Annotated in this window: 65 protein-coding genes (2 of these 65 cut by a window edge); 42 read left to right on the top strand and 23 right to left on the bottom strand. The window is 36.8% G+C overall.

Annotation, left to right across the window (positions count from 1 at the left end; all coding sequences use genetic code 11):
* Window positions 1–103 carry the start of a helix-turn-helix domain-containing protein gene (locus tag LB465_RS09970; protein WP_224469721.1) on the bottom strand. 104 nt of this gene lie to the left of the window's left edge, so the window shows 103 of its 207 coding nt (coding positions 1–103); it begins with the start codon at window positions 101–103; the stop codon falls past the left edge of the window.
* A gap of 2 nt (window positions 104–105) precedes the next feature.
* A complete protein-coding gene (locus LB465_RS09965; protein WP_224469720.1) occupies window positions 106–675 on the bottom strand; it encodes a DUF2975 domain-containing protein in 570 nt (189 codons plus the stop codon).
* A 250-nt stretch (window positions 676–925) separates the two neighbouring features.
* Here LB465_RS09965 and LB465_RS09960 point away from each other — a divergent pair, with 250 nt between their 5' ends.
* The 16 genes from LB465_RS09960 to LB465_RS09885 all read left to right on the top strand — a co-directional run bounded on the left by LB465_RS09960 (window position 926) and on the right by LB465_RS09885 (window position 15,357).
* Window positions 926–3,235, top strand: coding sequence for a putative monovalent cation/H+ antiporter subunit A (locus tag LB465_RS09960; RefSeq protein WP_224469719.1), 2,310 nt, complete (start codon window positions 926–928; stop codon window positions 3,233–3,235).
* A gap of 49 nt (window positions 3,236–3,284) precedes the next feature.
* A complete protein-coding gene (locus LB465_RS09955; RefSeq protein ID WP_224469718.1) occupies window positions 3,285–3,698 on the top strand; it encodes a Na+/H+ antiporter subunit B in 414 nt (137 codons plus the stop codon).
* A gap of 3 nt (window positions 3,699–3,701) precedes the next feature.
* Window positions 3,702–4,055, top strand: a complete 354-nt coding sequence (locus LB465_RS09950; protein WP_224469717.1) for a Na+/H+ antiporter subunit C — start codon at window positions 3,702–3,704, stop codon at window positions 4,053–4,055.
* Window positions 4,052–5,572, top strand: coding sequence for a proton-conducting transporter transmembrane domain-containing protein (locus LB465_RS09945; protein ID WP_224469716.1), 1,521 nt, complete (start codon window positions 4,052–4,054; stop codon window positions 5,570–5,572). The genes LB465_RS09950 and LB465_RS09945 overlap by 4 nt, the downstream gene beginning before the upstream one ends.
* Entirely contained in the window at window positions 5,572–6,048 is a 477-nt protein-coding gene (locus LB465_RS09940) for a Na+/H+ antiporter subunit E (RefSeq protein WP_224469715.1), read from the top strand. Before LB465_RS09945 ends, LB465_RS09940 begins: the two co-directional genes overlap by 1 nt.
* Complete coding sequence (locus tag LB465_RS09935) at window positions 6,045–6,320, top strand: cation:proton antiporter (protein ID WP_075325587.1); 276 nt, start codon at window positions 6,045–6,047, stop codon at window positions 6,318–6,320. Before LB465_RS09940 ends, LB465_RS09935 begins: the two co-directional genes overlap by 4 nt.
* Complete coding sequence (gene mnhG / locus LB465_RS09930) at window positions 6,317–6,727, top strand: monovalent cation/H(+) antiporter subunit G (RefSeq protein WP_224469714.1); 411 nt, start codon at window positions 6,317–6,319, stop codon at window positions 6,725–6,727. The genes LB465_RS09935 and mnhG overlap by 4 nt, the downstream gene beginning before the upstream one ends.
* Window positions 6,728–6,935: 208 nt before the next feature.
* A complete protein-coding gene (locus LB465_RS09925) occupies window positions 6,936–8,084 on the top strand; it encodes an aminotransferase class I/II-fold pyridoxal phosphate-dependent enzyme (RefSeq protein ID WP_224469713.1) in 1,149 nt (382 codons plus the stop codon).
* Window positions 8,081–8,494 carry a putative signal transducing protein gene (locus LB465_RS09920; protein ID WP_224469712.1) on the top strand — a complete coding sequence of 138 codons (414 nt, stop codon included), beginning with the start codon at window positions 8,081–8,083 and terminating at the stop codon, window positions 8,492–8,494. Before LB465_RS09925 ends, LB465_RS09920 begins: the two co-directional genes overlap by 4 nt.
* A 22-nt stretch (window positions 8,495–8,516) precedes the next feature.
* On the top strand, window positions 8,517–9,134 hold the full coding sequence (gene bioD / locus LB465_RS09915) for a dethiobiotin synthase (protein WP_224469711.1): 618 nt from the start codon (window positions 8,517–8,519) through the stop codon (window positions 9,132–9,134).
* Between the two features lie 122 nt (window positions 9,135–9,256).
* Window positions 9,257–10,522, top strand: coding sequence for an adenosylmethionine--8-amino-7-oxononanoate transaminase (gene bioA, locus LB465_RS09910; protein ID WP_224469710.1), 1,266 nt, complete (start codon window positions 9,257–9,259; stop codon window positions 10,520–10,522).
* Between the two features lie 69 nt (window positions 10,523–10,591).
* The gene (locus tag LB465_RS09905) at window positions 10,592–11,185 is read left to right on the top strand and encodes an SET domain-containing protein (protein ID WP_224469709.1); all 594 of its coding nucleotides are present in this window, start codon (window positions 10,592–10,594) and stop codon (window positions 11,183–11,185) included.
* 88 nt (window positions 11,186–11,273) lie between these two features.
* Window positions 11,274–12,431, top strand: a complete 1,158-nt coding sequence (locus tag LB465_RS09900) for a beta-ketoacyl synthase N-terminal-like domain-containing protein (RefSeq protein ID WP_224469708.1) — start codon at window positions 11,274–11,276, stop codon at window positions 12,429–12,431.
* 74 nt (window positions 12,432–12,505) lie between these two features.
* Window positions 12,506–13,597: a biotin synthase BioB gene (bioB, locus tag LB465_RS09895; protein ID WP_224469707.1), complete on the top strand. Its 1,092-nt coding sequence runs from the start codon at window positions 12,506–12,508 to the stop codon at window positions 13,595–13,597.
* 12 nt (window positions 13,598–13,609) lie between these two features.
* Complete coding sequence (locus tag LB465_RS09890; protein WP_224469706.1) at window positions 13,610–14,479, top strand: cupin-like domain-containing protein; 870 nt, start codon at window positions 13,610–13,612, stop codon at window positions 14,477–14,479.
* Complete coding sequence (locus LB465_RS09885; protein WP_224469764.1) at window positions 14,479–15,357, top strand: cupin-like domain-containing protein; 879 nt, start codon at window positions 14,479–14,481, stop codon at window positions 15,355–15,357. Before LB465_RS09890 ends, LB465_RS09885 begins: the two co-directional genes overlap by 1 nt.
* Window positions 15,358–15,516: 159 nt before the next feature.
* Here LB465_RS09885 and LB465_RS09880 read toward each other — a convergent pair whose 3' ends face one another.
* The 3 genes from LB465_RS09880 to LB465_RS09870 form a co-directional block, all read right to left on the bottom strand.
* Window positions 15,517–15,993 (bottom strand): regulatory protein RecX, encoded by a 477-nt coding sequence (locus LB465_RS09880; RefSeq protein ID WP_394370929.1) that lies wholly within the window; start codon window positions 15,991–15,993, stop codon window positions 15,517–15,519.
* A gap of 129 nt (window positions 15,994–16,122) precedes the next feature.
* Window positions 16,123–17,661, bottom strand: a complete 1,539-nt coding sequence (locus tag LB465_RS09875; protein ID WP_224469705.1) for an Rne/Rng family ribonuclease — start codon at window positions 17,659–17,661, stop codon at window positions 16,123–16,125.
* Window positions 17,662–17,956: 295 nt separating this feature from the next.
* On the bottom strand, window positions 17,957–18,265 hold the full coding sequence (locus LB465_RS09870; protein WP_255351554.1) for an HU family DNA-binding protein: 309 nt from the start codon (window positions 18,263–18,265) through the stop codon (window positions 17,957–17,959).
* A 125-nt stretch (window positions 18,266–18,390) separates the two neighbouring features.
* Between LB465_RS09870 and mutY the strand changes: the two genes are divergently transcribed.
* The 5 genes from mutY (at window position 18,391) to LB465_RS09845 (ending at window position 22,943) form a co-directional block, all read left to right on the top strand.
* Window positions 18,391–19,446: an A/G-specific adenine glycosylase gene (mutY, locus tag LB465_RS09865; protein ID WP_224469703.1), complete on the top strand. Its 1,056-nt coding sequence runs from the start codon at window positions 18,391–18,393 to the stop codon at window positions 19,444–19,446.
* Window positions 19,447–19,549: 103 nt separating this feature from the next.
* A complete protein-coding gene (locus tag LB465_RS09860; protein WP_224469702.1) occupies window positions 19,550–20,020 on the top strand; it encodes a single-stranded DNA-binding protein in 471 nt (156 codons plus the stop codon).
* A gap of 21 nt (window positions 20,021–20,041) precedes the next feature.
* Window positions 20,042–21,364: a gliding motility-associated protein GldE gene (locus LB465_RS09855; protein WP_224469701.1), complete on the top strand. Its 1,323-nt coding sequence runs from the start codon at window positions 20,042–20,044 to the stop codon at window positions 21,362–21,364.
* A gap of 13 nt (window positions 21,365–21,377) precedes the next feature.
* Window positions 21,378–21,941, top strand: a complete 564-nt coding sequence (gene gldD, locus LB465_RS09850) for a gliding motility lipoprotein GldD (protein WP_224469700.1) — start codon at window positions 21,378–21,380, stop codon at window positions 21,939–21,941.
* Between the two features lie 96 nt (window positions 21,942–22,037).
* Entirely contained in the window at window positions 22,038–22,943 is a 906-nt protein-coding gene (locus LB465_RS09845; RefSeq protein ID WP_224469699.1) for a DMT family transporter, read from the top strand.
* Between the two features lie 7 nt (window positions 22,944–22,950).
* Here LB465_RS09845 and LB465_RS09840 read toward each other — a convergent pair whose 3' ends face one another.
* The 3 genes from LB465_RS09840 to LB465_RS09830 form a co-directional block, all read right to left on the bottom strand.
* On the bottom strand, window positions 22,951–23,370 hold the full coding sequence (locus tag LB465_RS09840; protein ID WP_224469698.1) for a hypothetical protein: 420 nt from the start codon (window positions 23,368–23,370) through the stop codon (window positions 22,951–22,953).
* Between the two features lie 75 nt (window positions 23,371–23,445).
* Entirely contained in the window at window positions 23,446–25,506 is a 2,061-nt protein-coding gene (locus LB465_RS09835; RefSeq protein ID WP_224469697.1) for a M16 family metallopeptidase, read from the bottom strand.
* Between the two features lie 18 nt (window positions 25,507–25,524).
* Window positions 25,525–26,850: a M16 family metallopeptidase gene (locus LB465_RS09830; protein WP_224469696.1), complete on the bottom strand. Its 1,326-nt coding sequence runs from the start codon at window positions 26,848–26,850 to the stop codon at window positions 25,525–25,527.
* A 282-nt stretch (window positions 26,851–27,132) separates the two neighbouring features.
* Between LB465_RS09830 and LB465_RS09825 the strand changes: the two genes are divergently transcribed.
* From LB465_RS09825 to LB465_RS09810, 4 genes are all read left to right on the top strand, one after another.
* Window positions 27,133–27,597 carry a DUF4199 domain-containing protein gene (locus tag LB465_RS09825; RefSeq protein WP_224469695.1) on the top strand — a complete coding sequence of 155 codons (465 nt, stop codon included), beginning with the start codon at window positions 27,133–27,135 and terminating at the stop codon, window positions 27,595–27,597.
* Window positions 27,598–27,699: 102 nt separating this feature from the next.
* Window positions 27,700–28,191: a 50S ribosomal protein L21 gene (gene rplU / locus LB465_RS09820; RefSeq protein WP_224469694.1), complete on the top strand. Its 492-nt coding sequence runs from the start codon at window positions 27,700–27,702 to the stop codon at window positions 28,189–28,191.
* 28 nt (window positions 28,192–28,219) lie between these two features.
* Entirely contained in the window at window positions 28,220–28,480 is a 261-nt protein-coding gene (gene rpmA / locus LB465_RS09815) for a 50S ribosomal protein L27 (protein ID WP_224469693.1), read from the top strand.
* A 110-nt stretch (window positions 28,481–28,590) separates the two neighbouring features.
* Complete coding sequence (locus LB465_RS09810; protein WP_224469692.1) at window positions 28,591–28,938, top strand: putative signal transducing protein; 348 nt, start codon at window positions 28,591–28,593, stop codon at window positions 28,936–28,938.
* Window positions 28,939–29,098: 160 nt separating this feature from the next.
* Here the strand turns inward: LB465_RS09810 and ahcY are convergent, their stop codons facing one another.
* On the bottom strand, window positions 29,099–30,415 hold the full coding sequence (gene ahcY, locus LB465_RS09805; protein ID WP_224469691.1) for an adenosylhomocysteinase: 1,317 nt from the start codon (window positions 30,413–30,415) through the stop codon (window positions 29,099–29,101).
* 65 nt (window positions 30,416–30,480) lie between these two features.
* On the opposite strand from ahcY, the gene LB465_RS09800 reads away from it, so the two are divergent.
* The 9 genes from LB465_RS09800 to LB465_RS09760 all read left to right on the top strand — a co-directional run bounded on the left by LB465_RS09800 (window position 30,481) and on the right by LB465_RS09760 (window position 38,067).
* Window positions 30,481–31,128, top strand: a complete 648-nt coding sequence (locus tag LB465_RS09800; protein ID WP_224469690.1) for a 4'-phosphopantetheinyl transferase family protein — start codon at window positions 30,481–30,483, stop codon at window positions 31,126–31,128.
* Complete coding sequence (locus tag LB465_RS09795; protein WP_224469689.1) at window positions 31,128–31,820, top strand: geranylgeranylglyceryl/heptaprenylglyceryl phosphate synthase; 693 nt, start codon at window positions 31,128–31,130, stop codon at window positions 31,818–31,820. The genes LB465_RS09800 and LB465_RS09795 overlap by 1 nt, the downstream gene beginning before the upstream one ends.
* Window positions 31,821–32,140: 320 nt before the next feature.
* Complete coding sequence (locus LB465_RS09790; RefSeq protein ID WP_224469688.1) at window positions 32,141–32,401, top strand: YkoF family thiamine/hydroxymethylpyrimidine-binding protein; 261 nt, start codon at window positions 32,141–32,143, stop codon at window positions 32,399–32,401.
* Window positions 32,385–33,017, top strand: a complete 633-nt coding sequence (gene pnuC, locus LB465_RS09785; protein WP_224469687.1) for a nicotinamide riboside transporter PnuC — start codon at window positions 32,385–32,387, stop codon at window positions 33,015–33,017. The genes LB465_RS09790 and pnuC overlap by 17 nt, the downstream gene beginning before the upstream one ends.
* Window positions 32,978–33,544, top strand: a complete 567-nt coding sequence (locus tag LB465_RS09780; protein ID WP_224469686.1) for an AAA family ATPase — start codon at window positions 32,978–32,980, stop codon at window positions 33,542–33,544. The genes pnuC and LB465_RS09780 overlap by 40 nt, the downstream gene beginning before the upstream one ends.
* A gap of 2 nt (window positions 33,545–33,546) precedes the next feature.
* Complete coding sequence (locus tag LB465_RS09775; RefSeq protein ID WP_224469685.1) at window positions 33,547–35,100, top strand: DUF4301 family protein; 1,554 nt, start codon at window positions 33,547–33,549, stop codon at window positions 35,098–35,100.
* Between the two features lie 6 nt (window positions 35,101–35,106).
* Window positions 35,107–35,508: an alternative ribosome rescue aminoacyl-tRNA hydrolase ArfB gene (gene arfB / locus LB465_RS09770; protein ID WP_224469684.1), complete on the top strand. Its 402-nt coding sequence runs from the start codon at window positions 35,107–35,109 to the stop codon at window positions 35,506–35,508.
* 441 nt (window positions 35,509–35,949) lie between these two features.
* Window positions 35,950–36,279 (top strand): hypothetical protein, encoded by a 330-nt coding sequence (locus LB465_RS09765; RefSeq protein WP_224469683.1) that lies wholly within the window; start codon window positions 35,950–35,952, stop codon window positions 36,277–36,279.
* 435 nt (window positions 36,280–36,714) lie between these two features.
* Complete coding sequence (locus LB465_RS09760; protein ID WP_224469682.1) at window positions 36,715–38,067, top strand: sigma-54-dependent transcriptional regulator; 1,353 nt, start codon at window positions 36,715–36,717, stop codon at window positions 38,065–38,067.
* Here LB465_RS09760 and LB465_RS09755 read toward each other — a convergent pair.
* Window positions 38,057–40,474: a hybrid sensor histidine kinase/response regulator gene (locus LB465_RS09755; protein ID WP_224469681.1), complete on the bottom strand. Its 2,418-nt coding sequence runs from the start codon at window positions 40,472–40,474 to the stop codon at window positions 38,057–38,059. The two genes, LB465_RS09760 and LB465_RS09755, sit on opposite strands and share 11 nt — an antisense overlap.
* A 292-nt stretch (window positions 40,475–40,766) precedes the next feature.
* On the opposite strand from LB465_RS09755, the gene LB465_RS09750 reads away from it, so the two are divergent.
* On the top strand, window positions 40,767–43,148 hold the full coding sequence (locus tag LB465_RS09750; protein WP_224469680.1) for a TonB-dependent receptor: 2,382 nt from the start codon (window positions 40,767–40,769) through the stop codon (window positions 43,146–43,148).
* A gap of 46 nt (window positions 43,149–43,194) precedes the next feature.
* Here LB465_RS09750 and LB465_RS09745 read toward each other — a convergent pair whose 3' ends face one another.
* Window positions 43,195–43,626 carry a Rieske (2Fe-2S) protein gene (locus tag LB465_RS09745; RefSeq protein ID WP_224469679.1) on the bottom strand — a complete coding sequence of 144 codons (432 nt, stop codon included), beginning with the start codon at window positions 43,624–43,626 and terminating at the stop codon, window positions 43,195–43,197.
* A gap of 119 nt (window positions 43,627–43,745) precedes the next feature.
* On the opposite strand from LB465_RS09745, the gene greA reads away from it, so the two are divergent.
* From greA to LB465_RS09730, 3 genes are all read left to right on the top strand, one after another.
* Window positions 43,746–44,222, top strand: a complete 477-nt coding sequence (gene greA, locus LB465_RS09740) for a transcription elongation factor GreA (protein WP_224469678.1) — start codon at window positions 43,746–43,748, stop codon at window positions 44,220–44,222.
* 103 nt (window positions 44,223–44,325) lie between these two features.
* Window positions 44,326–44,715, top strand: a complete 390-nt coding sequence (locus tag LB465_RS09735; protein ID WP_224469677.1) for an HIT family protein — start codon at window positions 44,326–44,328, stop codon at window positions 44,713–44,715.
* Window positions 44,715–45,125 carry an acyl-CoA thioesterase gene (locus tag LB465_RS09730; protein ID WP_224469676.1) on the top strand — a complete coding sequence of 137 codons (411 nt, stop codon included), beginning with the start codon at window positions 44,715–44,717 and terminating at the stop codon, window positions 45,123–45,125. Before LB465_RS09735 ends, LB465_RS09730 begins: the two co-directional genes overlap by 1 nt.
* On the opposite strand, the gene LB465_RS09725 is transcribed toward LB465_RS09730, so the two are convergent.
* The gene (locus tag LB465_RS09725; protein ID WP_224469675.1) at window positions 45,122–46,276 is read right to left on the bottom strand and encodes a sensor histidine kinase; all 1,155 of its coding nucleotides are present in this window, start codon (window positions 46,274–46,276) and stop codon (window positions 45,122–45,124) included. The genes LB465_RS09730 and LB465_RS09725 overlap by 4 nt on opposite strands.
* 112 nt (window positions 46,277–46,388) lie before the next feature.
* Between LB465_RS09725 and LB465_RS09720 the strand changes: the two genes are divergently transcribed.
* From LB465_RS09720 to aat, 3 genes are all read left to right on the top strand, one after another.
* The gene (locus tag LB465_RS09720) at window positions 46,389–47,267 is read left to right on the top strand and encodes a flavin reductase family protein (RefSeq protein WP_224469674.1); all 879 of its coding nucleotides are present in this window, start codon (window positions 46,389–46,391) and stop codon (window positions 47,265–47,267) included.
* A gap of 1 nt (window position 47,268) precedes the next feature.
* On the top strand, window positions 47,269–47,643 hold the full coding sequence (locus tag LB465_RS09715) for a DUF3127 domain-containing protein (RefSeq protein WP_224469673.1): 375 nt from the start codon (window positions 47,269–47,271) through the stop codon (window positions 47,641–47,643).
* A 109-nt stretch (window positions 47,644–47,752) separates the two neighbouring features.
* Entirely contained in the window at window positions 47,753–48,394 is a 642-nt protein-coding gene (gene aat / locus LB465_RS09710) for a leucyl/phenylalanyl-tRNA--protein transferase (protein WP_224469672.1), read from the top strand.
* Here aat and LB465_RS09705 read toward each other — a convergent pair.
* The 10 genes from LB465_RS09705 to LB465_RS09660 form a co-directional block, all read right to left on the bottom strand.
* Window positions 48,391–49,089 carry a DUF2490 domain-containing protein gene (locus LB465_RS09705; RefSeq protein WP_224469671.1) on the bottom strand — a complete coding sequence of 233 codons (699 nt, stop codon included), beginning with the start codon at window positions 49,087–49,089 and terminating at the stop codon, window positions 48,391–48,393. The two genes, aat and LB465_RS09705, sit on opposite strands and share 4 nt — an antisense overlap.
* Window positions 49,070–49,657, bottom strand: coding sequence for a hypothetical protein (locus tag LB465_RS09700; RefSeq protein WP_224469670.1), 588 nt, complete (start codon window positions 49,655–49,657; stop codon window positions 49,070–49,072). Before LB465_RS09700 ends, LB465_RS09705 begins: the two co-directional genes overlap by 20 nt.
* 75 nt (window positions 49,658–49,732) lie before the next feature.
* Window positions 49,733–50,314: a DNA-3-methyladenine glycosylase I gene (locus tag LB465_RS09695; protein WP_224469669.1), complete on the bottom strand. Its 582-nt coding sequence runs from the start codon at window positions 50,312–50,314 to the stop codon at window positions 49,733–49,735.
* 5 nt (window positions 50,315–50,319) lie between these two features.
* The gene (locus LB465_RS09690) at window positions 50,320–51,030 is read right to left on the bottom strand and encodes a TonB C-terminal domain-containing protein (RefSeq protein ID WP_224469668.1); all 711 of its coding nucleotides are present in this window, start codon (window positions 51,028–51,030) and stop codon (window positions 50,320–50,322) included.
* Window positions 51,031–51,060: 30 nt separating this feature from the next.
* Window positions 51,061–51,774: a tRNA pseudouridine(55) synthase TruB gene (gene truB / locus LB465_RS09685; RefSeq protein ID WP_224469667.1), complete on the bottom strand. Its 714-nt coding sequence runs from the start codon at window positions 51,772–51,774 to the stop codon at window positions 51,061–51,063.
* Between the two features lie 54 nt (window positions 51,775–51,828).
* Complete coding sequence (locus LB465_RS09680; RefSeq protein ID WP_224469666.1) at window positions 51,829–52,623, bottom strand: undecaprenyl-diphosphate phosphatase; 795 nt, start codon at window positions 52,621–52,623, stop codon at window positions 51,829–51,831.
* Window positions 52,624–52,629: 6 nt separating this feature from the next.
* Complete coding sequence (locus tag LB465_RS09675) at window positions 52,630–52,881, bottom strand: DUF3098 domain-containing protein (protein ID WP_224469665.1); 252 nt, start codon at window positions 52,879–52,881, stop codon at window positions 52,630–52,632.
* A 161-nt stretch (window positions 52,882–53,042) separates the two neighbouring features.
* Window positions 53,043–53,378: a hypothetical protein gene (locus tag LB465_RS09670; protein WP_224469664.1), complete on the bottom strand. Its 336-nt coding sequence runs from the start codon at window positions 53,376–53,378 to the stop codon at window positions 53,043–53,045.
* Between the two features lie 218 nt (window positions 53,379–53,596).
* Window positions 53,597–54,226 (bottom strand): metallophosphatase domain-containing protein, encoded by a 630-nt coding sequence (locus tag LB465_RS09665; protein ID WP_224469663.1) that lies wholly within the window; start codon window positions 54,224–54,226, stop codon window positions 53,597–53,599.
* Between the two features lie 67 nt (window positions 54,227–54,293).
* Window positions 54,294–54,506 (bottom strand): hypothetical protein, encoded by a 213-nt coding sequence (locus LB465_RS09660; RefSeq protein ID WP_224469662.1) that lies wholly within the window; start codon window positions 54,504–54,506, stop codon window positions 54,294–54,296.
* A gap of 181 nt (window positions 54,507–54,687) precedes the next feature.
* Here LB465_RS09660 and LB465_RS09655 point away from each other — a divergent pair, with 181 nt between their 5' ends.
* A complete protein-coding gene (locus LB465_RS09655) occupies window positions 54,688–56,205 on the top strand; it encodes a hypothetical protein (RefSeq protein WP_224469661.1) in 1,518 nt (505 codons plus the stop codon).
* On the opposite strand, the gene LB465_RS09650 is transcribed toward LB465_RS09655, so the two are convergent.
* Window positions 56,202–56,411: the 3' end of a universal stress protein gene (locus tag LB465_RS09650; RefSeq protein WP_224469660.1), read on the bottom strand. The gene runs 621 nt beyond the window's last position; only the last 210 of its 831 coding nucleotides appear in the window; its start codon lies beyond the right edge, outside the window — the gene reads right to left on this strand; it ends in the stop codon at window positions 56,202–56,204. The two genes, LB465_RS09655 and LB465_RS09650, sit on opposite strands and share 4 nt — an antisense overlap.

Raw genomic sequence — 56,411 nt, 5'->3', positions numbered from 1 at the left:
AAATTGAAAGATTAGCTGTGGTAATTCCTATTTTTTCCGCCAGTTCATTGCTTTTCATACCGCGTTCCTCCAGGATCTTATCCAGATTTATAATGATTGGCATAGCTATATAGTAAGTTGATTTTCTTCCATTAGGTTATTTCCTTCTTTGAAGATTTCAGCTAGAATAAAGGCAATTAAGGAAAGGAGCAGGACATTAATGGAAACTGAAAAGGAAGTTTTGGTATATTCATTAAATGCCCAATAATTAAATGTTGAAAGTCCTGTTATTAGTAGGCAGTAATAGCCAATTTTTCGAAAAGCTTCTACATTGGTTTGATGAAAAGTTTTTAGTTCTCTAACAGATTTAAGTACTTTTCCAAATTGAGTTATAATTAGATAGTTTAAAATTAGGATAGCTATAAACTTTAAATAAGAAAAATATAAAGAAAGGAATCTCCAGTCGCTCAGTTTTAATTTTTGATCTCCGATAGGATTTTCTCCAACAACATCTGTTGTTTCATACCGTATTGGCGAATCACTTTCCGGTTGTTCTATCTTCCATTCCTTATATGAATCTTTATCAAATTGAAAATGAATAAAAATCGTAGTAGTGATAATTATCGCAATTGCAATTAATACTTTGTAGAATTGACAAAGGAAATTAGCAATATTCAAAAGGGAATTTTTGTTCATTAGTGTATAATTATCGTTTTGCGATAACAAACCTACATTAAATTATCGAAAAACAATAACTTTATAAAATGATATCGATAAATTATTTTTAGCATTTTAAGAAGTTTGCTAAGAAACAGGGTTTTTATAATGATTAAAAATAAGAAGCTATTAAATCGGATAAGCTTCGGCGGTTAAACCTTGCTTTGGCTGTAAAACTTAAATAATATCTCTTATATTTGCGGGGAACGGACTTTTTGAGAGAAAATATATGCTAGCAGCAATACTTTTAGGTTTTTTATTTGCAATATTCCTGGTTTTTGCAGGAAAGTTCTTCAGGGGGAAATTAGCCGTTCTTTCCGCACTTATTCCGGGTGGACTTTTTGCATATTTTGCAAGTTTTATTCCGCAGATAAGTTCTGGAGAAATAATTTCTAAAACTTACCAATGGGTTCCTGCTTTTGGAGTAGACCTTAGTTTTAAGTTAGACGGGCTTTCCCTTCTTTTTTCATTGATGATCACCGGGATTGGTTTCCTGGTTTTTGCATATACCGCATCGTACCTTAGAGGGCATAAGTATCTTGACCGTTTCTACGGATATCTGAGCTTGTTTATGGCAGCCATGCTTGGTTTGGTGCTTTCAGACAATCTTATCTCACTTTTTGTTTTTTGGGAATTAACCAGTATAAGTTCATTCTTCTTAATCGGGTTTAATAATACCAACCCGGCTTCCCGAAAATCGGCTTTAACCGCTTTAGGAATTACCGGTTTTGGAGGGTTTTTCTTATTAGCAGGAGCTTTGTTGCTGGGTAGTATTACCGGCACTTACAGCATTTCTGAAATGCTAAGTATGAAAGAAGCTATTGCTGGCAGTGAATATTACATCCTGGCGGTGATCTTTATTTTTGTGGCTGCATTTACCAAGTCGGCGCAATTTCCTTTTCATTTCTGGTTACCCGGTGCGATGAAAGCACCAACTCCGGTTTCTACTTATTTACACTCAGCCACGATGGTAAAAGCAGGAATCTACTTGCTCATGCGTTTTACGCCGGTTTTGGGGGATCAGGAATTCTGGAACATAACATTAATAATTGTGGGAGGAATCACAATGGTTTACTCTGCAATACACGCTCTTTTTAGAACAGATCTTAAAGGCGTTTTAGCTTATTCTACCATTTCAGCGCTTGGGATTTTAGTTTTCTTAATTGGTTTGGGAACAAAAGCTGCTTTCCTTGCTGCAGCGGTTTTTATAATAGTTCACGCGCTTTATAAAGCTACTTTATTCTTGGTTACGGGAATTATAGATCACCAGACCGGAACCCGGGATGTCACCAAATTAGGCGGATTGCGAAAAATTATGATGCCTGTTGCGATTGCCGGTATTTTGGCAGCGATCTCCAGTGCGGGTATCCCACCATCGGTAGGTTTCCTCGGAAAAGAACTCACTTACGAAGCAAGTATGCACGCTGAAACTTTTACGATTATAATTGTGATCGCAATTGTTTTAACGAAGATATTATTGCTTTGGGCCGGTTTTGTAGCCGGAATTAAACCGTTTGTAGGTAAACTGCCTGATGCTCATAAAGATGTAAAAGCGCCCGGATTTTTAATGTGGGCACCTGCAATTATCCTTGCTGTTTTAGGAATTCTATTCGGGATATTCCCAATGCTTATTGAATCTGCCCTGGTTAAACCTGTGGTTTCTTCTTTAGGCGCAGATGCTTCAGATTATCACCTTGCGTTATGGCACGGTTTCAATACCGTTTTACTTTTGAGTGCAATTACCATTGCAGTCGGAATCTTCTTGTATTTCTTCCTGAAACCTTCAGCAAAACTGGAAAGCAGGATAGGAAAGTTGGAGTTTATTTCTCCAAAAAGCATTACGGAAAAGGGAACGCATTATTTCAGTGTATTTTCAGCATTCTGGACCAATGTTTTTCAAAATGGATATTTACGAAATTATGTAACCACTATTGTTTTGTTTCTCGTGGTATTAGTGGGATATGTTATGTTTGGAAATCCAACCGTGTTAATAGACTATCGTCAACTTTCTGAAGTTACAGCTTACGAGCTCGCCGTGGTTATTATATTAATTGCCGGAGTTTTCTATACCGTATTTACAAAATCCAGGCTTGCTGCAGTTGCCGCAATGGGAGTTGTAGGTCTGGCTATCTGTTTAATTTTTGTTTTCTACAGTGCACCAGATTTGGCAATGACGCAGTTTTCAATTGATACCCTTACAGTTATTCTGTTTGTATTGGTACTTTATAGATTACCAAAATACCTTACCCTTTCAGATTATAAAATGCGAATTAGGGACGGAGTTTTATCAGTGGCTCTTGGAACGGTAATATGCTTATTGGCTTTACAGGTGCTTGCGGAACCTACAAATAGTGAAATTGGCGATTTTTATGCGAAAAATGCCTATATAATGGCTCAGGGGAAAAATGTTGTAAATGTTATCCTGGTAGATTTTAGGGGTACTGATACGCTTATGGAGATTGCGGTATTGTCTATCTCAGCAATTGGAGTTTTTGGATTATTAAAACTGAGATTAAAAAGCACTGATAGGTCACAATAAAAAGAACTATAAAGGCCAGTAATTTTTGGCCTAAGAAAAATTTATATAAATGAAAACCTTAATATTAAGAACAGCTTCCAATTACCTTTTGCCGTTATTGCTGGTGTTCTCTGTTTTTATCTTATTGCGTGGGCATTATTTGCCTGGTGGAGGTTTTGTTGGTGGACTTATAGCTGCAATAGCTTTTGTTTTGCACGCTTTTGCTAACGGACTTGATAATACCAAAGGTCTATTAAGGTTTCATCCGGGATTTTTGATGCCTGTAGGCTTAGGTCTTGCTTTTATTAGCGGTTTGGCTCCGGTAATAGGTTTAGACGATCCTTTTATGACGGGTCTCTGGTTTCCGGAACCTTTTCCGGTTATCGGGAGTGTGGGCTCTGCTTTATTTTTTGATATTGGGGTTTACCTGGTAGTAATTGGGGTCACCCTCACAATAATATTTACAATTTCAGAATCAGCTTAATTTATGGAAATTCTTTTAGCGATAATTATAGGGGTTCTGTATGCCGCGGGTATTTATATGATTCTGCGCAGGAGTTTGGTGAAACTCATTATTGGGATTATCCTTTTAGGTAACGGGGCAAACCTTCTTATTTTTCTGCTGGGAAGAATAACCGAAGGAGCACCGCCGATTATTCCTGAAGAATCCAAGGTTTTTTTAGAAGCCTATGCAGATCCTGTTCCGCAGGCATTAATATTAACCGCAATCGTAATTAGTTTCGGTTTACAATCTTTTGCCATTATTCTTGTGAAAAGGGCACATAAAGTTGTAAAAACCGATGATCTGGACGAAATGAACGCAACAGACGAAGATTCATGACACAACAATTAATACTTTATCCTTTACTGCTGCAAATGCTATTGGCTATCATCCTCATGTTTTTTTGGAGGAAGATCAATGCGCAGCGTGTAATTAGTATGTTAGGAAGCCTGGTGCACCTTGCTGTTAGTATTGGTGTTTTTGCGTATATCTGGAATAACGGAACCCAAACGGTGCAAGCCGGGAATTGGGAAGCTCCTTTTGGGATCACTTTTATAGCTGACACTTTTGCGGCTACAATGGTCTTGTTAACCTCTATTGCCGGTTTGGCAGTTTCCATATTTTCTTCTGGCTCAGTGATTGGCGATAGATTGAGATTTGGTTATTTTCCTATTTTCCATTTCTTACTTCTAGGACTTACAGGAGCTTTTTTAACCGGAGATATTTTTAACCTTTATGTTTGGTTTGAAATTATTATTATTAGTTCGTTTGTACTAATTACCATTGGTGGGGAAAAGGCTCAGCTGGAAGGAGCGGTAAAATATTTTACGCTGAATTTCCTTGCGTCAATGATCTTTTTAACAGCAATTGCCGTGCTTTACGGTTTAACCGGAAGCCTCAATATGGCCGATCTTGCCAATAAAGTGGCTGCTGTAGAAAACAGGGCGCTTGTAGAAATTACTGCAATTTTATTTCTAATTGGTTTCGGAATTAAATCGGCGCTTTTCCCCTTGTATTTCTGGTTGCCGGCTTCCTACCATACACCGCCTTCAGCAGTATCGGCTATTTTTGGTGGTTTACTTACTAAAGTTGGGGTTTATGCCTTAGTTAGGGTCTTTACTCTAATTTTTGTAGATGATGTTTTCCTTGACCAAATTTTGTTGGTGCTGGCTATTTTCACCCTTTTTAGTGGAGCATTAGGAGCGCTGGTTCAGAATAATATAAGGAAAGTGTTTTCCTATTTAATCATTTGTCATATTGGTTATATGATTATTGGTTTGGGAATGTTTACCGAAGTAGCTATTGCAGGTACAATTTTCTATTTGGTACACGATATTGTAGTGAAGACCAATTTATTTATGATTAGCGGACTTATTTATAGAATAAAAGGTTCTAACAGTATGCGAGCTTTGGGTGGTTTTTATGCTAATTATCCCAAGTTAAGTTTATTGATGTTCATCCCGTTATTTTCTTTAGTGGGTATTCCGCCTTTATCAGGTTTTTGGCCAAAAATATCATTGATCACCGCTAGCTTTGAATCAGGAAGTTACTGGAGCCTTGCCGCTATAATCTTTGCAAGTTTTATTACCTTGGTAGTAATCGCGAAACTTTGGGCCGAGGTTTTCTGGAAAGATGCTACCGAAATTCCTGAAAGACCAAAGTTTAGGTATTATCATAAAATAAGGAATATAAAGAAAGTTCAGATAATAGTGCCAATTGTTTTTTTAAGCCTGGTTTCCTTGTATATAGGTTTTGGAGCGGAGCATATTCAAACACTTTCGGCTAGAATCGCATCAGAATTAATAGATAATCAACAATATATAGACGCGGTACTTAATACACAAAAATCCGAATAATGAAGAACAGGTTTGTTTCTAACTTATTACTCACCTTTGTATGGGTAGCCCTTACAGGAGATTTTGGCTTCCAGAACTACATATTTGGATTTGTGTTGAATTTCTTCATTTTGTGGGTGATTACAAGAGGGAATAGTGATGCACGCTATTTTACTATTATACCTAAATTAATTGCATTTTTTTTCTTTTTTCTGTGGGAATTATTCAAAGCTAACCTTCAGGTGGCATACGAAGTGGTTACCCCAGGATTTAGAATGACACCCGGTATTGTGAAAGTACCATTAAGCATAAAAAGTGACATGGGAATAACCTTTCTGGCCAATATGATTTCACTTACGCCGGGAACACTCAGCCTTGACGTTTCTAACGATAAAAAAGTGCTTTATGTACACAGTATGTATATAACCGATAGAGAAGAATTTATTGAAGGTATTAAAAACGGATTTGAAAAACGTATTTTGGAAATATTGAAATGACGCTAACAGATTATTTATATTATATTATTTTGCCAATTTTGGCCTTTTCGGTGCTTTTAATAGTTTACCGATTTATAAAAGGACCCAGCATTGCCGATAAAATTATTGCTCTGGATGTACTTATAACTACCGGTATTGGTATTATTGGGGTCTACAGTATTATTCACGGAAGATCTACATTTTTAGATACAGCCATGATACTGGCTTTAATCGCTTTTTTGAGTACTGTGGCTTTCTCTTATTATCTTGAAAAACGAAACAGAAAAAAATGAGTTCAGTAATTATAGTAATATTAGTCACTTTAGGAACATTGTTCGTGCTGCTTTCGGCAATCGGACTTGTAAGAATGCCCGATACTTATATGAGGATTTCGGTGAACACCAAAGCTGCTACGCTTGGTGTGGGCCTTATTTTAGTGGGGACAGCCGTTTTCTTTAACGATTTATCCGCTACCTCCAGATCACTGGTTATTATTCTTTTTGTCTTTCTAACCGCACCGGTAAGTGCCCATTTAATAGGAAGAGCTTCTTATTTTATGGGTGTTAAATTGTGGAAAGGCTCTGTTATAGACGATCTTAGAGGTAAATATCAGAGAAATTCCCACGTTTTAAAAAGTGAAATAGATGATACACCTGGAAATAATATAGATCACACAAAAAATGATGATATCATAAAATAAGAATTTAGTCTTTCATTTTCGTTCTTTTTCCATCAGCTACTTTGTTAACCATAACCTGCATTAAGGCTAAAGCTAATTTTATACTTTGATCGGTTAAAGTTGTAATTTTACTCGATAATCGAGATTTAAGTGCTCTGAGATTTGTCTCGAAAGCAAGATATTTTTTCAATAACACCTTTTAGGGCATGCCCCGAGGTAGTTTACATTTATGCAAGACCTCCCTTTAAAATTAGCGCAAAGTTTAGAGAAGCGAAAGCAGGAAAATGCTTTCCGGAGCCTAAAAAAATCTTCTTCACTTATAGATTTTTCGTCCAATGATTATTTAGGATTAGCTTCTTCTGAAAAAATCTATTATCAGGCACATCAAATTTTAAAAGAAAATAATTTACTTCAGAATGGCGCTACCGGTTCCAGGTTGCTATCCGGAAATCACAAGATTTATGATTTAGCTGAAGAATTTCTATCAGAATTTCATCAAACTGAAGCTGCGCTTATTCTTAATTCAGGTTACGATGCGAATATTGGATTTTTCGCTTCCGTACCTAAACGCGGCGATTTTATTTTTTATGATGAACTCGTACATGCTTCAATAAGGGATGGTATTACGATGAGCAATGCTAAAACCTATAAATTCAATCATAATAATGCTGAAGATCTGACAAAGAAGCTCGAGAAGCTTTCAAAACCTGGAAACACCGAAAGATATATCGTAACCGAATCGGTCTTTTCAATGGATGGCGATATGGCTCCACTAAAAGAATTGGCTAAAATTTCAGAAGAATTTGGAGCCTTTTTAATCATAGATGAAGCTCACGCTACCGGAATTTTTGGTGAAAAGGGAGAGGGTTTGGTTCAGGAATCAGGAATTCAGGAGAAAGTCTTTGCGCGTTTAAATACTTTCGGAAAAGCACCCGGCTGCCACGGGGCGGTAATTTTAGGCAGTAAGAGTTTAAAAGATTATCTGGTTAATTTTTCCCGAAGTCTTATTTATACCACGGCTTTACCACCACATTCGGTAGCCACAATTTTAGCGGTTTATCAACAATTTAAAACCGGAATTCTGGAAATTCAGCAGTTAAAAAGAAATATCCGGTTTTTTAAAGAAGAGATTATAAAAAATGATCTACAAAAAGGTTTTCTGGGAAGTAACTCAGCAATTCAAAGCTGTATAATTCCCGGAAATCAGCAAGTGAAGAATATTGCAGAAAGTTTGAGAAAAGAAGGTTTTGAAGTAAAACCAATTCTTTGGCCAACCGTTCCAAAAGGCAGTGAACGACTCAGGTTTTGCCTGCATTCTTTTAATTCTGAAAATGATATCAGCGGGGTTTTAAAAAATCTCGCTAAATTACTATCATGAAAAACACTTTTGTCAACATTGCCAGGTTTCAGTATTCTTCTGAAGCCCAAATTGTAAAGGGAAAATTACAATCTGAAGGCATCGAGGTATTTCTGGCAGATCAGGTGCTTATTGACACCGATCCTTTGGTTAGTCAGGCAATTGGCGGTATAAAACTTAATGTTCGTGCAGATGATGAAGAACGTGCCCGGGGAATTTTAAACGAAATTCATAATTATTCCCTGGACGATGATGGAAACCGGGTGGTTTGTCCTAATTGTGACAGCATTAGGGTAAAAGTTTACACGCATATTAAAGATGTGCGCTCTTTCTTTGCTTTTCTATTTTCATTTCTCACCTTCGCTCTTCCAATTCACTACAAGTACGATTATCACTGTGAAAATTGTGAAGAGAAATTTACTTTAAAATAACCAGCATAGAATAATTTTAAAAATGAAGCATAACTATTTTATTACCGGAATAGGGACCGAAGTAGGAAAAACCATCGTTTCGGCAATTCTTACCGAAGCCCTGGAAGCCGACTATTGGAAGCCTATTCAGGCCGGCGATCTCGATAATTCTGATAGACATAAAGTTGAAAGATTGGTTTCAAATAAAGAGACCGTTTTTCATAAGAATAGTTTTGCTTTAAATACACCTATGAGTCCTCACGCCGCTGCTGAAATTGATGGCGTAAAGATCATTTCAAAAAAAATAATACGTCCTAAGACAAAGAATAATCTTGTTGTTGAAGGGGCTGGAGGTTTACTAGTCCCAATTAGCGACAATGAAACCATTGCCGATTTAATGCAGAAGGAAGACCGAATAATTCTAGTTTCTCGTCATTATCTCGGAAGTATAAATCATACTTTGTTATCCATTGAAGCGCTAAAATCCCGCGGATTGAATTGCTTCGGAATAATCTTTTCGGGAGAAGAAAATAAATCTACCGAAACCATTATTGAAAAAATGAGCGGTGTTCCCATTCTTGGAAGAGTAGAACAGGAACCTTATTTTGATCAAAACGTAGTTAAAGAATACGCTGAAATTTTTAGAGAAAAACTAAAATAAGAATTGCTCGTCATTACGAACGGTGTGAAGTAATCTCTACGTCAAATATCATCAATTTGCAGATTGCTTCTCCCGATCATAATCGGAATCGCAATTACGCTTAACACCTTATAATAAAAATAATGAACCTAACCACCCGCGACCAAAAACACCTTTGGCACCCGCTAAACCAACATAAGATTTCCCCTGAAGCTCTACCCATTGTAAAAGCAAAAGGAAGTATTCTTTACGCTGAAGACGGCAGTGAGTATATAGACGGTATCGCTTCCTGGTACACTGCAATGTATGGTCACTGCAACGACTATATTACCGGGAAAGTGGCTGCGCAAATGCAAAATCTGGACCAGGTGGTTTTTAGCGGATTTACCCACGAACCCGCGGTAAAACTTTCAGAAGAATTGATAAAGATTTTACCGGGGAATCAACAAAAATTGTTTTTCAATGATAATGGTTCCACGGCTACTGAGATCGGAATAAAAATGGCTTTGCAGTACCACCATAACAGGGGGAACAATCGAAATGTGATGCTGGCGTTCGAAGAGGGTTTTCACGGAGATACATTTGGCGCGATGTCGGTTTCCGGGCTCTCGGTTTATAACGGTGCTTTTGAAGAACATTTTATAGAGGTTTTACGAATCCCGGTTCCGTTCGGAGAAAATAATAAAGATGTTATTTCGGGACTGAAAGAACTAATTTCCGGAAACAATATTGCAGGATTTATATATGAGCCCTTAGTGCAGGGCGCTGCGGCAATGAAAATGCACGATGCTGCTGGATTGAATGAAATCCTGAAAATTTGCAAAGAGCATGACATTGTTTGCGTGGCCGATGAAGTAATGACCGGTTTTGGGAAAACCGGGAAATATTTTGCTTCAGATTATATGGAAACCAAACCCGATGTGATGTGTCTTTCCAAAGCCCTGACCGCCGGCTTGCTGCCTATGGGTTTAACCACTTGTTCGCAAAAAGTATATGATGCTTTTTATGATGAAGATATTTCAAAAGGGCTGTTTCACGGGCATACTTATTCTGCGAATCCTCCGGCTTGTGTTGCAGCGATTGCCGGGATAGAATTACTGGTTTCCGAAGAAATTCAGCAGAAAATAAAATCGGTAATTAAATCGCACCAGGCTTTTGACGAAAAAATAAAAAATCATCCAAAAGTTACCAATCGTAGGCAGCTGGGTGTGATATATGCTTTTGATCTTAATGTAAAAATGGAGCGTTACGGCAATCTTAGAAACCAGCTTTTTAAGCATTTTATGGATAATGGCGTATTTCTAAGACCCCTTGGCAATACCATTTATATTCTGGCTCCTTTTACTATATCCCAACCTGAACTGGATAAAATCTATACTGTTATCGAAGATTTGATGGATAAATTTTAGTAATAAAATTCATAAGTGTCTTAAAAGCAAAGCTTTAATTGGTTACATTAGAATTAAAATTTCACGATTATGATGCATCCAGATACCGAGTTGCGCTTTATAAGTGAACAAGTGGGTTACGGCGTGGTAGCTACCAAAAATATCCCCGAAGGTACTATTACCTGGGTCCAGGACGATTTAGATCACGTTTTCTATTCTTCCCAGATTGAAAGACTTCATCCTACAAGTTTACAGATGCTGGAAAAATATGCTTTTCGCAATCGTTTTGGCGATTTGGTGCTTTGCTGGGATTTGGCGAAATATGTAAACCATAGTTTTAATTCCAATTGCTTCTCTACCGCCTACGGATTTGAGATCGCAATAAGGGAAATTAAAGTTGGCGAAGAGTTGACTGACGATTATGGATATTTGAACCTTGATGAAACTTTTGAACCTTACAAAGAAAACACTTCCAGGACAAAGGTTTATCCCGACGATTTGGTTAATTATCACAAAGAATGGGACGGGATTTTGCAGAAATCTATTCAGAAATTCGAAAAAGTTTATCAGCCGCTTATAGAACTTGTTTCTGAAGGAATCCAGTTAGAGTTGCAAAAAATTCTTTTGGGTGAAAAAGAAATGGATTCTATTTTGAACCTTTATTATCAGCGTGAAGGTTCTTAAATCCTGTTCAATTTTAATCAATATTTTTAGGCTGAATATTTAGTGATTGATACAACAGACCGTATTTTTGCTGAAAAAATTATCACTTTTGAAATCACCGGTATTTATTTCTTCATTTGGTTCTGTCTCTGCCCTGGGACAGTCCCCGGCAGAAATATGGAGCAATTATAAAAATCAGAAACATTTTATTACCAAAAAATTATTCGGTAAGGCCGAAGCTTTTGCCGCTTTTTTACCCGAAAATCTTAAAGCTGAAATTGAATCACTTAGAAATGAAAATACCAATTACAAAAAATTAGACGATTCGGTTTTATTCGCCACCTTTTCCGCAAGAAAAGCTATTAAAGTTGCAGGTTGGGAAAGCGAGAAAAATATCGGGGTTAATATTGGTAGTTCGCGTGGAGCTACAGGCTTATTCGAGAAATATCATAAAGAATTTATAGAAACCGGGAAAGCTGCAACTCAGGCTTCCCCGTCAACCACTTTGGGAAATATTTCTTCCTGGGTTTCACAAGATCTTCAAAACGAAGGACCTGAATTTTCTCACAGTGTAACCTGCTCTACCGGGTTACATTCTGTAGTAAACTCCATTGCATGGATGCAGGCTGGTTTTACCGATAAATTCCTTGCCGGTGGGAGCGAAGCTGCACTTACGCCTTTTACCATCGCACAAATGAAAGCGATGAAAATTTATGCTTCTGAAGATCTTGATTTTCCTTGCCGAGCATTGGATATGGAAAAAACGCGAAATTCTATGGTTTTAGGGGAAGCTGCAGGGATTTTGGCACTTCAGGATAAAAATTCAGAAAAAACGATCGCAAAAATTACCGGAATTGGTTATGCTACTGAAACTTTAAAACACAGCGTTTCAATTTCGGAAAAAGGTGAATCACTGCAGAAAGCGATGAAAATGGCCATTGGAGAAAAAGAACTTTCAGAAATTGACGCGGTGGTGATGCACGCACCGGGCACCTTAAAGGGTGACCTTTCAGAAGTTAACGCCATAAAAGCTGTTTTTGGTGAAAATACTCCGGCAATGACGAGCAATAAATGGAAACTCGGACATACTTTTGCTGCTTCGGGAATTCTAAATCTGGAGCTGGCTGTGTTGATGCTGCAGCATCAGGAATTTATAGAAGTTCCTTTTTCAGAGATTAGTGAAGCTCCGGCCAGACTGGAGAATATTTTAGTGAATGCCGTGGGTTTTGGCGGCAACGCGGTCTCAATTTTAGTAAGCAAGAAATAAAGCTTTGAAAACTTTCTTCGCTGAGGGCCTATTAAAGCCCAGTTTTATTTATTTTTGAATTCAAATCTATTTTTATGGCTACAAGACATAACTGGACAAAAGAAGAAATCCTCGAAATATATAATAAACCTTTAATGGAGCTGCTTTATGAGGCAGCCACCATACACCGGGAACATCACGATCCCAACACAGTACAGGTTTCAACTTTACTTTCTATAAAAACCGGCGGCTGCCCGGAAGATTGTGGGTATTGCCCACAGGCAGCGAGATATCACACCAACGTTGAAGGCAACGATCTTATGAGTGTAAATCAGGTGAAAGCCCAGGCTTTGCGTGCAAAAGCATCGGGAAGTTCACGTGTTTGTATGGGTGCGGCCTGGAGAAATGTAAAGGATGGGGAAGAATTCGATTCGGTTTTGGAAATGGTAAGAACCATTAATAAACTTGATATGGAAGTTTGTTGCACCCTGGGAATGATTACCGAAAACCAGGCGCAGCGACTTGCTGAAGCCGGTTTGTATGCTTATAACCATAATTTAGATTCTTCAGAAGAATATTATAAAGAAGTAATTTCTACCCGTGGTTACCAGGATAGATTAGATACTATTGGGAACGTTAGAAAAACCAATGTAACGGTTTGCAGTGGTGGAATTATAGGAATGGGCGAAAGTGCAGACGACCGTGCGGGAATGTTAGTTGCTTTGTCTACTTTAAGTCCGCAGCCGGAATCTGTGCCAATTAACGCTTTAGTTCCTGTCGAAGGAACGCCAATGGAAGAGCAGGAGCCGGTTTCTATTTGGGAAATGGTAAGAATGGTAGCAACCGCCAGAATTGTGATGCCTGAAACCCAGGTAAGGCTTTCTGCCGGAAGAACAAATATGAGCAGGGAAGGACAGGCGATGTGCTTCTTTGCCGGAGCAAATTCAATTTTTGCCGGAGATAAATTGCTTACTACACCAAATCCCGATGTAAGCGAGGATATGGAATTGTTTAAATCTTTAGGCTTGAACCCTCAGAAAGCTTTTGAGAAAAAAGAGCAACCTGAAAGTGTTTCAGCTGAAGAATCTAAATATCAGAATTTGGGTGAAAAACCAAAATGGTCCAGACCCGGGCATAAGATTGAGCGTAATTTGGAAGCGCAACAAAAACGGAAAGCCAAGGCATAATAATTCAAAATATTGAAACTGAATCTGCAAGACATTCCGCGGGTTAAATCCCTTTCAAAAGAAGATTTTTTGAAAGACTATTTTATTCCCGAAAAACCGGTTGTTTTTGAAGAACTTTCTGCCGACTGGCCGGCGACTGAAAAATGGGATTTCGATTATTTCAAGGAAAAAGTAGGGGAGGTTGTAGTGCCGCTTTATGATGGGAAACCGGCAAAAGGCAGGCAAAGTTCCCACGGTCCCGCAAAGAAAATTCCTATGCGGGAGTACATAGATATCCTCGAAAAAGGCCCTACAGATCTTAGGATGTTTTTCTTTAACCTGCTGCAGAACTGCCCTGAATTAATTGATGATTTTCAATATCCCGACCTTGGTGTAAAATTCTTTAAAAAGTTGCCTGTTTTGTTTGTAGGTGGTGAGGGGAGTAGTGTTGTAATGCATTATGATATGGATCTCGCCAATAATTTCCATTTTAATTTTGTTGGGGAAAAAAGAGTAATCCTTTATCCTCCTTCGGAAACTAAATTTTTGTATCATGTGCCGCATTCCATAGTTAGTATGGAAATTATAAATATGGACGCTCCAGATTTTGAAAAGTATCCGGCGCTGGCCCAAGCACAAGGCTTCGAGGCCCGGTTAAAACACGGGGAAGCACTTTATATTCCCAGTAAATGGTGGCATTTTATAAAATATGAAACGGCCAGTTTATCAATGACACTAAGGTCTTTGCCTCAAAAACCGGGACGCATTGCCGAAGTGCTTAAGAATTTGATTATAACTCGCAATTATGACAATTTAATGCGTAAGATTAAAGGTCAGGATTGGATAGATTACAAGAATAGAAAAGCGATTGAAAACACGCACAGAAGTGCCGGAATTGAATGATGAAGAACGAAGAAAGCTTGCATTTAGAACCTATACAAAGGCTCAAGAATATTTCTAAGAAAGAATTTTTAGAAAATTATGTTAGGCCGCAAAAACCTGTGGTAATAGAGAATTTGACAGACGACTGGCCGGCTAAACAAAGATGGAATTTAGATTATATTAAAGAAGTGGCGGGGGAAAAAGTGGTGCCGCTTTATGACGATCGCCCAATAAATTCAAAACAGAAATTTAACGAGCCCCATACCGAAATGAAGATGGCAGATTATATAGATCTGCTAAAATCGAAACCTACTAATTACCGAATTTTTCTTTATCATTTGTTGAAAGAGGTGCCTGCTTTGCAAAAAGATTTTAAGTTTCCAGATCTTGGAATTCGCTTTCTCAAGCAGCTGCCAACTTTATTTTTTGGAGGAGAGAATTCTAAAGTATTTATGCACTACGATATTGATTTTGCGAATATTCTTCATTTTCATTTCCACGGAAAAAAGCAATGTATAATTTATCCGCCTTCTCAAACTAAATATCTCTATAAAGTTCCACACGCGTTAATTTCAAGGGAGGATATTGATTTTAATAATCCTGATTTTAAGAAATTTCCCGTACTAAGAAAAGCAAAAGGATATGTTACTGAATTAAATCACGGCGAAGCTCTATATATGCCTGAAGGTTATTGGCATCAAATGACATATTTAACACCTGGTTTTTCTATGAGTTTAAGGGCTACCCCAAGAACACTTACCAATTTTTCTAAAGCCGTTTATAACCTGGTGGTGATGCGTAATTTTGATAATTATATGCGGAAATTGAAAGGGCAGAAGTGGATAGATTATAAGAATGAAGAGGCTATTAAAAGAACGCATAGAAAGAATAAAATTTAGCCTTAAAAATTATATACTTTACTCATTGATAAGGCACTATCCGACTTGGAAATCTTTTCTTAGTAATCCAATCAATTTATTTAAAACCATAGATCGCCACGCTTAGTTCCTTCTCTCGCGATGGCATCTCTCTCAACGCATTCGAATAATCTACCAGGGTTATTCTAACAGCTCGTTTGTTGTTTCATACACAAAACTACTTTCATAGCCCTTGCGAAGCAGGAAATCGGCTAATTTGCGTTTCTTTTTAAATTTATTGGGTTCTTTGAGGAGTCTGAGTCTCTTTTCGGCTAGTTCGTATAGGGTGGCGATATATTTTTGCTGATCAATTTCGGTAAGGGCTATTTTAATTATTGGGGCAGAAATTTCCCTGAATTTCAATTCCTGCTCGATCTTTATTTTTCCCCATTTTTTTATTCTGAATTTCCCCCGAACAAAACTTCGTGCAAAGCGTTCTTCATTTAAAAAATTTTCCTGCATTAATTCCATAATAATCTGTTCCTGGGCAGCAGGGATCATATTCATTTCCCTTAATTTTTCTTCTACCTCTTTATGAGAACGGTCGCGGTATGCGCAGAACTGCATCAGTTTGACGGTAGCTTCTTTAACCGAATAAGATTTCTGGGGTTCTTTCAAGATTTAAAATTGAAGATTTCAGGATTCAAAAATAGTATTAAAAGTAGAAATTAACAGGCGGGAAAGCAAGAAGGAATTTCAGGATATATCATAAAAAAACGCCTTCCGAAATAACGAAAGGCGTTTGTTTTAAAGGATCTCATTTCCCTCTTTATCGTGAAAATGATATTCCATGTACGTGTAAGCGTCTCTTGGTAAAATTTTAACCCAGCGCTTATGGTCTAAAAACCATTGGGAGCGGGGAGATGGAAAGCCCTTAGTTAAAAAGGCTGCAATAAATGGGTGCGCGCTCAGGGTGATCTTTTTGTGATCTTTCTTAATGAGCTTTTCCAGGTCGGTTTTCATTTTGTTTATTAAAAGTATTGGTGCTTCAATTTCACCAGTTCCGTTAGGGTTATCCTCACGGGTTTTAATATTCATTTCCGGCCTTACGCGTTGTCTTGTAATTTGTATCAATCCGAATTTACTCGGCGGCAAAATCTTATGTTTTGCACGGTCGTCACTCATTTCGTTTCTAAGGTGATCAAACAGGGTTTTCCGGTTTTCGGCTTTACCCATGTCTATGAAGTCTACTACAATTATGCCGCCCATATCACGCAATCTTAATTGCCGGGCTATTTCTGTGGCGCTAATCATATTCACCTCTAATGCAGTATCTTCCTGGTTTCTGGATTTGTTAGAACGGTTACCACTATTCACGTCTATAACGTGCATAGCTTCTGTGTGTTCTATTACCAGGTAGGCGCCTTTGCTCATAGAGACGGTGCGCCCAAATGAAGTTTTTATTTGTCTTTCGATACCGTATTTTTCAAAAATTGGAACATTAGATTGATATAACTTAACAATCGATTCTTTACTCGGGGCGATTTCGCCCACATAGTCTTTAATTTGTGTATAAAGCGTCTCGTCGTCTACAGTAATAGAAGTAAAAGAGTCATTAAAAATGTCTCTTAACAGGGACGATGCCCTGTTTAATTCTCCAAGTACTTTAGAGGGATGATGTGGCTTATACATCTTTTTACACATTCCTGTCCAGCGATCCATCAAATTTTGAAGATCTCTATCCAGTTCTGCTACTTTTTTGCCTTCGGCTACAGTTCTTACAATAATCCCAAAACCTTTGGGTTTAATGCTTTTTACCAATCTTTTTAACCGGTCTTTTTCTTCTTTGCTTTCAATTTTTTGTGAAACTGAAATTCGATTAGAAAAAGGGACCAGTACGATATAACGACCCGCGATAGAAAGCTCTGAGCTTATTCTCGGGCCTTTGGTAGAAATAGGTTCTTTTACAACCTGAACCAATAGCGACTGATTTGACTTTAAGACATCTGTAATAACTCCGTCTTTGTCAATATCCTTTTCGAATGTAAAATTCTTTAAGGAATAATCTTTTTGTTTACCTGTGCTTACACGTTTTATGAACTTAAGCATTGAAGAAACCTGGGGGCCGAGATCGTGATAGTGTAAAAAACCATCTTTCTCGTAGCCAACATTAACAAATGCGGCATTTAACCCGGGTACAGCTTTTCTAATTTTAGCAATAAAAATATCACCAACATTAAATTTGTTGCTGTCTTCTTCCTTGTTGAGTTCAATAAGTTTTCCATCTTTTTGTAAGGCAAAATCTACAGCAGAGGTTCCGGACCGGATAATTAATTCTTTGTCCACTCTATTAGATTTTTGTCCCGATTGTATCGGGATGGATTAAACATTATTTTATCACAGGTTTTTTAATCCTGAAGAAACCCTAAATTTTTAAGTAATATGCAGGGTTTCAATTTCAATGAACGTTTTAAATAAAAAAAGTAGTATGAAAACTACTTTTTCTTGTGGCGGTTAGCTCTGTTTCTTTTTTTACGCTTGTGCGTAGCTACCTTATGTCTTTTTCTTTTTTTACCACTTGGCATAGTGTTCCTTTTTAATTAATAAATTATTTTCTACAGAAACCGTTTACGGTTTCAAATTACTTAACTTCAACGTTTGTTTTAACCCCTTCAACAAAGATCTTGGCTGGTTTAAAAGCCGGGATATTATGTGCAGGAATTTTAATAGTCGTGTTTTTAGAGATATTTCTTCCGGTTTTTTCAGCCCTTGTCTTTACAACAAAGCTTCCAAATCCTCTTAAATATACGTTGTCTCCACTTTCTAATGAAGTTTTAACCTCATCCATGAAGGTTTCAATAGTAGCCTGGACATCACCTTTTTCCATTCCTAATTTTTCGGATATGTTTGCTACAATATCTGCTTTCGTCATTTTCGTGCTATTTAATATTATAAATTGGGATTTCTGTTTTTTCAAGGGCGCAAATATAAGAATTAAATCTACAATATTTCAAGCCTAATTCATTAAATAATAACGGAATAAACTTTTAATATTGCACCAAGTCTATTTTGTTTATGGTATTTTCTAAAGTGTTGATTGATTGGTATTTAAAAAATAAGCGTGAATTGCCCTGGCGCAAAACCAGCGATCCTTACCGTATTTGGCTTAGTGAAATTATGTTGCAACAAACCAGAATAGAGCAGGGTTTGCCCTATTATCAGCGTTTTACAAGTGCTTTTCCCAGCGTTTTTAATTTAGCCGAAGCATCACAGGAAAAGGTGCTAAAACTATGGCAGGGTTTGGGTTATTATTCCCGCGCCAGAAACCTTCACGAAAGTGCTAAATATGTGGCTGAAGAGCTTAATGGCGTTTTTCCGAACTCCTATAAAGAACTTAAAAAATTAAAAGGGGTAGGCGATTATACCGCCGCAGCTATTGCTTCAATTTGCTATAATGAACCGGTTGCTGTGGTAGATGGGAATGTTTACAGGGTTTTGGCTCGTTTTTTTGATATTGATACGCCTATAAACTCTACGTCAGGAATCAAGGAGTTTAAAGCCCTGGCTTCTGAATTGTTAGATGAAAAAGATCCTTCCAGTTTCAACCAGGCTTTAATGGAATTTGGAGCGCTTCAGTGCAAACCCAGAAATCCGCTTTGCGAAACTTGTCCTTTAAGCTCGGGTTGTCTGGCTTTACAGAAAAATACAATTCAGGAACTACCCGTTAAGCTGAAGAAAGCAAAAGTTAAGAAGCGTTATTTTAATTATTTAGTAGTTTATTCTGAAGAAAATAAAACCCTACTTCAGCAAAGAACCGGAAAGGGGATTTGGAATGGTTTATATGAGTTTCCATTAATAGAAACCGAAGAACCGGTAAGTGAAGGCGCTTTTCCTTCGGAAGAAAAGATAAGCGAGATTCTTGGTGAACAGGAACTTTCGCTACAACTCCACAATAAAAAACCGGTGGTACATAAACTTTCGCATCAGCATATCTACACTCATTTTTGGTGGGTTAAAGCTGGAAGAATTGGGGAAGAGGGAATTCTTGTAAAAGATGTAAAAGATTATCCGGTGCCGGTTTTAATTGCTAATTTCCTTGAAGAAACCGCGCTGGAAACCTATTCCTTATAAATTGTTTAAAGTTTTCTGGAATTTAGCTTTAATTAGCAATAAATTTTTCAGTATTTTAGGGTGTAAATAAATAGCCTTTTTGGCTCAAAAATATTTAATCGAGATGACAGGTACATTAAACAAAGTAATGCTGATTGGGCATACGGGAGACGACGTGAAAATGCATTATTTTGAAGGCGGTGGCGCTATTGGGCGGTTTCCGCTGGCTACCAACGAAACTTATACTAACCGTACTACCAACGAGCGCGTTACCAATACCGAATGGCATAACATTGTGGTGCGTAATAAAGCAGCTGAAATTTGCGAAAAGTACCTTAAGAAAGGAGATAAAGTTTTTATAGAAGGTAGGATTAAAACTCGAAAATGGCAGGACGACCAGGGAAATGATCGTTACTCTACCGAAATTCAGTGCACAGAGTTTACCTTTTTAACTCCAAAAGGAGAGAGTGAAGGTGGCGGAAATACGCAACAGCAAAATTCCCCGGCACAAAATCAACAAAACACGCCTAAAAATGATAATTTTGCCGATCAATCTATGGCAAAAGAAGAAGAGGAAGACGATTTGCCATTTTAAGTTTAATTAAAACACCGTCATTTGGATTCAGAACCTCCCAGTTTACTTTTGTTTTGGGCCGCTTTTGATTTTACGCAGCTATTTAGCTATTTAATTTTATTGCTGCTTTTACTTTGCTCCGCCTTAATTTCGGGTGCTGAAGTTGCTTTCTTTTCATTAACCCCCGCCGATGTAATTACCGAAGACGGGAAGCGCAGCAAGTCGCAGCAAATTGTGGTTAATCTATTAGATAAGCCAAAAAAGTTGCTCGCTACCATTCTCGTCGCCAATAACTTTATAAACATCGCTATCGTGTTATTATTTGATAGCCTTACCGACAGGATTTTTGGCGGAATGAATACGGAGTTCTACGGTATTAATTTCAAATTTCTTATTGAGGTTGGGGTAATCACATTTATTATCCTTCTATTTGGCGAAATTCTACCTAAAGTTTATGCAAGTCGGAATAACGTGCTGTTTTCAAATTTTATGGCGCGACCTTTAAATTTTCTCGATACTCTCTTCACTCCTTTAAGCGGCCCGATGCGTGCGGTCACCATCTTTATGCATAGCCGTCTCGGGAAACAGCGATCTTTTATAAGTATAGATCAATTGTCGCAAGCTTTAGAGCTTACCAGTGAAGAGGATACTACGAAAGAGGAGCAAAAAATCCTACAGGGAATTGTGTCTTTTGGGAATACCGATACCAAGCAGGTAATGCGCCCAAGGATGGATATTTTTGCCTTAAATGAAAGCCAAACTTATAAGGAAATAATTCCTGAAATTATAGATCGTGGTTATTCAAGGATTCCGGTTTATCGTGAAAATATAGATAATGTAATTGGTATTTTATACGTAAAAGATTTGTTGCCCTATTTAGATGAAAATGCTTTTGAGTGGACCAGCTTACTGCGAGAGCCATATTTTGTTCCGGAGAATAAAAAGCTGGACGACTTGCTGAATGACTTTAAAACCAAAAAGAACCATTTGGCGATTGTGGTAGACGAATATGGTGGTACCAGCGGACTTATATCTTTGGAAGATATTATTGAAGAAATTGTTGGGGATATTAGCGATGAGTTTGATGATGAGGATTTAGTGTATTCTAAATTGGATGAAAATACTTACGTTTTTGAAGGTAAAACGCCGCTAAAAGATTTCTATAGAATTGTGAAAATTGAAGATCCTGTTGCTTTTGAAGAGCGAAAAGGTGAGGCCGATACCCTGGCGGGATTTCTTCTGGAGATTTCAGGAGGTTTTCCAAAGAAAAATGATGTGATCTATTATTTGAATTATAGCTTTACGGTAGAAGTTTTAGATAACAAACGGCTTAAACAGATTAAAGTGAATATTTCACCGGTTTAGGAAACTGTGTAGTATGAAAAGATGTGTGTTGATTTTGATGGTTTTAATACTTATGAGTTGTGGCGAAGAAGCTACCACACCTAAGCCCCGCGCATTTCTATCCCTTAATTATCCTGAAGCAAATTATGAAGCTACAAATTTTAACTGTCCATATAATTTTGAAATGAATACCCTTGCCGAGGTAAAAGCTTCGCGAAATAATATTCCCTGCTGGATAGATCTTGAATATAATGATCTAAGCGGAACCATTTTTATTACCTATCAGGAAGTTGATAATAATCTTGATTCTTTACTGGCTGATGCGCAAAAACTTCCACTACAACACACCATAAAAGCTGATGCTATTGAAGGAGACGTTTACACCAACGAGATTCAGGACGTCTACGGGATGTTTTATGAAGTTTCGGGCGATGCGGCTTCCCAGGCGCAATTCTATCTTACCGATAGCGTAAATCATTTTGTGACGGCTTCAGCTTATTTTAGGACAAAACCAAATTACGATTCTATTATTCCCGCTGCCGATTATCTGAAAAAGGATATGAAGCATATGATTGAAACTTTCCGCTGGGAAAATTAAGAATCTGGCGCTAACTAAAAATCATTTTAAAATTAATCCCTTCTTTTCTTTTTAGCTTTAAAGGAATAACGATTTTTGCAGCTTAAAAGCGAAAATATGCCTTTAGAGAAATTAAAGTGGGTTTACCTGGTAGTACTTTCTATTGTTTGGGGAAGTTCTTTCATTCTTATTAAAAAAGGACTGGTAGGTTTAACGGCTATAGAAGTTGGTTCCTTTAGAATAATCTTTGCCGCTGTTTTTCTTATTCTTATTGGTTTTAAATCTGTAATAAAAATCAAGAAAAGTCAGTGGAAGTGGATGTTTTTAATTGGTTTTTTAGGAAATTTCTTTCCGGTTTACCTCTTTTCTTTTGCTGAAACCGAAATTGACAGTGCTGTAGCTTCCATTTTAAATGCGGCAACACCTTTAATGACGCTTATTTTTGGAGCGATGTTTTTTAAGGCGGCATTCAACCAAAATAAAATATTGGGAGTGGTGATTGGTTTATTGGGTACTGCAGGGCTTATTTTAAGCGGAGCTAGTATAAACCCAGACCAGAATTACCTCTATTCTCTTTTAGTGATTATCGCGGCTTCCTGTTACGCAATGAATGTGAATATACTTAAGACCCACATGAGTGGAATGAGTCCGCTAGGGATTGCTGCCGGAAGTTTTACGGTTTTACTACTTCCTACGCTGGTAATTTTATATTTTTCAGGATTTTTTGGAAAGGATCTTTCTAATATCGTACTACAACAATCTATAGGTTATGTTGCTATTTTGGGAGTAATTGGAACCGGAGTAGCAATGATAATTTTTAATAAGTTGGTGCAGATTTCCGATCCTGTTTTTACTACTTCGGTAACTTATACTATTCCTGTAGTGGCTTTAGGTTGGGGAATTTTAGATGGAGAAGTTTTTAGTGCCTTGCAATTACTTTCAGCCTTTGTTATTTTAATTGGGGTGTTTATCGTAAACCGATCTAAAAAAGTATTTTCAAAGTATAGAAAACAGGCTACCTGATCTAAATCTATACAGTTTTTTGTGTCTTCTTTTGCTTGTTCTTATAGAAAAAAAAGGAAACTAAATAATAGATATGAAAGATCAGTAAAACCTCGAAGGCAGACATAAATTCGCGATGCTCAACTGATTTAAATAACTCCATAAAAGTTTCGAGAAGAAAGAAGATATTAGCAAAGATTATAGATGGAATCAAACATTTTAATCTTAGCTGATGAAAAGATTTTTCTTCATTCTTTTCTCTTGAAAAGGTGAAAAATACCAGCGCCAACAGGAATAAGTATTTCCCAAGCGGTAGGAAAATGTTTGGGTCTAGGTTTAGTTGTTCATTAAAGCTTATTATCGCAGAAATGATGGCTAAGCCTATAATTACTAAAGAGATAATTTTAAAATATGATGGTAGAAGATGTTTATTGATTTCAATTTCCATAAAATATAGATTTGGTTTTAAAATAAAAGAACCGACCATTGCTGGCCGGTTCTCTCTAACATTAACAAAAAATCACTATTCTTCAAAATCTTCAGCTGAAACTCCTTCGTTAATAAGGATCTCAGTAACGTCAAATTCAAATGTTTGTGGGCCTGCGGCCTGGGTCATTTTAAAAGGAAATTTCACCCCTTTTACTTCCTGGTAGTCACTGAATCCCATTGGAACATTCATTGTTTGTGCGCCTTGCGATATAGTTTGTACCGTTTGCATTTTTAAACCGTTGTCTACGTTATAGAAAGCTTTATAATTGTCGGTAAGAGCAACAACATAAGCATCGGTGCCTTCAACGCTTTCAATTCCTTCTAAAGTAGCATCACCTACTTCTAGTTCCGGGAACGGGTTGGCTTCTATTTTGGCAGTTTTGATCTGGTCGTCGGTATAAGGAATTTTTTGTCCCTGTGCCATAACAAATCCAGATTCGCCGGTAAATACTTGCTTGCTCATCACATTACCTCCAACAGAAACTTCCTGGTTTAGTTCGCCATTCATAGTTCTTTTTTGAACTAGGTTTAATGCCATTCCTTGCACAGTGGCTTCAGCTTTCATCACTACACTTTCTACTTCTTCCACAGCATCACGGCCGCCGATAGCTTCTATATAATCTGCAAAAACTTTCTCTACAGTTATAGAAGCATCAACTTCTTTAGCTTGAGGTTTTTCAACTTCTTCACCAAGTTTGTTGTAATATTTAACCGGAATTGTTTTTCCGTCTAATTCTACCTTTTCAAGGTTTTCAGCAATTTCTGAAGCTTTCCCTGCAACAACAATTCTCATATTATCGGTTTGATAATATTTATTGGCTACACGTTGAATATCATCTGCAGTAACTGCGTTGATTTTTTGAAGAAAAGTCTCGTAAAAATCATCATTTAAATCATTGGTTTTAATGTTAAGGGCATAATTAGCGATGGTAGAAGGTTGCTCTAATCTTAACACAAAATCACCTGCAAATTTGCTTTTCGCGTTTTCCAACATTTCAGCATCTACAGGCTCGGTTTTAATTCTTCTGATTTCTTTTAAAGATTCTACAATTGCGCTATCGGTTACCGCGTTTCTAACGCTTGCCTGTGCAACAAATCTTGAAGCATACTTATCTGCTCCCGTGCTTGTTCTCGCTCCGTAAGTATAACCTTTGTCTTCTCTAAGGTTCATATTTAGGTAACTTCCAAAACTACCACCAAGAATTTGGTTTGCAACTAAAACAGGGAAGTAGTCTTCATCAGCCATTTTAAGATCTATGGTGTTTTGAAGTCTTAATTCACTCTGTACAGCATTTGGCATATCTACCAGGTTGATTTGCGTTTCGTCAACATTAGTAACTTCTGGTAAATCCTGCTCGTTTGGAGCACCGGCTTTCCATTGGCCAAAATTCTTTTCAGCTAATTTCTTAACTTCCGAAGTTTTAACGTCACCAACTACTACCAGGTAAGCATTGTCTGGTTTAAAATAGCTGTTGTAAAAGTTTTCAATATCTTCTAGTGTAACATTTTCAGTATTTTCTACTGTAGCAAATTCCCCGTAAGGGTGGTTAGCTCCGTAAGCTAATGCTGCACTAACACGGCTGGCGATAGAACCTACATCTTTATTGATAGATTTTAAACTTTCAATTTGTTTGTTCTTTTCGGCTTCAAATTCTTCCTGGGTAAATTTTGGTCTTAAAGCTCCTTCGGCCATAAGCTCCATAACTCTCGGAAAAAATTTAGAAAGCGAGCTTGCGTAAGCACTTTCTGCTCCTAAGTTGATACTTGCTCCTAAAAAGTCTATCTCTTCGTTAAAATCGTCTTTAGACATATTCTCGGTTCCTGTTCCCATTAAAGAACCAACAAGAGAAGAAGTGGCCGGTTTTGTTTCGGCGTGAGGTTTATTGTCTATAATTAAAGAAGCAGAAACCCTAGGTAATTTATGGTTCTCTACAACTAAAACTTTTAAACCGTTATTTAGTGTGAATTCATCTGGCTGGCCAAGATTAATTTTTGGCGCCGGTCCCGGTTCCGGTTGTTTGGAACGGTCTACCTGTGCAATTGCCGCTGTGGTCAAAAAACAGGCTAAAAATAATGTAAGTATATTGAATTTCATTCTTTGTATTTTTTTAGGTTATTCCTTTTCGCTTTCTGGAAGGTAATCTAATTCCAAACGTTGGTTCTCATTAAGATACTCGTTGGCAACCCTTTTTATATCTTCTCTGGTTATGTCTCTGTAAATTTCAATCTCTTCGTTAATAAGATCGGTATCTCCGTAAAGAACATTGTAAGTTGCAAGTGAAGAAGCAATTCCCTGAATGCTGCTGTTAGAATTTACAAAACGATTCTCAAATTTATTCTGAAGTTTTTGGTATTCTTTTTCAGAAATCAACTCGTTTTGAAGTTTTTCAATCTCTTCATCCATAGAAACTGCAAGAGTATCTAAAGGAGTTTCTCCTAAAGCAAGAGCGCCCATTACATAAGTTCCGTAATCTTCCTGAGATCTTGGAAAAGCCAATACCTGAAGCGCAGTTTTGTCTTCGTCTACCATTTTCTTGTACATTCTGGAGCTTTTTCCATCTGTAAGAATAGAAGAGATCATATCAAGAATATAAGCATCTTTCTCTTTCATAGAAGGTGTGCGGTACACAAATAACTTTGCAGGAATCTGTATGTTACTATCGTACTCAGTAGCAGTGATAGTTTCAGTAATTGGTTCTTCTTTGATTGAAACTCGCTCTACTTCATTTCCTTCAGGAATTTCAGCAAAATACTTTTCAATCATTTTTTTGGTTTCTTTAATTTCAATATCACCGGCAACAACTAAAGTAGCATTGTTTGGTCCGTAATATTTATCGAAGAAAGCTTTAAATTCATCAAGCTCTGCTGCGTCAAGATCTTCCATTGTACCAATAACCGAGTTTTTGTAAGGATGTTTATCAAAAACATATTTGTTGATTCCGGTAGCGTAGATAATCTTTCCGTAAGGAGCGTTGTCTATACGTGAACGTTTTTCTTCTTTAACAACTTCGTTTTGAGTTTCTACTCCAACTTCGTTAATAACAGGGTGAAGCATTCTTTCAGACTCCATCCATAAACCAAGTTCAAGGCTGTTAGAAGGGAAAGTTTCGTAATAATAAGTACGATCTTGTGTGGTGTTGGCATTGTTGCTACCACCATTTGCGGCAACAATATCAAACCATTTTCCTCGCTCAATATTCTCGGTGCCTTCAAATAAAAGGTGTTCAAAGAAGTGAGCAAAGCCAGAACGGCCAGCTTCTTCGTCTTTAGCACCTACGTGGTACATCACTCCAACAGTAGCTACGGGAGCCGTGTTGTCCTGATGTAAAATTACGTGTAATCCGTTGTCCAGGTTGTATTCGGTAAATTCTACCTCCTGGGCAATTCCTGCTGCGCTGCAAACTAATGCAAGGGCAGCCATCTTTAAGTTTTTAATCATTTTTTAGTAGATTTTTCATTAATGTATGAGATTAGTACTTGAAAGTCGTATTTTGTTACAACATAGTTTCAGAATAAATAAGGAATTAGTGGAATTGTGCGAATAGTGTCAAAATTAACAAGCTATTAAGCTAAAAACCGACACTTTTTTTAGAAATTTACTTTTGAAGTAGGATGTTTTAATAGTCTGGGACTATCATTTAGAATTTTTGTTATTCATAAATGTTTAAATGTCTCCCTGATTTACATCCGTTTAATTAAATAAAAAACACCAACCAAAGCTATGAAGAATTTTAGTGTTCCAATTAAATATGGTCTTATAATCGCAGTAGGACTTATCGTTTATTTTTTAATTCTTTCACTTTTTAATGCACATATTTATCCTTTGTTTAGTTTGTTTAACGGCGTGATTATGGCTGGCGGAATGTGGCTGGCTTTAAAAGCATACCGAAGTTCTAAAGGTGCAAAGTTTAAATATCAAAAGGGTTTTATGGCGAGCTTGCTTACCGGGTTTAACGCGACCATACTTTTTACCATTTTCTTTGCTTTTTATGCCACCGAACTAAGCCCCGATTTTTTAGGTAATCTTATAAATATGTGGCGAACAGACTACGGTACCGATATAGGGATAGTACTTTTTGTGGTAGCGGTTATGGGATTTGCTACCAGTTTGGTGCTTACTTTAGCCTATATGCAATTGTTTAAAGACTCCTGGAATACTAAAGAAGGGCAAGAACATACCTATTAAAGTTTTTTAGGCTTTGTGAATTAATTAATTAGAAGTATATTTGCACCCGCTTGCGAAAAAAGTAAGTGTAATTTTTAGCATAAATTAATTAATCACAACACTATGTATGCAATTGTAGAGATAGCAGGGCAGCAATTTAAAGTTGCAAAAGACCAAAAGGTGTTTGTTAACCGTCTAAGCGGAGAAGAAGGAGACAGCGTTTCTTTTGACAAAGTTCTTCTTACCGGAGATGGTGACAGCATAAACCTTGGCGCCCCGGCTATAGATGGTGCTCTAGTAGGAGCAAAAATCACCCGTCACCTTAAAGGAGACAAAGTAATCGTTTTCAAAAAGAAAAGACGTAAAGGTTACAAAAAGAAAAACGGTCACCGTCAATCTTTAACCGAAATCGTAATTGAAAGCATCGAGGTAAAAGGTGGAAAGAAAGCTGCTTCAACTAAAAAAGAAGAAGCACCTAAAGAAACCAAATCTGATAAAAAATCGGAAGATTTAAATCAGTACACCGTAGCTGAATTGAAAGAGATGGCTAAGGAGAAAGGTCTTGAAGGCTACTCTTCTATGAAGAAAGCTGAATTAATTGAAGCTTTAAGTTAACTATTAATCTACTTAAAACTAAAGTAAAATGGCACACAAAAAAGGAGTCGGTAGTTCCAAGAACGGTAGAGAGTCAGAATCAAAACGCTTAGGCGTAAAGATCTTTGGCGGTCAGAAAGCCGTAGCCGGAAATATTATTGTTAGACAAAGAGGTACTGCGCACAATCCAGGTGATAATGTGTATGCAGGAAAAGATCATACTTTACACGCTAAAGTTGATGGTCTTGTGAAATTTTCTAAGACAACGAATAATAAATCTTACGTTTCTATAGAACCGTTTGAAGCATAATCTTAACTCTTAAATGAGATAAGATTTATTCTTAGAATTATACTAAGACCCCTTCCGAATTTCGGAAGGGGTTTTTTCGTATCTTTAATTAAGACTTTAAGATATAAGTTATGAAGTATATTGACGTTTTTAGAACATCAGACCGTAATGAACATTCTATTATTAAAAATCTTTTCGATGATGAAAAATTAGATTACAGGTCTTACGGAGAGGCAACAGATAATGCGACCAATATTGGTGCATTAGGTAATGATGGTCTTAGAATTGAAGTTGCGGAAAAAGACCGGGAAAAAGCACATGAAATTATTCAAAGAAGTGGTTTTCTTGGTCAAAGTCATAATATATCAAATCCCAAAAGAACAAAACCTCAAGTAGGAAAATGGGTGTTTGTCTTGCTTGCCGCGCTGGTAGTACTTTTGGCTATTATTTTCTTTGTCTGGTTTATGAGCGGGAATTAGAGAAGAATTTAGTTCGAACTGGCTTAGCTCCTGAAACAAGTTCAGGATGACCACTTAAAGATTTCTTAGTATTACAAAATAAAAAAGCCTCACAGATTTTTGATATCTGTGAGGCTTTTTTATGTTTAATGGAGTTTCCGTTTCCGCGGAAAATTACACATTAATATCTGTAATACTCCGGCTTATATGGGCCTTTTACTTCCACACCAATATATTCGGCCTGGTATTGTTTAAGTTCGGTTAATTCTACTCCAATTTTTTCTAAGTGAAGTTTGGCAACCTTTTCATCTAGATGCTTCGGAAGCATATAAACTTCATTTTCGTATTTATCAGAATTTTTCCAAAGCTCGATTTGAGCTAAAGTCTGGTTAGTAAACGAGTTACTCATTACAAAACTTGGGTGGCCTGTTGCGCAACCAAGATTCACCAAACGACCTTCAGCTAAAAGAATAATGTCTTTTCCGTCAATAGTATATTTATCAACCTGAGGTTTGATAGTGTCTTTAGAATCACCGTGATTATTATTCAACCAGGCAACATCAATTTCATTATCAAAATGCCCAATGTTACAAACAATGGTTTTGTCTTTCATCGCTTCAAAATGCTCTCCACGCACAATATCTTTATTTCCGGTAGTGGTAATAACAATATCAGCTTTTGGAAGTACAGTTTCCAATTTTTTCACTTCAAACCCGTCCATTGCAGCTTGTAATGCACAAATCGGGTCAATTTCGGTAACGGTTACAATAGATCCGGCGCCTTTAAATGAAGCAGCAGTTCCTTTTCCAACATCTCCATAACCACAAACTACAACGCGTTTTCCGGCAAGCATAACATCAGTAGCACGTCGAATTGCATCAACAGCACTTTCACGACATCCGTATTTATTATCAAATTTAGACTTGGTAACCGAATCGTTCACGTTAATAGCAGGCATTACCAAAGTCCCGTTTTTCATTCTTTCGTAAAGTCTGTGAACTCCGGTAGTGGTTTCTTCAGAAAGTCCGCGGATTCCCTCAGCAAGCTCTGGGTACTTATCGAAAACCATATTGGTAAGATCGCCGCCATCATCAAGAATCATATTTAAAGGTTCGCGCTCTTCACCAAAAAACAGGGTTTGCTCTATACACCAGTTAAATTCTTCCTCGGTCATTCCTTTCCAGGCGTAAACGGGAATTCCGGCAGCGGCAATAGCAGCTGCAGCGTGATCTTGTGTAGAAAAAATATTACAAGAGCTCCAGGTTACATCTGCCCCTAAAGAAATAAGCGTTTCAATAAGTACTGCAGTTTGCACGGTCATGTGAAGACATCCGGCAATTCTGGCTCCTTTTAGTGGTTGTTCATTTTTATATTCTTCACGCAGGGACATTAATCCCGGCATTTCAGCTTCGGCGAGTTCTATCTCTTTTCTTCCCCAATCGGCCAGGGAAATATCCTTAACTTTATAAGCGGTATACGGCACTGTTTTAGTCGACATATTATTATATTTGAATATTAGCAATTTTTTGTCTCGCAAAAATAAGGAATCTATAACAAACCTACATGCCACTTTACAAAACAATAACAGTAAACCCGCATACTAAAGTCTTCATTTGGAAGGTAGAAGAACCTTTTAAAGAGTTAAGCGAAGGGATAGAATTAACCGAACATTGTAAGAACCGCGTAAACGGAATGAAATCGGAAATTCACCGTCGCGGTTTTATGAGTATTCGTCATTTAATGGGCGAAGCCGGTTATGTAGATCATGATTTGTTTTATGACGATTTAGGAAAACCGCATTTAAAAAACGGAAAAAACATTTCTATAACGCATTCTTTTAATTTTACCGCGATAATTCTAAGTGATGAAAAAGTTGGGATAGATATTGAAAAGCGACGTGATAAAATTCTCAAAATCGCCAATAAATTCACGCCACTTAGCGAATATCATACCGTGGCAAATGAAGAAGCTTTAATAAGAAAACTCACTATTGTTTGGGGGGCCAAGGAATCCATCTATAAAATGTATGCCGAACCCGGACTTGGATTTTTGCAGCACATTAATGTAACCGACTTCGATTTTGATGATGCTGAAACTACAGCCAAAGTTAACTTTAAGGGAAAGGAATCTTTCTACGAAATGAAATTCCTGGAATTTGAAGGCTTTACCTGCGTTTATGGTTGGAGTGACCATAAAAAAGCCGAAAATTAATGCGGAATTTTTATGCTGAAATTTCCCTCGCTATCGCCGAAGGAAAAAGACTGCTCGCCATCTTGATAGATCCTGATAAATTTATAGAAGCTGAAGCAGAATTATACCTGGAAAAATTACCAATAGAAACTACCCATATTTTGGTAGGAGGCAGCACTGTTGAAAAAATGAAAACCGAAAAAACGGTAAAAGCGATAAAAGCAGAAACCGATTTACCGGTAATATTGTTTCCAGGCGATTATTCCCAAATTACAGAAACAGCAGACGCTTTGCTTTTTCTAAGTCTAATTTCCGGAAGGAATCCTGAATATTTGATAGAGCAGCAGGTGAAATCTGTAGAAAAATTAAAGAATAGTAAATTAGAAATTATTCCAACTGCCTATATTTTAATAGACGGTGGAAAAGAATGTGCGGTACAACGGGTGAGTGGAACCAAGCCAATTCCGCAATCCCAGGTTGATACGATTGTAAATACTGCTTTGGCGGGAGAATTTTCGGGAAAAAAACTTATTTACTTAGAAGCGGGTAGTGGAGCCGATTTTCCGGTTTCAGAAGAAATTATTGCTGAGGTTAAAAAAGCGGTTTCTATTCCCTTAATCGTTGGTGGCGGAATTCGTAGTTTGGAACAACAGAAAAAAGCCTACAAAGCCGGTGCTGATATGATCGTGATGGGAACCCAATTTGAAAATTGATAGCTCATAAATAAACAGCGTCATTGCGAAGAAGGCACGACTGAAGCAATCTGTTGTTAAAAATTCACGTTTTCTTCTGCAGATTGCCGCGTCACAATTTTCCTTCTGTCAAATTGTTTCTCGCAATGACGAGAAAATATACAGTCTTGATTGCGATTCTTAAACTAACGGAAAATGGGATCGGAGTTATTTTTGGAGAATTAAAAAGGTGGTGCCCCGCAAATTGTTTCCTTGAGTCCCTGCGATACTAAATTCAAATCTTTAAATTTGGCTTCTATACGGGTTAAGTTTTTGAACATTTATGACCTAAATTAATAAAAATGAAAATTTCAGTAGAACTTACATTAAGTCCGTTACAGGACGATTTTGAACCAAAAATCATTGATTTCATTAAAAAATTACGGGCTTCAGGATTAAAGGTAAAAGAGACCCCGTTAAGCACGCAGGTTTATGGAGATTATGATGAGGTAATGGCGTTGCTAAATTCAGAAATAAAGGTAGCTTTTGAAGCAATGGATCGCGGACTAATCTATATAAAAATTGTAAAATCAGATCTTAGCGACTATGCAGCCGATTTTTGATTTTTTCTTCGATCAGTATTACGGGTATCCTACTTTATTTATTATCCTTGAGGTAATCGCGGTAATTTTCGGCTTTCTTTCGGTATTATATTCAAAACAAAATAACATTCTGGTTTATCCCACAGGGATTATAAGCACCATGATTTTTGTTTACCTGCTTTGGCAATGGGAATTGCTTGGGGACATGATGATAAACGCTTACTATTTCTCCATGAGTATTTATGGCTGGTATATTTGGACACGCAAAGTAGATGAAGAGCATTTTACGCCCATAACCAATACCACCAAAAAAGAGAACTGGCAAAGCCTTTTTATTTTTATTGCGACCTTGATTTTTGTGTTCATGGTTTATGAATATTTTGATAAATGGAACAACTGGACCGCTTATGTTGATACGTTTACAACGGCAATTTTCTTTGTGGGAATGTGGCAAATGGCCAATAGAAAAATTGAAAACTGGATTTTCTGGATTATTGGCGATGTTATTTCGGTGCCACTCTATTTTTATAAAGGCCTTACTTTAACGGCTCTTCAATATTTTGTATTTACTATAATCGCTATTTACGGCTACAAAGCATGGCAGAAAAACTTGCGCAACGACCTTCGTCCGTCATAAAAGTGGTTCTTTTTGGACCAGAATCTACCGGAAAAACAACGCTGGCAGAAATGCTCGCCAAGCATTATAATACGCTTTGGGTAGAAGAATTTATGCGGGATTACCTTCAGGAAAAATGGGATAAAGAGCAAGAAGTTTGCGAGCCAAAAGATATGATACCTATCGCTGAAGGTCAAATAAAACGTGAAAATGAACTCAGCCAAAAAGCTAATAAACTCCTAATTAGCGATACCGATCTATTAGAGCTAAAGGTTTATTCTGAGGCTTATTACGAGGGTTTTTGCGATCCTCAACTTCTTAAACATGCGTTAAACAACATTTACGATTTATACTTTTTAACGTATATTGACGTACCGTGGACTCCCGATGACCTTCGGGATAAACCAGAAGACCGTATTGGGATGTTTAAAAGGTTTGAAGCTGCACTTAAAAACAGTAAAAAACCCTATGTGGTTTTAAAAGGCGATCTCGACGAACGCTTTAAAACCGCGGTAGAGAAAATAGACGAACTTTTAAAAAATAAATAAACGTGGAGTTTACCGAAATAGACATTTTGCAGATTGAAGAAAAGGGATTATCAACTCAGGAAGTTGAAAGACAAATTCAAATTTTCGAAAGAGGAAATATAAAGGTAGATATTCAACAGGCAGCAACCGTGGGAAACGGAATTTTCGCCTATTCAGTAGACGAAGAGAAAAAGTATATTCAAATATTTGAGGATAAAAAAGATCAATTAGATCTTTTGAAATTCGTGCCAGCTTCCGGGGCTGCAACCCGAATGTTTAAGGCATTCCACAACTTCGCCGATGAATTTGACCCTGAAAAGGAAAGTTTGCGCAATTACTTAGATAGGAAACAAGATAAAAGTCTCCAATTGTTTTTTGAGAAAATAGAAAAACTTCCATTTTATAATGATGCTGTCAAAAAAGCTGAAGAGAATCACTCAGGTTTTTCAGACAAATCTAATAATGAAAAGCAGCTAATTTTGGTGAAAACCATGTTGTATGAAAACGGACTTGGGTTAAGCGATCTACCTAAAGGACTGGTTCCTTTTCATTCATACAATTATTATACGGCGAGTGCTTTTGAAGAGCATTTGAATAGTGCTGCAAAATACCTCTCAGTAAAAGGAGTGGCAAAACTACATTTTACCGTTGCTGAAGGCGATAAAGAAAAGTTTGAAGAAGAATTTGAAAACATTCAGGAAAGGGTGGAAGAAGCTACTCAAACTAAATTTGAAATTTCATATTCTTACCAGGATCCAAAAACCGACACGATTGCTGTAGATAAAAATAACAACCCATTTAGGGATGAAGACAATAGGATTTTCTTTAGACCCGGTGGTCATGGTGCGTTAATAGAAAACTTAAATAAACAGGAAGCCGATCTTATCTTTGTTAAAAACATAGATAACGTGGTAGTAGCTATTAATCTTCCAAAGGTGGTGGAAATGAAAGAAATGCTGGGAGGAAAACTAATAGCGCTTCAGGAACAGGTTTTTGAGTATATGCAAAACCTTGATGGTGGGAATAATTCGGAAACTAAATTAGACGAGATCGCCGAATTTTTGGAAAAAGAGCTGTTTGTAAAAGTGACTTCTACTTTTAAGAAATTTACCGGAGAGGAAAAAACACAATATCTGTGTAAAAAATTAGACCGTCCGTTAAGAGTTTGCGGAATGGTGAAAAACGAAGGTGAGCCGGGTGGCGGACCGTTTTTAGTTAAAAATGAAGACGGAGAAATCTCGCTTCAGATTATTGAAGGTGCACAAATAGATAAAAATAATTCAGAGCAACTGGAGATTTTAAATAATTCTACACATTTTAATCCGGTAGATATAGTTTGCAGTCTTAAAAACCATAAAGGAGAAAGTTTTGATCTTCATAATTACGTAGATGAAAATATGAGTTTTATCGCCGATAAAACCAAAGACGGAAAACCTCTAAAGGCTCTTGAACGTCCCGGTTTATGGAACGGCGGAATGGCCCATTGGAACACGATTTTTGTAGAAGTTCCAGTTTCAACATTTAATCCTGTGAAAACTGTGGCCGATCTTTTAAAACCTTCTCACCAGGCAAAATAGCTAGTTTTGAATGAAGAACAAATAACACGGGAATTAAATTTTAAAGCCGTACGCAGTTCTGGTGCCGGTGGCCAGCACGTTAATAAAACTTCATCTAAAGTTGAGCTTTACTTTCATTTAGATGATTCACAAGGACTTTCTGACGACGAAAAACAGCGTTTAATTAAAAAACTGGAATCCCGGTTAAGCAAAGAGAACCTGTTAATTCTGCATAGTGAAGAAAGTAGAAGTCAGCATAAAAACAAAGAGCTGGTTATAACTAAGTTTTTTGATTTGCTAAGGGAGAATGTGAAGAAGCCTAAACCAAGAAAGAAAACCAGGCCCAGTAAAGCGGCGAAATTAAGACGCCTAAAAGCAAAGAAAATCAATGCGGAAAAGAAAGCAAGGAGAAACGATCCTTTAAAATAAGTGAGATGATTTTCCACACAAGTGTGGAAATACTCTACTATGTTTTGCATATTTTTTATAGATTTCCAAAAAGCTTATTTTTTAAAATGTTTATTTTCAACCGGTTAAAAACAGGCGGTTTTACTGGTATAATTTTTTATATACACATATCGCTAAATTAATATTAAATATAGCAGCTTAAGATACTGTTGTATAATTTAGATTTTCGGAGAAAAAGAGGCCTTAGGGTCTCTTTTTTTGTTTCAGATAATTGGTAAATCTACATTTCTACACAATTTTCTCTTAAAAACCCCATTTTTCTACATAACAAATTCCCAATAGCTTTATTTTAAATTACCCAAGACTCTAAATATCAAATAGTTAAATGATAGTATGCAACTTTGGTACAATTCTTCCTTTATAACGGTCATATTTAAACCACAAACTTAAAACCTTATCATTATGAAAAAGTTAGGATTAACCTTAATGGCTGCGGCCGGAATGTTTTTATTCAGTCAGAATGCGCAGGCGCAGGTTGAAGAGCCGGAAGAAATGGAACAAATTGAAGGTGTAGAAGAAGCTCAGGAAGAAATAGATGAATTTGTAGAAGTTGATGTTTTGGTGCTTCCGCAAGCTATAAAGGACGCGATAATGACCGATTTGAATGGAGCTGTTGCAGAAGAAGCCTGGGTAAAGGAAAAAGACGGTAAAAGCGTTTATAAACTTGCACTTAATGTAGATGGTGATAAGAAAAAGGCTTATATCGACAGGGAAGGAAACTGGATCGAGTAAGAAGATAAATAATTGTAATTGAACCAATAGACTACTAACTAGCTAACTTTAGATTTCCGTTGGATAAATAATACCCTACACCCTTCCAACGGAAATTTTATTAAAACTTTAGCCGGAATTTAAGAGAAACCAACTCCTTCGGCAACAGTTAAATAGCATAAAGTAACCAGAAATTATGTATATTTATAATAACTTAAATGGTTAAGGGGACCCAGGGTCTATTAACTAACACTTCTAATTGTTTAAGTTAAATTGAGAGATTATGATGATTGTGCTTTATGCAAACTGGAAAATGGATACCACCCAATGACATTTTTAATAAAAATTTAGATTGTCATTGATAGAGACCTTTAACGAGGTCTCTTTTTTTATGCTTATTTTAAACCCAATGAATTTAAGATTGTTAAATTTGCAAGACGATTTAAATTAAGATCAATGACAAAAATTCTTATAGTTGAAGATGATGTTCCTTTTGGAACTATGTTGAAAACATTTTTGATCAAACACGACTATGAGGTTGAATTGGTTTTTTCTGGATTAGAAGCTTTCAAGAAACTTAAAGGCAATTTTTTTAACCTAATTCTTTCCGATGTTAGATTGCCCGATACCAGTGGGCTGGATATTCTAAAACAAGTGAAGTTAGAGAGTGAAGGAACCCAGGTAATTATCATGACTAGTTATGCTGAAATAAGTATGGCAGTGGAGGCTATGAAGAATGGCGCTTTCGATTATGTTTCCAAACCTTTTAGACCAGAATCTATATTACAAACTATTAAAAACGCCTTAGCCCATACAGAGGTGCAACCCGTTGCTCCACAAAAAACTGAAAAATCAAAGAAAACGGCTTCTTTACAGGGAGCAAGTTTTGTAAAGGGCGTTAGTGAAGCTGCTTTAAAACTAAGCGATTATATAGAATTAGTAGCCCCTACTAATATGTCGGTGTTAATAATGGGCGAAAGCGGAACCGGAAAAGAACAGGTAGCTAAGAGTATCCATAAACAAAGTAAACGTTTTGGCGCTCCTTTTATCGCTGTAGATTGCGGTGCAATTCCAAGAGAGTTGGCTTCCAGTGAATTCTTTGGTCATATAAAAGGATCTTTTACTGGAGCTATAAACGATAAAACCGGACATTTTGAAGCTGCAAACGGCGGTACACTTTTCCTTGATGAAATTGGGAATCTAAGTTATGAACTCCAGGTTCAGTTACTACGTGCGCTACAGGAAAGAAAAATAAAACCCGTAGGTAGTAATAATGAAATACACGTGGATATTCGTGTAATTACGGCTACAAACGAAGATCTTGCACAGGCAGTAAAAGATGGAGAATTTAGAGAAGATCTTTATCACCGTCTTAATGAATTTTCAATTAAAGTTCCGGCTTTAAAAGAGCGAAAAGAAGATTTGATGCTTTTTGCAGAATATTTTCTTGATGAAGCTAATGCCGAATTGGAAAAAAATGTGATTGGTTTTACTGAAAGTGCTATTGAAGCTTTTAAAAATTATAACTGGCCCGGAAACCTACGGGAATTAAAAAATATGGTGAAACGCGCAGTGCTGCTTACTCAAGATGATATGATCCCGCTAAAAGTGCTTCCACACGAAATAGCAACGGCATCAAAATCTAATACCGAAACCGAATACGGTTTGTTTAAAAATAGGAATGAAGAACAACTTATTTTGGACGCCTTAGAGAAAGCCGGTGGCAATAAGAGTAAAGCGGCAAGGTTACTTTCTATAGATCGTAAAACGCTTTATAATAAACTAAAACAATACAACATTAAACTTTAATTTCCTGTTCCAGTTCTTCCATTAAGTTTAAAATATCAGCTCTAAGTTGCTGAAATTTTTCTTCAGAAAAAACTTCATGTTGTTCCAGTCTTTCAAATTGTCTAGCCTGATGCATTGCATTTATTTGTTTTAACATAGGCACCATTTTATGAGCCAGCCGTGCTACTTCTTTTGCATCATTATTCTTTCTGGCAATGGCTATAAGTTCAATTTGTGATCTGGAACTTTCTATAAAAGCCTCTAAAATGGTTTGCACCGCTTTTTGATCTCCTGCCGAAAAATCATAAATATCCTGTAAATCATAAGTGCTATTTGTAGAATGCTGAAGGTTGTTATTTATTTTTTCCTTAAGATCAAGTTTAAATATTTCAGCAATACATTGTTGCAATTTCCCCGGTTTATAAGGCTTTAAAAGACTTTTATTGAAACCGGCGAGGTTATAAGTTTCGGCATCAATATCTGTTCTGCCCGATAATGCTATAACCGGTAATTCCCCAACTTTATATTTTTTCCTGATATTTTTAATAAGATCAAAACCATCCATTTCGGGCATTTGGATATCGGTTAAGACCAGAGAATAGTTATTTGTTTCCAGCTTTTTAAGCGCGTCATTTCCATTTAATGCGGTATCACATTGCATTCCCATAGTTTTAAGCAATTCGCGCGTGAGCGATAGCTGTGAAGGTTCATCATCTACAATTAGTGCGGTTTTTCCTGTAAGATCGGGTAACTTTAATGTGGTAGGTAGTACAGGTTTGCTTGATTCTTCAGTAGTTAATTTTCTAACTGGAAGAAAAACGGTAAACTCACTGCCTTCGCCCTGTTTGCTTTTTAGTTTTAATTCGCCTTTTAATAATTCGGTTAGGCTTTTTGTAATGGTAAGCCCCAGCCCGGTACCGCCGTAAGCTTTTTCGATCTTCGTATTTTCTTGTGAAAATTCTTCAAAGATCTCTTCCTGTTTTTCTTTTGAAATTCCTATCCCCGTATCTTTTACCGAAATAATAAGGCAGTAACTATCTTCAATCTCTTTTTTAAGATGAATACCAACTCTTATTTCACCTTCGTGTGTAAATTTACAGGCATTGGTGATGAGGTTGGCAATAATCTGCTTTATTCTGAAGGGATCGCTGAGTACCTGGGTATCGGTTTCTTTTGAAGCTCCAAAAATAACCTCAACATCTTCATTCTTTGTAGCAGGTAAAGAATTGTAAACAGTATCTTTTATAAGCTTTGCCGGGTTAAACGGTAATTTTTCAACAGTCATTTTTCCTGCTTCAAGCTTAGACAGGTCCAGTAAATCGTTAACTAAATGCAAAATAAAATTAGAAGATTTTTTCACCTGATCCATATAATGAGATTGCTTGGTATTTAGCGAAGATTTTTCAATAAGATCGGTATAGCCAATCAATGTGTTTAGAGGAGAGCGTAAATCGTGGGTAATGGCTGCCATAAATTGCTCCCGTTTCTTTAAAAGGCTTTCCGCAAATTCTTTTGCTTCTTCTAATTCTCTTCGGTATTGCTGACTTTTAGTAATATCCTGAATAATAAAAATGAGCGACAATAAAATGATAAGGAAGCTTATAATTCCCGCAATAAGGAAGATTTGTGAACTCTCTTCTATCATATTTTGAGAGACTTGGGCCCGTTGCATTGAGGCTGCCCTTTCTTCCTGTTCAATTTTCCCCAGCAAACGTCTTAGCTGCTGGTTAATAATCATATCGTTTTCAAGAAATTCCTGTTCCTTTTCGTCTACAGTATTTTGAAATCTCCTGTTGGCAACTTCCAACTCACTCAATACATTTCTAACCGAGCCAATTATAGAATCGGCGGTACGGTTGGTGAGTTTTTCCGCGTTGTCTTCACGGGAATACTCCAGCCACCTAATCAACAGCCTGCGCTGGTGTGGTTCCAGGTTAGAAAAACGTTGCCGATAATTATAATCATTGAAAGAAGGATCTATTTTTTTTAGTTCATTTAAAACCTGGGAATAATAGTTTTGATTGCGTTGTTGCTCTCTAAGCTCGTAGAGTTCCTGTAGGTTAGTTGTTTTATCAGAAAGCAATTCAGCTATACTATCCAGCTCATTTTTCATAGAACTATCAGCATAACTGGATTTGAGGCTTTGTATATCAAGCTGAATACTATCAATCTGATTTCGATATTTATCAAGATCGGCTTCATTTCCGGTTTGAATGAGCTGCCTGCTTAAATTTTCGGTTTCATAGAGGCTGGTGGTAATATCACTAAGCAGAAAAAGCTGCTCATTATTGTTGCTGTTGTTTTCTGAAACTTCACTAAAAGCAACTACCTGTTTCCATACAAACCACACAGCAATAGCAGCCAGAGCAGCTATCAGAAGATATCCGCCAATAACTTTATAGGTTATGGAACGCTTTGTATTTCGCATAAATTTATTGCAACCAAAATTACACCATTTAAACGAATTGAAATAAAATTATGGAATTTCGATAAAAGCGTTATACATTTGCGGCAATCTCAAAGGGGTGCCGCTTAAGTGTGGCTGAGATCATACCCAAAGAACCTGGGCAGGTAATGCTGCCAAGGGACACGCGCCAAAAGCGCAAACGTATGTTACTCCTGAAAATGTCAAAACACCGGTGGGCAATTTCAGGATTTTTTTTATCTAATTTTTAACCAAAGAATAATAGCCCCTTTTATTCGTAAATAATCTATTACGAATGAAATCTTTATTATTTTTTACCGGCCTCTGCTTTATTTCACTGCAAGCCGTAGCTCAAACACACATTTTACAGGGAAAAGTTACCCGAGGCGAAACACCGGTAAAAGGTGTGGCCGTTTATGCCGTAGAGTCTGGTGTAGGCACATCTACCGACGAGAATGGGAGGTATAGCCTACAACTTGAAGAAGGTGAGTATAAACTTGTATTTTCTTATGGTAATCAAAAAAGCTTAAGTGTAAATCTCGATCAGAACAAAACTTTGAATGTCGATTTAACTGATGCCGAGGAAGTGCTGGATGAGGTTTTTCTTTCTTCAGTAAGAGTAACCGCACAATCGCCTATTACTTACAGTAATCTTTCTAATGAGGAAATTGAAGATCGCAACCTGGGTCAGGATATTCCGGTGTTAATGAGCTATATGCCAAACGTGGTCACTACAAGTGATGCGGGAGCGGGTGTTGGTTATACCGGGATTAGGGTGAGAGGTAGCGGTCCCACCAGTACTAATGTTACCATAAATGGAATTCCTTATAACGATGCAGAAAGTCTTGGAACTTTCTGGGTGAATTTAGGAGATTTTGCCTCTTCAGTAGAAAATCTTCAGCTGCAACGAGGTGTGGGAACTTCTACAAATGGAGCAGGAGCTTTTGGTGCCAGTCTTAACATTTTAACCGATGGGTACAGCGAAGAAGCTAATGCCGAAATAGCCAATAGCGTAGGTTCTTTTAATACACATAAACACACGGTAAAATTCAGTACCGGTCTTATAGATGAACATTGGGAATTTGCCGGCCGCGCTTCCCAGATAAAAAGTGATGGATATATAGATCGTGCCAGTAGTGACTTAAAATCTTATTTCCTGCAGGGAACTTATGTAAACAAAAATACCCTTGTGAAAGCCATTACTTTTGGCGGAAGTGAAAGAACTTATCAGGCCTGGTATGGTATAGATTCTACAACGCTGGCCAATGACCGTACCTACAATCCAGCCGGAGTTTATACCGATGAAGATGGAAATACGAAATTCTACGATAATCAAACCGATAATTACAAGCAGGACCATTATCAATTATTGTGGAACCAGGAGTACAACAAAAACTGGTCTTCTAACCTTGCTTTTCACTATACCTACGGGCGTGGTTATTATGAAGAATACGAAGAGGACGCTGCTTTAAATGAATTCGGACTGGAGAACTTTCAGGCCGATGGGGAAGAAGTAACAACCTCAGATCTCGTAGGAACCAAATGGCTGGATAACCATTTCTACGGAAGTGTTTTTAGTCTGAATTACCAGGACCAGGCTTGGGATGTGATTTTTGGTGGAGGCTGGAACCGATACATCGGTGATCACTTTGGAGATGTGATTTACACACGCTTTGCCAGGAATAATGATCCTTATGAACCTTATTATGAAAATACAGGAACAAAAACCGATTTTAATCTTTACGGAAAAGCTACTTACGCAGTTTCCGAAAAACTGGCCGCTTATTTGGACTTGCAGGTAAGAGCTATAAATTATGAAACCGAAGGAATATTATCTGAAGGAACCGAATTCCTGGTAGACGATTCTTTTACTTTCTTTAATCCCAAAGCCGGATTAACCTATGCTTTAAATAATCAAAATCAATTCTATTTCTCCTACGCTCGAGCCAATCGTGAGCCAAGGCGTAGCGATTACGAAAATGGCGATCCTGAGCACGAAGAATTAAACGATTTTGAATTAGGATGGAGACATAATACGCCTTCAGTTCAGTTAAATACCAACCTCTATTTTATGGATTATCAAAACCAGTTGGTGTTAACCGGCGGGATTGACGATGTTGGTGCTTTTATTCGTGAAAATAGTGGTAATAGTTATCGCTTAGGTTTGGAAATAGATGCGGTTATTAGACTTTCAGAAAAAGTATTTGTGAGACCAAACCTTGCTTTAAGCCGAAATAAAAATGTAGATTTTGTATCTACCTGGAATGGAGAGCTGGTTGATTTTGGTGATACCGATATCTCTTTCTCACCGTCTATAGTAGGTGGAAACCGAATTACGTACCTACCTGTAGACGGATTAGAATTAAGTCTGCTTTCAAAATATGTAGGAGAACAATATATGAGCAATATTGAAACTGAAACTTCTAAGCTGGACGCTTATTTTGTGAATGATTTTAATGTTCAATACACCTGGCGAAATGCGCCTTTATTTAAAGAAGTTGTTTTTACAGGTTTGGTAAATAACATTTTTGGAGAAGAATATGTTTCCAACGGTTATTACTACACTTTTAATGTGGAAAACCCGGATACGGCTACAGGTTTGCAAACCTTAGATGGTGCAGGATATTATCCGCAAGCCACCACAAACTTTTTAGCCGGAATTACTTTGAAGTTTTAATTTGTTTGTCACCTTTCTCCTCCTTTTAATGGGAGGGGAGAGGTTTTTAATTGTAAACCTCAATCGTATTACCGCGGCGTTCAATGCGGTAAGGTTTCATAGAGTATTCTCCATTGCCTTCCATTAATTCACCGGTAATAATATTATAAGAATTCCCATCTTCGCAATTACAGGTAGCAATTATGCCCTCTACGGTCATTGCAGAACAATTCTTTGGTGGGTGGTTAGGGTCGCTTAACTCAAAAGCAGTGTATTGTGAATTATTGATGTTGTAAACAACAACGCCCCTTATGCCTTCGTTATAGGTTACAAAGCTATTTCCGGGAAACTGAAGATCATTATATTCAGGGAAATCCAGGTTTAGTTGAAGCCTGAAATTCAAATCAATAAGGTTTGGGTTATTAAAGTCATTATCATCATTGGTAGAGCAAGCGCTAAAAATTGTTGAAAATAAAAGCAAAAAGAGAGTTTTTTTCATGATATCAGCAATTTTTTCGCTAAATAATATTATTGTTTTCAAGGCGTAAATTTATTATATTTGTTAAACAAATCCCGTCGTGCTATGGGATTTTTTCTATTTATATAAACGATGAAGTTATGAGTAAAGTATCTTATTATACTGAAGAGGGACTGAAAAAGTTGAAGGATGAACTAAATCAGCTACGCGATGTAGAACGACCAAAAGCTTCTGAAGCTATTGCCGAAGCCCGTGATAAAGGAGATTTAAGTGAGAATGCAGAGTATGATGCTGCTAAGGAAGCACAGGGACTTTTAGAAATGAAGATTTCTAAATTAGAGGAAGTGGTTGCTAACGCAAGAGTAATAGACGAGTCTCAACTAGACACAGATAAAGTTTTAGTGCACTCTCACGTGAAAATAAAGAACCAAACTAATGGGGCTGAGGTAGAATATAAACTGGTAGCCCAAAGTGAAGCCGACCTAAAAACAGGTAAAATATCTGTAGATTCCCCAATTGGTAAAGGATTACTGGGGAAAAAAGTTGGTGATACCGCAGAAATTAATGTTCCTAGTGGAACGATGAAGTTTGAAATATTAAAGATCTGGAGAGAATAACTTTCCGGTTTTTAACAGTTTGCAAAATCCTTTTCCAATACCTTTAACTAAGGTTCTGTGAAAAGGATTTTATATTTATGTACTAACCAATTCAGAAAATATTATGGCCAGTTTATTCACTAAAATAGTAAGAGGGGAAGTGCCTGCTTATAAGATCGCAGAAGATAGTCAGTTTTTAGCTTTTTTAGATATAAATCCAAATGCCAGGGGTCACGTACTATGTATTCCGAAAAAGGAAGTAGATTATATCTTTGATCTGGAAGAAGAAATCTACCAGGAATTAATGCGGTTTTCTCGAAAAGTAGCGCTAGCCCTGAAAAAAACGGTTGATTGTAAAAGGGTAGGAATGGCAGTTGTAGGTCTGGAAGTTCCACACGCCCACGTTCATCTTATTCCGCTGAATTCTATGAGTGATATGGACTTTTCTAACAGCGTAAAAATGGAAGATGAGGAATTTAAAAAACTGGCAGAATCTATTCACGTAAATCTTTAATGGAAACTGAAATTTACAAGTTGGAGCTCGAGCTTAGGATAGACTGGAGCGATCTTGATATGTATAAACACGTAAATAATATCTCGTTTATGCGCTATATGCAGTCGGGCCGTGTGAATTTTTGGGAGGCTTCAGGGATTTACGAGATGTATGAAAACACCAATATGGGAACAATGTTGGTTTCTACTCATTGTGATTTTAAAAAGTCCCTATATTATCCCGGGAATGCCATAGTAAAAACCAAAATTGATTTTGTGAAAAATACCAGTTTCGGTTTAAAACATCTTATTTTAAATGAAGCCGATGAGGTTTGCGCCGAAGGTAAAGATGTAGTGGTTTGCTACGATTTTGAAAAAGATAAAACCTTTAGAATACCTGAAGATTTAAGAACGCAGCTTTCGAAATTCTAAACTTTCCGAAGCGAAATTTTAAAAGTTGTGCCTTTGTTTAATTCGCTTTCGGCTACTTTGATCCTTCCGTGGTGATAACCTTCAATAATTCTTTTCGCTAAAGATAATCCAAGTCCCCAGCCACGTTTTTTAGTAGTATGCCCCGGTTCAAAAATAAGTTTGAATTTACTTTTGTCCAGTCCCTTTCCTGTATCCTTAATAAATATGTGTGCCCATTTTTGATCTTCTTGCATTTCGATGTGCAATTTTCCTTTCCCACGCATCGCATCTATGGCATTTTTCACTAGATTCTCTATGGTCCAGCTGTAAAGCTGCTTATTTAACATTACCGGGATATAACCTTTAGGCACATCAATAGAGAATTCGATTAGGCGCGAACTTCTTGTTTTTAAATAATCGAAACTAGTTTGAGTAGCTTCAATGATATTGGTTTTTTCCAGAATAGGAGAGGAACCAATTTTAGAGAACCGCTCGGTAATGGTTTCAAGACGGCTAATATCTTTTTCCATTTCAACGATATAAGATTCCTTTACATTTTCCTGTTTAAGAATCTCAGTCCAGCCAATAAGGGATGATAGAGGAGTACCAATTTGGTGTGCAGTCTCTTTAGCCATCCCGGCCCAGAGTTTATTTTGCTCGCTGTTTTTGGTAGTGGTGTAGAAAAAATAAACCACCCCTATAAAAAGAAAACCAATAAGGACTAACCCAACGGGATAATACTTAAGGCTGTTTAAAACTGGGGAATTTCCGTAATAAATATACTGTTGCTCTCCATTTCCAAGATTTATAATAATTGGTGCATTTTCCTCCTTTAAATTTTCTAAGAACTGTTTAGCTTGTTTCTCATTTTCTAATTTATCGGGATCAATATTAGTGGTGTATGCAATATCTCCATCGGTATCAGTATGGATTATGGGAATGGTGGTATTATTATTTAAAATTTCAAGAATAAGATCCAGATCGGCATCTTCGGGCGGCGGGTCACGGTCTAAAGCTTCCTGTGCTTTGGCCCAAATGTTCATTTTAGACCGTTCATCTTGTTTTAAACGTTGAAAGAAAATACTGGTATTCCATAATACCAGACCTACTACTATCAAACACGAAATAATAATAAACCAGCGATTAAAAGTGCGTTCGTCTGTGAAGTTCATACAGGCCTTTGAGCTTTAAAGGATTTAAAGATAAGCGTTTTTAAACGAATTTTATTGCGTGCCCCGGCTTTTCATTCCCTGTAGGTTTCGTTACCTTTGCCAAAAAATAAGTATGCTTACAATAGATCCTAAAGAGGTGAGCACAGGCAAGCTTCATCGTTATTTGCTTGGTGCCATTGGCCCCAGGCCTATCGCTTTTGCCAGCACAATAGATACTGAGGGCCGACCAAATTTATCGCCTTTCAGCTTTTTTAATGTTTTCGGGTCTAATCCGCCAACATTAATTTTTTCCCCGGCGAGAAGAGGTAGGGATAATACGGTAAAGCATACCTATACCAATGTTAAAAATATAGATGAGGTGGTGATCAATATTGTGAATTACGATATTGTTCAACAAATGTCACTTTCCAGTACCGAATATGCCGAAGGTGTGAATGAGTTCGAAAAAGCAGGATTTTCAATGCTGAAATCTGAACTTGTAAAACCATTTCGGGTGGCTGAATCGCCGGTACAATTTGAATGTAAAGTGAAGCAGGTTATTGAAACCGGCCAGGAAGGGGGAGCAGGTAATCTGGTGATTTGCGAAGTCCTTAAAATGCATATTAATGAAAGCATTTTAGACGAAGAGGGATTTATAGATCAGCATAAAATAGATCAGGTAGCCAGAATGGGTGGTAATTGGTATACCCGTGCAAATATGGGAATGTTCGAGGTACCAAAACCACTTTCCAGTTTAGGAATAGGTATTGATGCTATTCCTGCAGAAATTAAAGAAAGTAAAACTTTAACCGGAAACGATCTTGGTAAGTTGGGGAATGTGGAAGCACTCCCAAAAGACGAAGAAATTGCAAGTTTTATAGCTAAAAATAAAGATTTAGCCGAATTAGTAAAAACAAATAACAAAACGAATATTCATACCCGGGCACAATTGTTTTTAGAGAAAAACAATACCGATGCTGCCTGGAAATTATTATTAGCAAAAACAGATTAAGATGGAAGTACAAGGCAAGATTAAGTTAATAGGAGAAACCAAGACTTTTGGAAATAACGGTTTTAGAAAGAGAGAAGTGGTGGTGACTACAGAGGAGCAATATCCACAACATATTATGATAGAATTTGTTCAGGATAAAACAGATTTGCTTAACAGTTTTCAGGTAGGGCAACCGGTTAAAATCGGAATCAACTTAAGAGGTAGAGAATGGGTAAGCCCACAGGGTGAAACCAAATATTTTAACTCTATCCAGGGATGGAGAATAGAAAACCTGCAAGCAGACCAATCTGCAGGTGGGGAAAATGTACCGCCACCAGATAATTTTGAACCTGCAAACAACTTAAACGAAGAGGATTACGACGATCTACCTTTCTAGCAAATTTCAGAAGAAAATTCGATTCAAATTATAAAAAGCTTAGCATCCTATTAAGAGGGCTAAGCTTTTTCTTTTTGTACTTTTCTTATTTACCAAAAACCCCTGAGTATTGCATTTTCTACAACATAACGAAAATTTTCCACCCATTTATGAAGCCGATGAACAGGGACTTTTGGCTATTGGGGGAGATTTGAGTATTCCGCGATTAATCTATGCTTACAACCACGGTATTTTTCCCTGGTACGATGATTCTCAACCCTTACTTTGGTGGAGCCCCGATCCCAGGATGGTGCTTTTTCCTGAAAAATTAAAAGTTTCAAAAAGTATGAAACAGCTATTTAAGAAGGATGCTTTTGAAGTAACTTTTAATCAGGATTTTAAAGCGGTTATAGAAGCTTGCGCCGAAATTAGGCGGGAGGGTCAGCACGGTACCTGGATAACCCGCGAGATGATTGAAAGTTATATAGAGTTGCATGAATTTAATATTGCGCATTCTGTGGAAGTATGGCAGGACGGAAATCTTGTTGGAGGACTTTATGGAATCTACCTGATGGATAAAAAAGTTTTTTGTGGAGAAAGTATGTTTACAAAAGCCAGCAACGCTTCAAAATATGGATTTATAAGCCTTGTTAGTAAATTGAAAGAAGAAGGTGTAAAACTTATAGATTGCCAGGTTTACACCAAACATTTAGAAAGTTTGGGCGCTGAAGAAATTCCCCGGGATGAATTTCTGGAATATTTGGGGATTTAAAGCGATAGAATAATCTCACTGGTTATAAACAACTCGCTGCCTGGATCTCTGGTATAATCTTCATAACGATATTGTAAGCCTAAAGTGGCCTTGGTTTTTGTCCAAAGCTCATTACCGAGGGCTACAGAAAAGCGTTGTTCCAGTTTAGGTCGCTCTTCGCTTCCAACACTAAATAGAGCCTCTGTATTGCCAATTATAAAAAATTCATTTTGATCTACTCGTTGCCCGCTTAAAGGCAATTCTACTGAAAATCGATAACGGGTTCTGTAAGTAGTGATCTCCCTTAAGCGTTGCTCAAAACGGGCACGGTGAGCCACTTTTAAAGAATTATATTTTCGAGAATGTCCAAACTGTTCTACAATTCTTACTTCGTCCTGAATATCCTTATCAAAAATTTCTTTAAAACGGTATCTTATACCTAAACTCAACTTGCTATAAAATCCAACTTCGTAGCTGGTGAAATGCGATAGCTGAAGATGCTGAGCATCAAAATTATATTCCTCATCTTCATAAATTATATCCCTGTTAGATAAATTGAAGTTATATGACCAGCGGGAATCGGGGTCTATATTTATCGTAAAATCGGGATCTATTAGCATGCTAAAGTTTTCCTGAGCTTTAGTATTTTGAATTCCCAGAAATGCAAAAATCAGAAAAAGTAAAACTGAATATTTTTTAGAAAATAAGGTAGTCATAAGAGTTTCTTATTATTTCTCGTTCATTTTTAAATTGGCCATTTTTATCAAAAAGCATTTCAAATTTTTTCAATTTACCCTTGTTTTTCACCGCCACTATTATTTCATAGTTATCGGGCTGTTGCGTATCAAACGAGAGGGATTTTAGAAATAATTTTTCAGCAGAACTTTCACTTACAGAATTTGGTAAATATTGTGCCTGAATTTTTTCCAACTTATGCCGCTCATGATTTTTCTCCAGATAAGTTTGAATGTTTTGGAGTGTTTGTTTTGGAAGTTGCTTTTCTTTTAAAATGACTTCAACGTCCTCCAGTTTTCCGTCTTTGCCAAATTCTACACTAAAAATAGAACGTTTAAATTTAAACTTGGTTTCATAACTTTCTTCTTCGCCATCAGTCTGATAATAATAGCGTAATCTGTTAGCTTTCTGAGGAATTTTATCGATTAAAAAGAATGCGTCTTCAGGCATTTCCTCCCGATCTATACCTTCTTCTTTTTCCATTTTTTTATCCTGAGCTTTTGCCAGGGTGGTAAAAAGTATAAATGTTATTATGAATAGTTTTTTCATCTACTAATAATTTTTCTTCCAATATGCGAAATCATTCCAGACCTGCTAATTAGTTATTCTCGATACAGTCCTGGCTTATCTTTCCAGTTTTTCAATTTCCTTATGTCTAAAACAGGATACCTCATGATCATTTACCATACCTGTGGCCTGCATATGTGCATACATAACTGTTGAGCCTACAAACTTAAAGCCTTTTTTCTTTAAATCTTTACTTAATTTGTCGCTAACTTTAGTAGTCGCAGGTGCTTCTTTATAATTTATCACTTCATTTTGTACAGGACTACCATCAACAAAACTCCAGATATATTCGCTAAAACTTCCGTATTCTTCCTGAATCTTTATGAAATTTTGGGCGTTGGTCACTGTGGCTCTCACCTTTAATTTATTCCGAATAATTCCCGCATTTTCCAGTAGTTCCTGAATTTTTTCTTCAGAATAATTCGCGATTTTTTTATAATTAAAATCGTCAAAAGCTTTTCTGAAATTCTCTCGTTTCCGCAAAACGGTAATCCAGCTTAGACCTGCCTGAAAGGTTTCGAGGATTAGGAATTCAAAAATAGTATGATCATCATAAACAGGAACTCCCCATTCATTATCATGATAAGCTTCATAGAGCGCATCGCCTTCACACCATCCACAGCGTTGTATTTCTGACATTATTATTAAGATTTAAAATTGTAAGTAATTGTGCCGGGTTGTTCGTTTCTCCCCGGCAACTGTGAAAATACAGCGTTAGAGGCATATTCGAGTGCTTTTTCTATTAAGCATTCGTTATCTGAATTGGAACTGGCTTTATTGATTCCAGTATCAATCACCTGCCCTTCAGCGTTTACGGTAATATTTATTACGATTTTTCCTGAATTATCGCAGGTGTAAATAGGGTTAGGAATGGAGACGGCATTTCTTCCGCGTAGCGAAAATGAAATAGAGCTGTTTCTTAAACCTCCAGATTGGGTAGAAATATCTTTGGAAGAATTATCTCCATCAGATCGTTTTATTGTTTCAGATTTACTTCCGGTGGCAAAAGTTCCCTGCGTAGAACTTTCGGTTTCGTTTTCAGAACTTTGTTCCTTTCGCGCACTATTCTGCTCTAAGATTTCATCTAATTCTCTATTAAAATTTTCTTCCCGGGCTTCCTGATTTTCATTGAAAGCCCTGTGAGTTTCAGGAGAATTTTGGTTGGTTTGAGGTTCAGGTTCTTCTTCTGGAATTTCTTCCTCGTCTTCTGGTGCTGTATATTCTTCCAATTCCACAAGCATTTCCCGCTCAACTTTTTGTTGCTGCGATAAGTTGAAATTATAAAGTCCAAGAATCAATACCGAACAAAAAAGTACGGTAATTATGAGTGCTTTATGTTTATCGAAAAAATCCATGCTATAAAACAAAACGCGTAATGTTCTATTTTATGCTGAAGGTAGCAATTTTTCAAAAGATGGGAGGTCTAAAGCATCATCTATAACGAATTCACCAACACGGGTTCGCTTTAAAGAAGAAAGGTAAGCGCCGGAACCAAGGGCGATTCCAAAATCGTTGGCCATACTTCTTATATAGGTGCCTTTGCTGCAAACTATTCTAAAATCTACTTCTGGAAACCTGGGTGCTTCTACCTCAAATTCGTGGATGGTAACCGGCCTGCTTTCTAATTTTACATCTTCGCCTTTTCTTGCATATTCATATAGGCGTTTTCCGTCTTTTTTTAAAGCTGAAAATACCGGAGGTGTTTGTTGAATTTCGCCAGTAAGCTGAAGGGCAGCTCCATCTAAATTTTCCTCTGCAATATGGCTTGTTTCAAAGGTTTTGTCCACTTCAGTTTCCATATCGTAAGAAGGTGTAGTGGCGCCGAGGGTGAAAGTCCCGGTATATTCTTTTTTGGTTCCTTGTAGTTCAGGAATTTTTTTGGTGAATTTTCCAGTGCAAATTACCAGAACACCGGTAGCTAAAGGATCTAAAGTGCCGGCGTGACCAACTTTTATTTTTTTTATTCCGCAGCTTTTTCTAATCAACCAGCGCACCTTATTAACCAGCTGAAAAGACGTCCACTCTAAAGGCTTATCGAAAACCAGGATCTGGCCGTTTTTAAAATCTTCAGGAGTGAATTTTTCAATTTCTGTGGTCATAAAATTTTATTTGGTTTTCCCCTGGGAATTTAAATTGTCAAGGGAATCTGATTGTTAATTATAATATGCAACCCCAATGGACACAATTCCTGCAATAAAGCAGTAAATGGCGAAATAAGAGAGTTTACTCTTCTTTACAATACTAATCATCCAGGTACAGGCAGCGAGACCAGCCAGGAAGGAGGCAACGAAGCCAATAGCGAGGACAGAGAAAGAAGTAGTGCTTTCCATTAAATTCCCGTCTAAAAGATCTTTGGCTATTTTTCCTAAAATTAAAGGGACAACCATTAAAAAAGAAAATCTAGCAGCTTTGGTTTTATCATTTCCTAATAATACCGAAGTAGAAATTGTAGCACCACTTCGGGAAATTCCCGGTAGAATTGCAATAGCCTGCGAAATTCCTATCACAAAAGCATTGCTGTAACTTACTGGTTTGAAAGTGTTCTTTGCTTTGTCTGCAAGCCATAACAATAGGGCAGTGATAATAAGCATAAATCCGACAAAGATTATATTTCCACCAAATAGGATCTCTAATTCTTCTTCAAAGAAAACTCCTATAACTGCAGCAGGAATCATAGAAATAACAATTTTCAGAGAAAATTTAAACTCATCATTCCATTTAAATTGAAACAGGCCTTTAAAAATTTCTGCTACATCTTTTCTAAACACCACAATAGTACTCAATGCGGTTGCAGCGTGAAGTATAACTGTAAACAGTAAAGATTCGCTAGGGATACTGTTATCTCCTAATAATGCTTTACCAAGCTCCAGGTGTCCACTCGATGAAACAGGCAGAAATTCAGTTAGCCCCTGGATTATTCCCAGAATGGCAGCATCTAATTCGTTCAATGTAGTTTACTTTTTGGGATTTAATAAAATAGCATAAACTTCTATGGCAAAACCAAGAAGTACTAAAGTTGGAGCCAGTCGAATACGCTGAAAATTATAAATATCTGGATTAAAAGTATTGGGGTCTTCACTGCCGCCCCCGGCCATAAGAATAAAACCTAAAGCTATTACCGCCAGCCCAATAAACATAAACTGGTAATTCTTCTTTTCAAAAATGAAGTATTTTTTATGATCTGTGGGATGCTGTTCTTTACTCATAGTAGGCGATAAGGTATAAAGCTGTTCAATTAATTTTTAGGTGAAAAGTTCAAAATTAACCAATTTAAGTTAAAACAGTCGTATTGATAAAGACTAAATATAAAATAATAAAAAAGCCATACGCCTTAGCGTATGGCTTTAATCTTTAACGGCTTAAAAATTTAAGCAGCGTGATAAATGTTGTAATGATTTAAGATTTCGTGATAGAAATCCATACTTTTTTCATCTTTCTTTAAACAGGATTTTAGAAAACGTTCTAAGTCCTGACATTCAAAAGTAATTCCTGTGTATTTACGTTTTCCAACCGGTATTTTTAAATCTACCGTCTGTTCGCTATAATTAATTCTTACGTTCTTAGCATCAAAATATTTTTTAATAATAGCTCGATGCATAAGATTATAATTTGAGTTCTCTTCAGAATTAAAATTATAAATACTATAAGAAATCAGATTTTTCACCTCATCAAGAGTGGTGTTTGGGTTAGTATTATTTTTCATAGGTGTTGGTATTAATTGGTGTTAGCATTTGCTAAGTTACATTTAGATTTCTTTTTGTATGTTAAAAAACTTTTAATAAACCTATGATTAGTAAATATTTAACGACTAAAGAATCTTTTTGAGTTTTTTTTAATCTTAGAAAAGAAATTGTTGAAAGAAAAATACTACGTATCGAATTAGGGTATTCTCTTATACCGGTAAAAGGAAGTTTTTCGTATCTAATTTATGTCTAAAGCGAGGGGTGGGTGGAGAGATCTGTATTTATTATCTAAACAGGAGGCATTAATAAATTTTGTTCCAGCAACTGTAGTAATTCCATAAGAATCATGGACGTGACCAAAAATGTGAAATTCAATTTCACGATTCTGTATGGTTTTTAAGAGCGAAGCACATCCAATATGCTTTCCGTTGTTTAAAACATCTTTAATTTTGTAAGGTGGCGTGTGAGAGATAAGTACTTGAGTATCTTCGGGAATTTGCTCCCAGTGCGAATCGATTTCCTGGGTTTGTTTTTGATTAAAAGCCCAGGTGCCATCTCCAGGAGTAACAGGAGAACCCCAAAATTTTATCCCATTGAGGTTAATTCCGCTTTCTTTTAAATAATTAACGTTTTCAGGAATAATTTTCTGAATCTCTTCTTCATTGTATTTTTCAAAAAAGAAATCGTGATTTCCGGCAATAAAAATTTTATGTTCGTGTGGCTGTGCAGAAAACCATTCTAGAAAGTCTACAACTTCCCTTTTAGTTCCGCCTTCGGTAATATCTCCTGCATGGATTAAAACGTCTCCATCGGGAATTGGAATTTGTTTATGCTTATTATGCGTGTCTGAAATACAAATTAACTTCATAGAAAAGAAAAATATAAAAAATCCGGAAGAAGAAATCGTCCGGATTGTAATCTAAAATTTTGGCTTATTAATCTTCAGCTCCTTCTTCTGAAGATATGTAATCTTTATCTACAGGAAGTAATTTGTTTGTTATTTTGGTTATAGCAAACGCAACAATTACTGCGGTAACCGCAAAAAACAGAAATTTAACAAGTAGACTGTCACTTAGCGCAAAACTATAAACCGCAAGAAAAATTTCTACGGCTATGAATACTATTTTAAGGCTAAGTTTAAAAATCATGATTTCTGTTAGGTTTTGAGGCAAATATACAATCAAAAACCATTGGAAATTTGATGCTTATAGGCTTTTGCTAAAATTTAACGCAAAGAAAACTTTGGGGTTAAATTTTTAAGTTAAAAACTCTTAAACAATGAGACTAAGTGTTTTGAAATTGTAAATTTCCGTCATAAAAAATGCCAGCTTGAAGAAAAAATCTAAATTATTTCTGAGTTTTATTGTTATTCTTATTGTATTGGCTATGGCCATAATTGGGGGGAATATGTTTATTGAAAACAAAATGGAAACTGCCCTGGAAGAAAATTTGGAACAGGCCAATTTTGAATATGAAAAATTAAATGCGAGTCTTCTGGGTAGAAGTGCTTCAATAAGTCGTCCGGTTTATAAAAAGAACGGGATGCAAATTACTGCGAATGAAATAAAGATAGATGGGATTGATATTTTTGAATATATAAGTAACAAGAATATTGAAATTGCTAGCTTAAAATTCAACAAACCTGAAGTAACAATCTATACGGAAACTAAAAAAGAAAAGGATAGCTCTAAAGGAGAGAATTCAGGAGAAATAGATCTATTAATTAAATCGGTTGAAGTTATTGATGGGAATTTTAAAATGGCTAAAAACAATTCGGTTAAAGAGCAGCTTTTCGCCAATTTTCCATCGCTTAGTTTGAAGAACGTAAGCGTGGACCAGAAATCACTAAAAAATGGACTTCCGTTTAATTATGAAGCGCTTCATATGACTTCAGATAGTTTATTTTTTAATCTCAATGATCAACACGATATGTATGTTGATAAAATGGAGATGGATGGGAATTCTCTTGTGTTCAGTAAAATTAATATGAAGCCCTTATATGGTAAACAGGAATTTCAGCAACATATTCCTTATGAGAAAGACAGGTTTGATATAAATCTTGGAGAATTAGCTCTTAAATCTTTTAACTGGAGTTTTGAAAATGATTCGCTTTTTCTGGAAAGTGAAAACACAAGAATAGCAAATGCCGACATAAAAATTTACCGCGATAAACAAGTAAAAGACGATCCTCGCCAAAAACCTATGTACAGTAAAATGATAAGGGAATTGCCTTTTAAGCTAAAACTGGATACACTTAAGGTTGAAAATTTTGCCATACAATATGAAGAGTTGGTTAAGCCAAAAAGAGGTCCCGGTAAGGTGACTTTTAAAAATCTTAATGCGAGTATTTACAATGTTAGTAATGTGAATATGGAGGCTGAGGATTTCCTAAGAACAGATATCGATGTGCAAACACAGTTTATGGGCGAGGCTAAGCTTAATGTGAATTGGAATTTTGATATTTCGAATAAGGCTGATGTGTTTTCAATTTCGGGACAAATGGATAGCATTTCCAGTGAAGGGATTAATAAGTTTATGAAGCCGGCTTTAAATGTAAAAGCCGAAGGAGGAATTAGAGATATGCGATTCAATTTCACTGGAAATAACGAGAATTCTACCGGTGATATGAAATTGGTCTATAAAGATTTTAAAGTTGAGGTACTTCAGGAAGACGGAGAAGAGGAGAATAAATTCCTTTCTGCTATCGCAAACCTAATAGTGAATAGCGATGCTACTTCTGCAGAAAAAGAGCAAAAAAATATTAAAACCCAACGAACCAAAACCAAATCTTTCTGGAATTACCTTTGGAAGAATGTTAGAAACGGTGCTTTAAAGTCTTTCCTTTAAATTTTAAATGTTACGACCGGCATTCTGGCGTGGTTTACCAAATCTTCGCTAATACTGCCATTAAAGAAATGAGCCAGACCTTTGCGCCCATGCGTGCTAATACCAATTAATGCTTTGTTCTTTTTCCTGGCAAAATTCAAAATGCCCTTTTCTACACTTACATCATTATAAATATGCATTTTATAATCTTTAATTCCGGTGCCTGA

It is taken from the genome of Salegentibacter lacus, assembly GCF_020164555.1.
In the GTDB taxonomy this organism is placed as follows: domain Bacteria; phylum Bacteroidota; class Bacteroidia; order Flavobacteriales; family Flavobacteriaceae; genus Salegentibacter; species Salegentibacter lacus.
Note: the sequence above shows the minus strand (reverse complement) of the source record. Positions and strands in the feature narration are given on the sequence as shown.

What these genes read in the sequence shown, in the direction of transcription:
- rplU (WP_224469694.1), top strand. Translation starts at nt 27,700, where the DNA reads ATGTATGCAATTGTAGAGATAGCAGGGCAGCAATTTAAAGTTGCAAAA.
- truB (WP_224469667.1), bottom strand. Translation starts at nt 51,774, where the DNA reads ATGACCACAGAAATTGAAAAATTCACTCCTGAAGATTTTAAAAACGGC.
- LB465_RS09695 (WP_224469669.1), bottom strand. Translation starts at nt 50,314, where the DNA reads ATGTCAGAAATACAACGCTGTGGATGGTGTGAAGGCGATGCGCTCTAT.
- greA (WP_224469678.1), top strand. Translation starts at nt 43,746, where the DNA reads ATGAGTAAAGTATCTTATTATACTGAAGAGGGACTGAAAAAGTTGAAG.
- ahcY (WP_224469691.1), bottom strand. Translation starts at nt 30,415, where the DNA reads ATGTCGACTAAAACAGTGCCGTATACCGCTTATAAAGTTAAGGATATT.
- LB465_RS09725 (WP_224469675.1), bottom strand. Translation starts at nt 46,276, where the DNA reads ATGAACTTCACAGACGAACGCACTTTTAATCGCTGGTTTATTATTATT.
- LB465_RS09945 (WP_224469716.1), top strand. Translation starts at nt 4,052, where the DNA reads ATGACACAACAATTAATACTTTATCCTTTACTGCTGCAAATGCTATTG.
- pnuC (WP_224469687.1), top strand. Translation starts at nt 32,385, where the DNA reads ATGCAGCCGATTTTTGATTTTTTCTTCGATCAGTATTACGGGTATCCT.
- LB465_RS09920 (WP_224469712.1), top strand. Translation starts at nt 8,081, where the DNA reads ATGAAAAACACTTTTGTCAACATTGCCAGGTTTCAGTATTCTTCTGAA.
- LB465_RS09755 (WP_224469681.1), bottom strand. Translation starts at nt 40,474, where the DNA reads ATGCGAAATACAAAGCGTTCCATAACCTATAAAGTTATTGGCGGATAT.
- LB465_RS09810 (WP_224469692.1), top strand. Translation starts at nt 28,591, where the DNA reads ATGAAGTATATTGACGTTTTTAGAACATCAGACCGTAATGAACATTCT.
- LB465_RS09665 (WP_224469663.1), bottom strand. Translation starts at nt 54,226, where the DNA reads ATGAAGTTAATTTGTATTTCAGACACGCATAATAAGCATAAACAAATT.
- mnhG (WP_224469714.1), top strand. Translation starts at nt 6,317, where the DNA reads ATGAGTTCAGTAATTATAGTAATATTAGTCACTTTAGGAACATTGTTC.
- LB465_RS09735 (WP_224469677.1), top strand. Translation starts at nt 44,326, where the DNA reads ATGGCCAGTTTATTCACTAAAATAGTAAGAGGGGAAGTGCCTGCTTAT.
- rpmA (WP_224469693.1), top strand. Translation starts at nt 28,220, where the DNA reads ATGGCACACAAAAAAGGAGTCGGTAGTTCCAAGAACGGTAGAGAGTCA.
- LB465_RS09795 (WP_224469689.1), top strand. Translation starts at nt 31,128, where the DNA reads ATGCGGAATTTTTATGCTGAAATTTCCCTCGCTATCGCCGAAGGAAAA.
- LB465_RS09935 (WP_075325587.1), top strand. Translation starts at nt 6,045, where the DNA reads ATGACGCTAACAGATTATTTATATTATATTATTTTGCCAATTTTGGCC.
- LB465_RS09675 (WP_224469665.1), bottom strand. Translation starts at nt 52,881, where the DNA reads ATGAGTAAAGAACAGCATCCCACAGATCATAAAAAATACTTCATTTTT.
- LB465_RS09705 (WP_224469671.1), bottom strand. Translation starts at nt 49,089, where the DNA reads ATGACTACCTTATTTTCTAAAAAATATTCAGTTTTACTTTTTCTGATT.
- bioD (WP_224469711.1), top strand. Translation starts at nt 8,517, where the DNA reads ATGAAGCATAACTATTTTATTACCGGAATAGGGACCGAAGTAGGAAAA.
- LB465_RS09840 (WP_224469698.1), bottom strand. Translation starts at nt 23,370, where the DNA reads ATGGAAATTGAAATCAATAAACATCTTCTACCATCATATTTTAAAATT.
- LB465_RS09720 (WP_224469674.1), top strand. Translation starts at nt 46,389, where the DNA reads ATGCTTACAATAGATCCTAAAGAGGTGAGCACAGGCAAGCTTCATCGT.
- mutY (WP_224469703.1), top strand. Translation starts at nt 18,391, where the DNA reads ATGGTATTTTCTAAAGTGTTGATTGATTGGTATTTAAAAAATAAGCGT.
- LB465_RS09845 (WP_224469699.1), top strand. Translation starts at nt 22,038, where the DNA reads ATGCCTTTAGAGAAATTAAAGTGGGTTTACCTGGTAGTACTTTCTATT.
- LB465_RS09835 (WP_224469697.1), bottom strand. Translation starts at nt 25,506, where the DNA reads ATGAAATTCAATATACTTACATTATTTTTAGCCTGTTTTTTGACCACA.
- LB465_RS09765 (WP_224469683.1), top strand. Translation starts at nt 35,950, where the DNA reads ATGAAAAAGTTAGGATTAACCTTAATGGCTGCGGCCGGAATGTTTTTA.
- LB465_RS09660 (WP_224469662.1), bottom strand. Translation starts at nt 54,506, where the DNA reads ATGATTTTTAAACTTAGCCTTAAAATAGTATTCATAGCCGTAGAAATT.
- LB465_RS09715 (WP_224469673.1), top strand. Translation starts at nt 47,269, where the DNA reads ATGGAAGTACAAGGCAAGATTAAGTTAATAGGAGAAACCAAGACTTTT.
- LB465_RS09955 (WP_224469718.1), top strand. Translation starts at nt 3,285, where the DNA reads ATGAAAACCTTAATATTAAGAACAGCTTCCAATTACCTTTTGCCGTTA.
- bioB (WP_224469707.1), top strand. Translation starts at nt 12,506, where the DNA reads ATGGCTACAAGACATAACTGGACAAAAGAAGAAATCCTCGAAATATAT.
- LB465_RS09960 (WP_224469719.1), top strand. Translation starts at nt 926, where the DNA reads ATGCTAGCAGCAATACTTTTAGGTTTTTTATTTGCAATATTCCTGGTT.
- LB465_RS09760 (WP_224469682.1), top strand. Translation starts at nt 36,715, where the DNA reads ATGACAAAAATTCTTATAGTTGAAGATGATGTTCCTTTTGGAACTATG.
- LB465_RS09800 (WP_224469690.1), top strand. Translation starts at nt 30,481, where the DNA reads ATGCCACTTTACAAAACAATAACAGTAAACCCGCATACTAAAGTCTTC.
- LB465_RS09670 (WP_224469664.1), bottom strand. Translation starts at nt 53,378, where the DNA reads ATGAAAAATAATACTAACCCAAACACCACTCTTGATGAGGTGAAAAAT.
- LB465_RS09780 (WP_224469686.1), top strand. Translation starts at nt 32,978, where the DNA reads ATGGCAGAAAAACTTGCGCAACGACCTTCGTCCGTCATAAAAGTGGTT.
- LB465_RS09790 (WP_224469688.1), top strand. Translation starts at nt 32,141, where the DNA reads ATGAAAATTTCAGTAGAACTTACATTAAGTCCGTTACAGGACGATTTT.
- gldD (WP_224469700.1), top strand. Translation starts at nt 21,378, where the DNA reads ATGAAAAGATGTGTGTTGATTTTGATGGTTTTAATACTTATGAGTTGT.
- LB465_RS09700 (WP_224469670.1), bottom strand. Translation starts at nt 49,657, where the DNA reads ATGAAAAAACTATTCATAATAACATTTATACTTTTTACCACCCTGGCA.
- LB465_RS09885 (WP_224469764.1), top strand. Translation starts at nt 14,479, where the DNA reads ATGAAGAACGAAGAAAGCTTGCATTTAGAACCTATACAAAGGCTCAAG.
- LB465_RS09825 (WP_224469695.1), top strand. Translation starts at nt 27,133, where the DNA reads ATGAAGAATTTTAGTGTTCCAATTAAATATGGTCTTATAATCGCAGTA.
- LB465_RS09965 (WP_224469720.1), bottom strand. Translation starts at nt 675, where the DNA reads ATGAACAAAAATTCCCTTTTGAATATTGCTAATTTCCTTTGTCAATTC.
- LB465_RS09730 (WP_224469676.1), top strand. Translation starts at nt 44,715, where the DNA reads ATGGAAACTGAAATTTACAAGTTGGAGCTCGAGCTTAGGATAGACTGG.
- LB465_RS09830 (WP_224469696.1), bottom strand. Translation starts at nt 26,850, where the DNA reads ATGATTAAAAACTTAAAGATGGCTGCCCTTGCATTAGTTTGCAGCGCA.
- LB465_RS09690 (WP_224469668.1), bottom strand. Translation starts at nt 51,030, where the DNA reads ATGGATTTTTTCGATAAACATAAAGCACTCATAATTACCGTACTTTTT.
- LB465_RS09750 (WP_224469680.1), top strand. Translation starts at nt 40,767, where the DNA reads ATGAAATCTTTATTATTTTTTACCGGCCTCTGCTTTATTTCACTGCAA.
- LB465_RS09940 (WP_224469715.1), top strand. Translation starts at nt 5,572, where the DNA reads ATGAAGAACAGGTTTGTTTCTAACTTATTACTCACCTTTGTATGGGTA.
- LB465_RS09950 (WP_224469717.1), top strand. Translation starts at nt 3,702, where the DNA reads ATGGAAATTCTTTTAGCGATAATTATAGGGGTTCTGTATGCCGCGGGT.
- bioA (WP_224469710.1), top strand. Translation starts at nt 9,257, where the DNA reads ATGAACCTAACCACCCGCGACCAAAAACACCTTTGGCACCCGCTAAAC.
- LB465_RS09905 (WP_224469709.1), top strand. Translation starts at nt 10,592, where the DNA reads ATGATGCATCCAGATACCGAGTTGCGCTTTATAAGTGAACAAGTGGGT.
- LB465_RS09925 (WP_224469713.1), top strand. Translation starts at nt 6,936, where the DNA reads ATGCAAGACCTCCCTTTAAAATTAGCGCAAAGTTTAGAGAAGCGAAAG.
- LB465_RS09860 (WP_224469702.1), top strand. Translation starts at nt 19,550, where the DNA reads ATGACAGGTACATTAAACAAAGTAATGCTGATTGGGCATACGGGAGAC.
- LB465_RS09745 (WP_224469679.1), bottom strand. Translation starts at nt 43,626, where the DNA reads ATGAAAAAAACTCTCTTTTTGCTTTTATTTTCAACAATTTTTAGCGCT.